The 54,272-nt window shown below is 63.3% G+C and carries 59 protein-coding genes and 2 tRNA genes (2 of these 61 running past the window's edge); 18 read left to right on the forward strand and 43 right to left on the reverse strand.

The window, feature by feature from the left end; all coding sequences use genetic code 11:
• The 16 genes from C9E81_RS17220 to C9E81_RS17295 all read right to left on the reverse strand — a co-directional run.
• Window positions 1-710: the beginning of a di-heme oxidoreductase family protein gene (locus tag C9E81_RS17220; protein ID WP_122113661.1), read on the reverse strand. It extends 850 nt beyond the left edge of the window; only the first 710 of its 1,560 coding nucleotides appear in the window; the start codon lies at window positions 708-710; its stop codon lies off the left edge, out of view.
• Window positions 694-1,950, reverse strand: coding sequence for an imelysin family protein (locus C9E81_RS17225; RefSeq protein WP_122113589.1), 1,257 nt, complete (start codon window positions 1,948-1,950; stop codon window positions 694-696). The genes C9E81_RS17220 and C9E81_RS17225 overlap by 17 nt, the downstream gene beginning before the upstream one ends.
• 115 nt (window positions 1,951-2,065) lie before the next feature.
• A complete protein-coding gene (locus C9E81_RS17230; protein ID WP_122113590.1) occupies window positions 2,066-2,800 on the reverse strand; it encodes an ABC transporter permease in 735 nt (244 codons plus the stop codon).
• A complete protein-coding gene (locus C9E81_RS17235; RefSeq protein WP_106690544.1) occupies window positions 2,797-3,732 on the reverse strand; it encodes an ABC transporter ATP-binding protein in 936 nt (311 codons plus the stop codon). The genes C9E81_RS17230 and C9E81_RS17235 overlap by 4 nt, the downstream gene beginning before the upstream one ends.
• Window positions 3,729-4,892, reverse strand: a complete 1,164-nt coding sequence (locus C9E81_RS17240; protein ID WP_122113591.1) for an ABC transporter permease — start codon at window positions 4,890-4,892, stop codon at window positions 3,729-3,731. Before C9E81_RS17240 ends, C9E81_RS17235 begins: the two co-directional genes overlap by 4 nt.
• A gap of 11 nt (window positions 4,893-4,903) precedes the next feature.
• On the reverse strand, window positions 4,904-5,815 hold the full coding sequence (gene osmF, locus C9E81_RS17245) for a glycine betaine ABC transporter substrate-binding protein OsmF (RefSeq protein WP_122113592.1): 912 nt from the start codon (window positions 5,813-5,815) through the stop codon (window positions 4,904-4,906).
• 110 nt (window positions 5,816-5,925) lie between these two features.
• The gene (locus C9E81_RS17250; protein WP_122113593.1) at window positions 5,926-6,945 is read right to left on the reverse strand and encodes a glycosyltransferase; all 1,020 of its coding nucleotides are present in this window, start codon (window positions 6,943-6,945) and stop codon (window positions 5,926-5,928) included.
• 33 nt (window positions 6,946-6,978) lie between these two features.
• Window positions 6,979-7,590: a flagellar basal body-associated FliL family protein gene (locus C9E81_RS17255; RefSeq protein ID WP_122113594.1), complete on the reverse strand. Its 612-nt coding sequence runs from the start codon at window positions 7,588-7,590 to the stop codon at window positions 6,979-6,981.
• Window positions 7,591-7,599: 9 nt separating this feature from the next.
• The gene (gene flgH / locus C9E81_RS17260) at window positions 7,600-8,325 is read right to left on the reverse strand and encodes a flagellar basal body L-ring protein FlgH (RefSeq protein WP_122113595.1); all 726 of its coding nucleotides are present in this window, start codon (window positions 8,323-8,325) and stop codon (window positions 7,600-7,602) included.
• Window positions 8,326-8,368: 43 nt separating this feature from the next.
• Window positions 8,369-8,785, reverse strand: a complete 417-nt coding sequence (gene flgA, locus C9E81_RS17265) for a flagellar basal body P-ring formation chaperone FlgA (protein ID WP_122113596.1) — start codon at window positions 8,783-8,785, stop codon at window positions 8,369-8,371.
• Window positions 8,785-9,570, reverse strand: coding sequence for a flagellar basal-body rod protein FlgG (gene flgG, locus C9E81_RS17270; protein WP_122113597.1), 786 nt, complete (start codon window positions 9,568-9,570; stop codon window positions 8,785-8,787). The genes flgA and flgG overlap by 1 nt, the downstream gene beginning before the upstream one ends.
• A gap of 11 nt (window positions 9,571-9,581) precedes the next feature.
• Window positions 9,582-10,298, reverse strand: coding sequence for a flagellar hook-basal body complex protein (locus C9E81_RS17275; RefSeq protein WP_122113598.1), 717 nt, complete (start codon window positions 10,296-10,298; stop codon window positions 9,582-9,584).
• Window positions 10,299-10,303: 5 nt separating this feature from the next.
• Window positions 10,304-10,570, reverse strand: coding sequence for a flagellar biosynthetic protein FliQ (locus tag C9E81_RS17280; RefSeq protein WP_122113599.1), 267 nt, complete (start codon window positions 10,568-10,570; stop codon window positions 10,304-10,306).
• 9 nt (window positions 10,571-10,579) lie between these two features.
• Window positions 10,580-10,870 carry a flagellar hook-basal body complex protein FliE gene (fliE, locus tag C9E81_RS17285; protein WP_122113662.1) on the reverse strand — a complete coding sequence of 97 codons (291 nt, stop codon included), beginning with the start codon at window positions 10,868-10,870 and terminating at the stop codon, window positions 10,580-10,582.
• 14 nt (window positions 10,871-10,884) lie between these two features.
• A complete protein-coding gene (gene flgC / locus C9E81_RS17290) occupies window positions 10,885-11,274 on the reverse strand; it encodes a flagellar basal body rod protein FlgC (RefSeq protein ID WP_122113600.1) in 390 nt (129 codons plus the stop codon).
• A gap of 11 nt (window positions 11,275-11,285) precedes the next feature.
• Window positions 11,286-11,675, reverse strand: coding sequence for a FlgB family protein (locus tag C9E81_RS17295; RefSeq protein ID WP_166461962.1), 390 nt, complete (start codon window positions 11,673-11,675; stop codon window positions 11,286-11,288).
• A gap of 94 nt (window positions 11,676-11,769) precedes the next feature.
• Here C9E81_RS17295 and C9E81_RS17300 point away from each other — a divergent pair, with 94 nt between their 5' ends.
• Complete coding sequence (locus C9E81_RS17300; RefSeq protein ID WP_122113602.1) at window positions 11,770-13,068, forward strand: FliI/YscN family ATPase; 1,299 nt, start codon at window positions 11,770-11,772, stop codon at window positions 13,066-13,068.
• A 24-nt stretch (window positions 13,069-13,092) separates the two neighbouring features.
• On the opposite strand, the gene C9E81_RS17305 is transcribed toward C9E81_RS17300, so the two are convergent.
• On the reverse strand, window positions 13,093-13,908 hold the full coding sequence (locus C9E81_RS17305; RefSeq protein WP_122113603.1) for an extensin-like domain-containing protein: 816 nt from the start codon (window positions 13,906-13,908) through the stop codon (window positions 13,093-13,095).
• On the reverse strand, window positions 13,905-15,383 hold the full coding sequence (locus C9E81_RS17310; protein ID WP_243698705.1) for a L,D-transpeptidase family protein: 1,479 nt from the start codon (window positions 15,381-15,383) through the stop codon (window positions 13,905-13,907). Before C9E81_RS17310 ends, C9E81_RS17305 begins: the two co-directional genes overlap by 4 nt.
• A gap of 153 nt (window positions 15,384-15,536) precedes the next feature.
• On the opposite strand from C9E81_RS17310, the gene C9E81_RS17315 reads away from it, so the two are divergent.
• Complete coding sequence (locus tag C9E81_RS17315) at window positions 15,537-16,853, forward strand: TRAP transporter large permease (protein ID WP_122113605.1); 1,317 nt, start codon at window positions 15,537-15,539, stop codon at window positions 16,851-16,853.
• 178 nt (window positions 16,854-17,031) lie between these two features.
• On the opposite strand, the gene C9E81_RS17320 is transcribed toward C9E81_RS17315, so the two are convergent.
• The 6 genes from C9E81_RS17320 to C9E81_RS17345 all read right to left on the reverse strand — a co-directional run bounded on the left by C9E81_RS17320 (window position 17,032) and on the right by C9E81_RS17345 (window position 22,760).
• Complete coding sequence (locus tag C9E81_RS17320) at window positions 17,032-17,274, reverse strand: hypothetical protein (protein WP_122113606.1); 243 nt, start codon at window positions 17,272-17,274, stop codon at window positions 17,032-17,034.
• 218 nt (window positions 17,275-17,492) lie between these two features.
• The gene (locus C9E81_RS17325) at window positions 17,493-18,230 is read right to left on the reverse strand and encodes an ABC transporter ATP-binding protein (RefSeq protein ID WP_122113607.1); all 738 of its coding nucleotides are present in this window, start codon (window positions 18,228-18,230) and stop codon (window positions 17,493-17,495) included.
• Between the two features lie 50 nt (window positions 18,231-18,280).
• Window positions 18,281-19,150 (reverse strand): ABC transporter ATP-binding protein, encoded by an 870-nt coding sequence (locus C9E81_RS17330; RefSeq protein WP_122113608.1) that lies wholly within the window; start codon window positions 19,148-19,150, stop codon window positions 18,281-18,283.
• Complete coding sequence (gene nikC, locus C9E81_RS17335) at window positions 19,147-20,073, reverse strand: nickel transporter permease (protein WP_122113609.1); 927 nt, start codon at window positions 20,071-20,073, stop codon at window positions 19,147-19,149. The genes C9E81_RS17330 and nikC overlap by 4 nt, the downstream gene beginning before the upstream one ends.
• Window positions 20,070-21,152: an ABC transporter permease gene (locus C9E81_RS17340; protein WP_122113610.1), complete on the reverse strand. Its 1,083-nt coding sequence runs from the start codon at window positions 21,150-21,152 to the stop codon at window positions 20,070-20,072. Before C9E81_RS17340 ends, nikC begins: the two co-directional genes overlap by 4 nt.
• Before the next feature lie 9 nt (window positions 21,153-21,161).
• Window positions 21,162-22,760, reverse strand: a complete 1,599-nt coding sequence (locus C9E81_RS17345) for an ABC transporter substrate-binding protein (protein WP_122113611.1) — start codon at window positions 22,758-22,760, stop codon at window positions 21,162-21,164.
• Between the two features lie 226 nt (window positions 22,761-22,986).
• Here C9E81_RS17345 and C9E81_RS17350 point away from each other — a divergent pair.
• A tRNA-Met gene (locus C9E81_RS17350) sits at window positions 22,987-23,063 on the forward strand.
• Between the two features lie 223 nt (window positions 23,064-23,286).
• Here the strand turns inward: C9E81_RS17350 and C9E81_RS17355 are convergent.
• Window positions 23,287-23,362 (reverse strand) — tRNA-Lys (locus C9E81_RS17355).
• Window positions 23,363-23,456: 94 nt separating this feature from the next.
• On the opposite strand from C9E81_RS17355, the gene dapF reads away from it, so the two are divergent.
• Genes dapF through dxs form a run of 7 tightly spaced genes read left to right on the forward strand, consistent with a single transcriptional unit; the run spans window position 23,457 to window position 30,151 of the window.
• Window positions 23,457-24,287 (forward strand): diaminopimelate epimerase, encoded by an 831-nt coding sequence (gene dapF, locus C9E81_RS17360; protein WP_122113612.1) that lies wholly within the window; start codon window positions 23,457-23,459, stop codon window positions 24,285-24,287.
• Window positions 24,284-25,537: a tRNA (N(6)-L-threonylcarbamoyladenosine(37)-C(2))-methylthiotransferase MtaB gene (gene mtaB / locus C9E81_RS17365; RefSeq protein ID WP_122113613.1), complete on the forward strand. Its 1,254-nt coding sequence runs from the start codon at window positions 24,284-24,286 to the stop codon at window positions 25,535-25,537. The genes dapF and mtaB overlap by 4 nt, the downstream gene beginning before the upstream one ends.
• 31 nt (window positions 25,538-25,568) lie before the next feature.
• A complete protein-coding gene (locus tag C9E81_RS17370; RefSeq protein WP_122113614.1) occupies window positions 25,569-26,141 on the forward strand; it encodes an FMN-binding negative transcriptional regulator in 573 nt (190 codons plus the stop codon).
• Between the two features lie 31 nt (window positions 26,142-26,172).
• Window positions 26,173-27,093 carry a histone deacetylase family protein gene (locus C9E81_RS17375; RefSeq protein WP_122113615.1) on the forward strand — a complete coding sequence of 307 codons (921 nt, stop codon included), beginning with the start codon at window positions 26,173-26,175 and terminating at the stop codon, window positions 27,091-27,093.
• Window positions 27,090-27,326, forward strand: coding sequence for an exodeoxyribonuclease VII small subunit (locus C9E81_RS17380; protein WP_122113616.1), 237 nt, complete (start codon window positions 27,090-27,092; stop codon window positions 27,324-27,326). Before C9E81_RS17375 ends, C9E81_RS17380 begins: the two co-directional genes overlap by 4 nt.
• Window positions 27,326-28,189: a polyprenyl synthetase family protein gene (locus tag C9E81_RS17385; RefSeq protein WP_122113617.1), complete on the forward strand. Its 864-nt coding sequence runs from the start codon at window positions 27,326-27,328 to the stop codon at window positions 28,187-28,189. The genes C9E81_RS17380 and C9E81_RS17385 overlap by 1 nt, the downstream gene beginning before the upstream one ends.
• A 24-nt stretch (window positions 28,190-28,213) precedes the next feature.
• Window positions 28,214-30,151, forward strand: coding sequence for a 1-deoxy-D-xylulose-5-phosphate synthase (gene dxs, locus C9E81_RS17390; protein WP_122113618.1), 1,938 nt, complete (start codon window positions 28,214-28,216; stop codon window positions 30,149-30,151).
• A gap of 164 nt (window positions 30,152-30,315) precedes the next feature.
• Here the strand turns inward: dxs and fliP are convergent, their stop codons facing one another.
• Genes fliP through C9E81_RS17405 form a run of 3 tightly spaced genes read right to left on the reverse strand, consistent with a single transcriptional unit; the run spans window position 30,316 to window position 31,833 of the window.
• Window positions 30,316-31,020, reverse strand: a complete 705-nt coding sequence (fliP, locus tag C9E81_RS17395; protein WP_243698706.1) for a flagellar type III secretion system pore protein FliP — start codon at window positions 31,018-31,020, stop codon at window positions 30,316-30,318.
• Window positions 31,017-31,274: a FliM/FliN family flagellar motor switch protein gene (locus tag C9E81_RS17400; RefSeq protein WP_122113619.1), complete on the reverse strand. Its 258-nt coding sequence runs from the start codon at window positions 31,272-31,274 to the stop codon at window positions 31,017-31,019. The genes fliP and C9E81_RS17400 overlap by 4 nt, the downstream gene beginning before the upstream one ends.
• A 4-nt stretch (window positions 31,275-31,278) precedes the next feature.
• Window positions 31,279-31,833, reverse strand: a complete 555-nt coding sequence (locus C9E81_RS17405; RefSeq protein WP_122113620.1) for a hypothetical protein — start codon at window positions 31,831-31,833, stop codon at window positions 31,279-31,281.
• Between the two features lie 88 nt (window positions 31,834-31,921).
• Here C9E81_RS17405 and C9E81_RS17410 point away from each other — a divergent pair, with 88 nt between their 5' ends.
• From C9E81_RS17410 to C9E81_RS17425, 4 genes are read left to right on the forward strand one after another with little or no spacing between them, the layout of a single operon-like run.
• On the forward strand, window positions 31,922-32,254 hold the full coding sequence (locus C9E81_RS17410) for an FHIPEP family type III secretion protein (RefSeq protein ID WP_279432724.1): 333 nt from the start codon (window positions 31,922-31,924) through the stop codon (window positions 32,252-32,254).
• A gap of 14 nt (window positions 32,255-32,268) precedes the next feature.
• Complete coding sequence (locus C9E81_RS17415) at window positions 32,269-33,009, forward strand: flagellar biosynthetic protein FliR (protein ID WP_243698707.1); 741 nt, start codon at window positions 32,269-32,271, stop codon at window positions 33,007-33,009.
• A complete protein-coding gene (gene flhB, locus C9E81_RS17420) occupies window positions 33,006-34,073 on the forward strand; it encodes a flagellar type III secretion system protein FlhB (RefSeq protein ID WP_122113623.1) in 1,068 nt (355 codons plus the stop codon). The genes C9E81_RS17415 and flhB overlap by 4 nt, the downstream gene beginning before the upstream one ends.
• Window positions 34,067-34,429: a hypothetical protein gene (locus tag C9E81_RS17425; protein ID WP_122113624.1), complete on the forward strand. Its 363-nt coding sequence runs from the start codon at window positions 34,067-34,069 to the stop codon at window positions 34,427-34,429. The genes flhB and C9E81_RS17425 overlap by 7 nt, the downstream gene beginning before the upstream one ends.
• Before the next feature lie 28 nt (window positions 34,430-34,457).
• Here the strand turns inward: C9E81_RS17425 and leuD are convergent, their stop codons facing one another.
• Window positions 34,458-35,063 (reverse strand): 3-isopropylmalate dehydratase small subunit, encoded by a 606-nt coding sequence (gene leuD / locus C9E81_RS17430; RefSeq protein WP_122113625.1) that lies wholly within the window; start codon window positions 35,061-35,063, stop codon window positions 34,458-34,460.
• Window positions 35,064-35,076: 13 nt separating this feature from the next.
• Window positions 35,077-36,507 carry a 3-isopropylmalate dehydratase large subunit gene (leuC, locus tag C9E81_RS17435; RefSeq protein ID WP_122113626.1) on the reverse strand — a complete coding sequence of 477 codons (1,431 nt, stop codon included), beginning with the start codon at window positions 36,505-36,507 and terminating at the stop codon, window positions 35,077-35,079.
• A 694-nt stretch (window positions 36,508-37,201) separates the two neighbouring features.
• Here leuC and rsfS point away from each other — a divergent pair.
• From rsfS to C9E81_RS17455, 4 genes are all read left to right on the forward strand, one after another.
• Window positions 37,202-37,597 carry a ribosome silencing factor gene (gene rsfS / locus C9E81_RS17440; RefSeq protein ID WP_122113627.1) on the forward strand — a complete coding sequence of 132 codons (396 nt, stop codon included), beginning with the start codon at window positions 37,202-37,204 and terminating at the stop codon, window positions 37,595-37,597.
• Between the two features lie 3 nt (window positions 37,598-37,600).
• Window positions 37,601-38,068, forward strand: coding sequence for a 23S rRNA (pseudouridine(1915)-N(3))-methyltransferase RlmH (gene rlmH, locus C9E81_RS17445; RefSeq protein ID WP_122113628.1), 468 nt, complete (start codon window positions 37,601-37,603; stop codon window positions 38,066-38,068).
• A gap of 599 nt (window positions 38,069-38,667) precedes the next feature.
• Window positions 38,668-41,310: an Rne/Rng family ribonuclease gene (locus C9E81_RS17450; RefSeq protein WP_122113629.1), complete on the forward strand. Its 2,643-nt coding sequence runs from the start codon at window positions 38,668-38,670 to the stop codon at window positions 41,308-41,310.
• A 118-nt stretch (window positions 41,311-41,428) separates the two neighbouring features.
• Window positions 41,429-42,172, forward strand: coding sequence for a cytochrome c biogenesis CcdA family protein (locus tag C9E81_RS17455; protein ID WP_122113630.1), 744 nt, complete (start codon window positions 41,429-41,431; stop codon window positions 42,170-42,172).
• A 137-nt stretch (window positions 42,173-42,309) separates the two neighbouring features.
• Here the strand turns inward: C9E81_RS17455 and kynA are convergent, their stop codons facing one another.
• From kynA to C9E81_RS17520, 13 genes are all read right to left on the reverse strand, one after another.
• Window positions 42,310-43,131 carry a tryptophan 2,3-dioxygenase gene (gene kynA, locus C9E81_RS17460; RefSeq protein WP_122113631.1) on the reverse strand — a complete coding sequence of 274 codons (822 nt, stop codon included), beginning with the start codon at window positions 43,129-43,131 and terminating at the stop codon, window positions 42,310-42,312.
• Window positions 43,128-44,747: an AMP-binding protein gene (locus tag C9E81_RS17465; protein ID WP_122113632.1), complete on the reverse strand. Its 1,620-nt coding sequence runs from the start codon at window positions 44,745-44,747 to the stop codon at window positions 43,128-43,130. Before C9E81_RS17465 ends, kynA begins: the two co-directional genes overlap by 4 nt.
• 28 nt (window positions 44,748-44,775) lie before the next feature.
• Window positions 44,776-45,171, reverse strand: a complete 396-nt coding sequence (locus C9E81_RS17470; RefSeq protein WP_122113633.1) for a RidA family protein — start codon at window positions 45,169-45,171, stop codon at window positions 44,776-44,778.
• Complete coding sequence (locus C9E81_RS17475; protein ID WP_122113634.1) at window positions 45,164-45,553, reverse strand: acyl-CoA thioesterase; 390 nt, start codon at window positions 45,551-45,553, stop codon at window positions 45,164-45,166. The genes C9E81_RS17470 and C9E81_RS17475 overlap by 8 nt, the downstream gene beginning before the upstream one ends.
• Window positions 45,550-46,704, reverse strand: a complete 1,155-nt coding sequence (locus C9E81_RS17480) for an acyl-CoA dehydrogenase family protein (RefSeq protein WP_122113635.1) — start codon at window positions 46,702-46,704, stop codon at window positions 45,550-45,552. Before C9E81_RS17480 ends, C9E81_RS17475 begins: the two co-directional genes overlap by 4 nt.
• A gap of 69 nt (window positions 46,705-46,773) precedes the next feature.
• On the reverse strand, window positions 46,774-47,586 hold the full coding sequence (locus C9E81_RS17485) for an enoyl-CoA hydratase family protein (protein ID WP_122113636.1): 813 nt from the start codon (window positions 47,584-47,586) through the stop codon (window positions 46,774-46,776).
• Entirely contained in the window at window positions 47,583-48,020 is a 438-nt protein-coding gene (locus C9E81_RS17490; protein WP_122113637.1) for a MarR family winged helix-turn-helix transcriptional regulator, read from the reverse strand. The genes C9E81_RS17485 and C9E81_RS17490 overlap by 4 nt, the downstream gene beginning before the upstream one ends.
• Window positions 48,017-48,745: an SDR family NAD(P)-dependent oxidoreductase gene (locus C9E81_RS17495; RefSeq protein WP_122113638.1), complete on the reverse strand. Its 729-nt coding sequence runs from the start codon at window positions 48,743-48,745 to the stop codon at window positions 48,017-48,019. The genes C9E81_RS17490 and C9E81_RS17495 overlap by 4 nt, the downstream gene beginning before the upstream one ends.
• Window positions 48,742-51,027, reverse strand: a complete 2,286-nt coding sequence (locus tag C9E81_RS17500; RefSeq protein WP_122113639.1) for a bifunctional salicylyl-CoA 5-hydroxylase/oxidoreductase — start codon at window positions 51,025-51,027, stop codon at window positions 48,742-48,744. The genes C9E81_RS17495 and C9E81_RS17500 overlap by 4 nt, the downstream gene beginning before the upstream one ends.
• A gap of 41 nt (window positions 51,028-51,068) precedes the next feature.
• A complete protein-coding gene (locus C9E81_RS17505; protein ID WP_122113640.1) occupies window positions 51,069-51,761 on the reverse strand; it encodes a cobalamin biosynthesis protein CbiX in 693 nt (230 codons plus the stop codon).
• Window positions 51,762-51,771: 10 nt separating this feature from the next.
• Window positions 51,772-52,335 (reverse strand): DUF4202 domain-containing protein, encoded by a 564-nt coding sequence (locus tag C9E81_RS17510; RefSeq protein ID WP_122113641.1) that lies wholly within the window; start codon window positions 52,333-52,335, stop codon window positions 51,772-51,774.
• A 57-nt stretch (window positions 52,336-52,392) separates the two neighbouring features.
• Window positions 52,393-53,547: a CaiB/BaiF CoA transferase family protein gene (locus tag C9E81_RS17515; RefSeq protein WP_122113642.1), complete on the reverse strand. Its 1,155-nt coding sequence runs from the start codon at window positions 53,545-53,547 to the stop codon at window positions 52,393-52,395.
• Between the two features lies 1 nt (window position 53,548).
• Window positions 53,549-54,272: the 3' portion of an acyl-CoA dehydrogenase gene (locus C9E81_RS17520; RefSeq protein ID WP_122113643.1), read on the reverse strand. The gene runs 476 nt beyond the window's last position; the window shows 724 of its 1,200 coding nt (coding positions 477-1,200); its start codon lies beyond the right edge, outside the window; it ends in the stop codon at window positions 53,549-53,551.

Genomic DNA, 54,272 nt, shown 5'->3' on the forward strand with positions numbered 1-54,272 from the left:
GGGTTGTCGATGGAGTAGCTGGGCTTGCGCAAGGATGCGGCCTCGCCGCCCGACAGGGGAATGCGGATCTCCTCATAGGTGATGCGCATCCGCCCCTCGGCGGGGATACCCTGCACCGACAGGTCCTGCAACTGCCCGCCATAAACCGGATCGGGGCGGGTCGGGGTGATGTGCTGTCCGATACTGGCAAGATAATCCTCGATTTCGCTGGCGGCGGCATCCTCGGGTGCCGGGATCGACAGACGCAGGAACATTGAGCCGCCCGGAGCACCCGTGATATCGGGCGGATGGCCGCGTCCGTCCTTGAGATGGCAGTTCTGGCAGCCACGCGAATTGTAGAGCGGCCCCAACCCATCCGAAGCCAGTGTCGAAGAGGGCGACGACACCCACAGCTTGCGGAACAGCCCGTTGCCGACCTTGAAATCCAGCTCTCCCTCGAAGGAGATATTTCCCGAGGGCAGCGAAAAGGCGTCGGCGTCGCTGCGCAGCCGCACGGTGGCGGCCCCGGCGGGATTGGCCTCGAATTTCTCGGGCGCAGTGAAACCGGTCGGCGGGGCCGTCACGGCCTTTATGCGGGCCGTTTCTTCATCCGTGCGTGCGATGGCGGAAAGATGCAGATCCCGCAAAGCCAGTTGATCGGCGGTCAGCGGCGCGGCGGAGCAAATCAGCACCGCCAGCGCCGCCAAACCGATCCTACTGAAACACGGCATCGGGGTTGTCGAGGCTGTCCGAACCTTCAAACCCGATTTCCTGCAAACCCAAAGCATTTACCGCCCGCTCGATTTCCTGCGTCTGCGCCACCAGCGCATCCACAGCGGCCATGATCAGGGTCTCGCCTTCCTTGTTGCCGCGAGCCAGCATCTGGTCATAGGACTCGCCCTGATCGACCCTGTCCCAGATCGCCTGCAGCTTGTCCACCGAATCGGCGATATCCGTGGTCACGGCCTCGGCGACCTCCGGATCCGCCTCTGCCACCAGGTCGCGCAGCGATTCCCCGGTCACCTCGGTGCCATCGGTGCGCGTGTAATGGCCCATCCAGACATTCTGGATGCTGATGCCGTCATAGAAATGGCTTTCATGCGTGTTGTCCGAAAAGCAGTCATGCTCTTCCTCGGGGTCGTTCAGCATCAGGCCCAGCTTCATCCGCTCGCCCGCCAACTCGCCATAGGAAAGGCTGCCCATCCCGGTCAGCATCGCAGAAATCGCGGCATCGGGATCGGCAGTCAGCGATGTCGCGGCCTCACCACCTTCGGCCCATTGCGCGACCATCCATTCCAGGTCGCTGACCAGCAGGTCGGTGGCGGCCTTCAGATAGGCGCCGCGCCGGTCGCAATTGCCGCCGGTGCATTCATCGCCCGAGGCGTAATCCGTCCAGGGCCGCTCTCCCGCGCCGGCATCGGTGCCGTTCAGGTCCTGCCCCCAAAGCAGAAACTCGATGGCGTGATAGCCGGTAGCGACATTGGCCTCGATCCCGTCGGCCTCCTGCAGCTTTTCGGAGAGCAGTTCCGGCGTGATCTCGGCAGCGTCCACCTCTTCGCCCGAAAGCGTGAAACTGGGCGAGGCGATCACGTTCAGGGCCGCATATTCGTTTTCATCCGTGGCGCCGCCATAGGAGGCATCGACATAATCGATCAGCCCCTCGTCCAGTGGCCAGGCATTCACCTTGCCCTCCCAGTCATCGACGATGGCATTGCCGAAACGATAGGCCTCGGTCTGCATATAGGGCACGCGCGCGGCAATCCACGCGTCGCGGGCGGCGGCAAGTGTATCCTCCGACGGCTCGGCCAGCAGCGCATCGATGGCGGTTTGCAATTCCTGCGCCTTGGTCAGGCTGTCCTCGTAGGCGGCGTGGGCGATGGCGACGTAGTTCTGCACGACCTCGGGCTTGCCGGCGAGTGCCGGCATCGCGACGGCACAGGCCAACGCGGAGATGGCGACGGTGGTTTTCATTCTGTCCTCCCGGGTTACATGGCTGCCTCTTTTCTTGTCGCAGCCGGTTACCATTTCCTGACTAAATATCTAGGAGTAGTCAATCTCGGCAGCGACTGCGGGTCAAGACAGGATATCATCCTTGTCCGATCCGTGCTGCGGCGAGTTGTTCGAGCCGCTGAAAGCCCTCATAGATCAGCACGGCGAGGATCCCCACAACCATGCCGCCCTGCAGGACGAATGCGGTGTTGGATGACAGCAGCCCCGCGATGATCAGCTCTCCCAGGGTTTTCGCCGCCACGGTCGAGCCGATCGTCGCGGTTCCAAGCGAAATCACCGCCGTCAGCCGCACGCCGGTCAGGATCACCGGCAGGGCCAGCGGCAATTCGACCTGCCACAGCCTCTGGCGCGGAGTCAGGCCCATGCCCCGCGCGGCCTCTTGCACCTGCGGGGATTGGCCGGTCAGCCCGGCCAGCGCGTTCTCGAACACCGGCAGCAGGCCATAGAGGAACAGTGCCACAAGCGTCGGCCCCGCCCCAAAGCCCATCACCGGCACGGCCAGCGCCAGCACCGCGACCGGCGGAAATGTCTGTCCGACCGAGGTCACGGTGCGCGCCAGCGGCAGGAACTCTCGCCCCGAGGGCCGGGTCACGAGGATCGCCAGCGTCACCGCGATCAGCGTCGAGGCGATGACGGCCAGCAGGACCAGCCCCAGATGCGACAGGGTCAGCGACATGAGGCCGGTCTGGGTATAGATCGCCGGAGCATTGTTGCGGGTGAATGGTTTGAAAAGCGATGCGAAACTTTCCGGGCTGGCAAGGAAGGCCAGCAGGAACAGCATCGCTGCCGCCATCAGCACCCGTCCGGTCATTCCGCCGCCCTCGCGGTCGGGGCGGCCTGCGCGCGCAAGCTGTCCAGCGTGACGATACCGCCGCCCTCGACCGGCAGCCGGTCGCGCCCGCTCCACAGGCATTCCGCCAATGCGTCGCGCAGGCTGGCCTCGCGCGGGATCTCGGCGCCCTCGGCCTGTCCCTCGGCGATGATCTCGGCCACAGGGGTCAGCGACAGCAGCCGGAAGGGCCGGTCGCCGGTGCCGATCAGATCGCTGACGAAAGAGGTTGCGGGGGTGGTGAGGATCTCGGAGGGCGGGCCGTATTGCAGCAACTCGCCCTTGTCCATCACCGCGATCCGGTCGCCCAGGGTCACGGCCTCTTCCATGTCATGGGTCACGATGATCAGCGTCGTGCCCAGTTGCCGCTGGATGTCGCGCAGATCCTGCTGCGCCTTGGCCCGGATCACCGGATCGAGCGCGCCGAAAGGCTCGTCCATCAACAGCAGGTCGGGGCGCGCGGCCAAGGCGCGGGCCACACCGACGCGCTGTTGCTGGCCGCCCGATAATTCATGCGGCATCCGGTCGCGGAAATCGGCGGGTTCCATCTGGAACAGTTCCAGCAACTCGTCCACGCGGGCGCGGTGCTGATCCTGCGTCCAGCCCAGCAGGCGTGGCACGGTCGAGATGTTCTGCGCCACGGTCCGATGCGGAAACAGTCCGTGACCCTGGATGGCATAGCCGATCTGGCGGCGCAGCAGGTGAGGTTCGATCTCGGCGGTGTCCTTGCCGTCGATCAGCACCCGCCCTGCGCTTGGCTCGACCAGCCGGTTGATCATCCGCAAGAGCGTGGTCTTGCCCGATCCCGAGGTGCCGACCAGGGCCGCGATCTGCCCGGTCTCGACCGTCAGGCTCACATCCTTGACCACGGCAGTGGTGCCATAGATGCGGGTCAGGTTCTGAATCTCGATCATGCTTGCCCTCCTTTCGGGGCTCCGCCAGTCGCCTCGACCAGCAGATCCAGCGCGATGCCGGCGACCAGAGCCAGCGCGATTGTCGGCAGCGCACCCAACAGAACCAGATCCATGGCGGTCTGGTTCAATCCCTGGAACACGAAAGTGCCGAATCCGCCGCCGCCGATCAGCCCGGCGATGACGGCAAGGCCGATATTCTGCACCAGCACGATGCGGATCGCCGCCAGCAGGACCGGCAGCGCCAGCGGGATCAGCACCTGGACCAGGATCTGCGGGCGCGTCATGCCCAGCCCCGCCGCCGCCTCCCGCGTGGCCGGGTTGACGCCGATCAGCCCGGTCAACGTGTTCGAGACCACCGGCAGCAGGGAATAGAGAAACAGCGCCACCAGCGCCGGAAACAGGCCGATCCCCGCGACCCCCGCCTGTGCCGCCCCGGGGATATTGGCGGCGATCCAGCCGAAGATCGGGATCATGATACCGAACAGCGCCAGCGAGGGGATGGTCTGCAGGATGTTCAGGATGCCCAGAACCGGGCGGCGCATCGCCGGGGATTCGTAGATCGCCACACCAAGCGGCAGCCCGATCAGCAGCGCAAGGCCAAGCGAGCCGAAGGCGAGGACCAGATGCCCCGCCGCTTCCCGCGCGAACAGGTCGCTGCGGGCCGCATATTCGCGCATGACCGATACCCCGTCCAGCACACCCGACCCAAGGATTACCGCGATCAGGACCATCGCCCCGATCAGCATCGCAAGACGGATCGGCAGCCCAAGCGTGATGCGGCTTTGCGCATCGGCGAGCATCAGGGCGAAGGCGAGCAGCAGCAGCCAGAAACCGGAGGACGGGGAAACCCGCGCCAGCGTATTGTCCGGTGGGGTCAACTGTGTTGCCGCCGCGCCCAAGGCCAGCGTCACCGCGATCACGCTCAGCAGGGCCACCGTCAAACGCAGCCTGGCGGGCCAGCGCTCAAGGCAGCCTGCGATCAGCACTGCACCGAGAACCAGCCCGATCATCCAGCCAAGGGGCAGGGACAAGGCATCGAACAGCCGCAGCCCTTCGCCCGGAACGATCCGGTTCGGCTTGAACTGCACGAAGGGCAGTGCCAGCCCGGCCAACCCGATCAGGGCGAACAGCAGCCCGGTGCGGCTGATACGGAAAGCCATCCCGGCGGCGTTCAGTCGAGGAAGCCCGCTGTGGTCAGGTAATCCTTGGCCACCGTTGCGGCAGGCTCACCGCCGATCTGGATGCGGCCGTTCAGTTCCTGCAATGTATTCAGTTCCAGCGTGGCAAAGATCGGGTTCAGCACCTCGGCGATATCTGGATGCGCCTCCAGCACCTCGGCCCGGACGATGGGGGCGGGCTGATAGACCGGCTGCACGCCCTTGTCATCCTCCATCACCACCAGCCCGGCGGGTGCGATGCCGCCATCAGTGCCATAGACCATCGCCGCGTTGACGCCCGAGGTCTGCTGCGCCGCCGCCGCGATCGTCGCTGCGGTGTCGCCGCCCGAAAGCTGCACCAGCTGATCGGATTTCATTGCGAAACCGTAGGTTTCCTGGAATGCGGGCAGGGCTGCGGCAGAGGTCACGAATTCGGTCGAGGCGGCCAGCTTCACCTCGCCGCCTCCCGCGACCCATTCGCCGAAATCCGACATGGTGGCGAGGCTGTTTTCCTCGGCCACGTCCTGTCGCAGGGCGATGGCCCAGGTGTTGTTGGCGGGGGCGGGGTCCAGCCAGATGATGTCGTTCTGCTCCTTATCGAGTTCAGCCACGCGGGCGCGGCCTTCCTCGGCATTCTTCCAGACCGGGCTGTCGGCCTCGTTGAAGAAGAAGGCGCCATTCGCGGTATATTCCGGATAGATGTCGATCTGCCCCGAGGTGATCGCATCGCGCATGATCGGCGTGCCACCCAGTTGTAGCTTGTCCTGTACGGGCAGCCCGGCATCCTGCAACGCCAGCAGGATCATGTTGCCCAGCAATCCGCCCTCGGTATCGATCTTCGAGGAAACCACGATGTCCTGTGCCGAGGCCGAACCGGCCGCCAGCCCGATGGCCGCAGCGGCAAAGAAATATGTCAGAGGTTTCATGCTGATTGCTCCTGTCGGGGATTTCGCCGGGCGTCGGTCGACGCAGGTATGTAACCGCCTTGCGGAATTCAGTGTTCACAGACTGGCGTTTCGGTTCCTGTGGACCAAGGTCAACCGGTCGCACCGCCCGTGTCAAGACCGTAAGGGGACTTGCTTAACCTTCCCGATGCGGCGGCGGCATAAAATGCAACCGTTCCCGGCCGGGTCTGGCGGTAGAGCCCCAGTTCCCACAGCCGCCTTGCCGCTATTGGTCCCGGTTCTCGCAGCGCCTCGCCGAACCGGTCGAGGATCTCGCGGTTTCCGGCGGTCAGCAATGGGCGGGCACCCTGCAAGGCGGTGTGGTTCACTGCCAGCCACATCCCGTAATCTCCCGTAAAAAGCTGGACCAGCCGGGAACCCATTGCCCGGATCGTGTCATTGCGGCCAACTTCGCTTCTGCCGTGCTGGCGGTAATGCAATACCGGGTGAGGATCGTGAAACAGGGCTCCGCCCGCACCGGCCGTAACCTGATAGGCCCACCAGTCATGCGACAGGATCCGGACTGCACGCGCGGCTGGCAGGGCGGATTTCAACAGGGCGGCAGCCGGGGCGTTAAAGACCGAGCTATTGCCCGCCATGCAGGCCTGAACCAGAGCGTTGCGAAATCCCAACGGGCGGGAAAAACGCCGCGACTCGGTCAGCAGAGCCAGATTGTCGTCACAGATCAGGGTCCTGGCGGCGTAATGTGCGGGTCCATCATGGGAGCGCAGAAACGCCACGGCACGCGCGAGTTTGTCGGACAGCCAGACATCGTCCTGGTCACAAAACCCGACCATTGCGCCGTCCGGTGCGGCATCAAGAAGATGCAGGAAATTCTGCGTGGCACCCGCGCGGGGGCCTTCGATCAGCCGAACCCGCCCTTCGGGCTGTCCGGCTGCGAACTCCATGACGATCTCCCGGGTTCCGTCGGTCGAGCCGTCATCCGAAACGATTAGCGACCATTCGGTATGGGTTTGCCGGGCAAGGCTGATCAGTTGCTGGCCCAGATACGCCGCGCCCTGATAGCTTGCCAGCAGGATCGTGACATGGTCGGAACGGTGCGAGGGCATGGCGGCGGTGTCCTGATAATGACACCCTGTCTTGCCGCGCATCCTTCCCCCTTGCAACCGGGTCCCTGTATGCGGTCAGTTGGATTGCCGGGCGATATCCTCGATCAGCACATTGGATACGAGCGGGCCAACGCTTGCCTGAACCGCCTTCAGCAAATCCTTGCGCAGTCCGCGCATACGCCCTTCGGTGGTGTAATTGCCGTCGAAACCACCCGTATTCGCCGCGATCAGCAATTGCCGCAGCAAAACATCGCGCAGCCGGTGCTCCTGCGCGGCAAGTGCTGCCATTTCGGCGCCGGTTGTTTCCAGCGACAATGTGAGGATCATCAGCCCGTCCGAGTCCCCCGCGCGGGCGAGGGGCACGAAGAACTGGCTGGGAAAGGTGAACCATGCCGGTCCGGACTTGCCACCACCCCCGTGATCCTTCCCCTCGCCACCATGACCGTCGGCCGATGCCGCATCGTGCGCCGCTTCGCCGTGTGTTTCCGCCTCGTGCTCGGCCTCGCCATGCGATGCTGTCTCGTGGGTTTCTCCGTCGGCGGATTCACCTGCCGTGGCTTCGCCATGACCGCTTTCATGCGCGGGCGTGTCCGCGTCTGGCGATCCGGGTTTCAGTATCGCGCCACCAAACGCTCCGGCAACGAAAGCGACGACAGGGATGATGAGCAGGAGGAGTTTTTTCAGCATTCGGGAGCCTCAATATGGCAACAGGATATCGGTAATCTGCTGGCCGTAGCGCGGTTGCTGGACATCCGTGATATGTCCACGCCCACCATATGAAATGCGGGCTCCGGCGATGCGGTCATAGGCGATTTCGTTATTGCGTCCGACATCGGCGGGACGCACGAATCCACTGACGGTCAGTTCTCGCAACTCGTAGTTTACCCGTACCTCCTGGGTTCCCTCGATCTGGAGCGTTCCGTTGGGCAGCGTAGAGACGACCGTGGCCGCCACGCGCAGGGTGAGCTTGTCGCGGCGCGAGATATTGCCCGCGCCCTTGTAGTTCGACGAACTATCCGCTGCGACCAACTCGTCAAAACTGGCGCCTTCGGGCAGCTTGCGGGCCAGACGCTGCGGAATGCCGCCGAGTTGCGGAATCGACACGTCCTCGGACGCGCTGCGGGAACGGCCCGAACTGTTGCTGATCTCGGCCCGGTCATCGATCTCGATAACGACGGTCAGGATATCGCCGCGCACCGAGGCCCGCCGATCATGGGTCAGCGAGGACTGGGCCCCGGCCCAAAGCGAGGCGGAGGCCTCGGGGCGGCCGGAATCGACCGGGATATCCAGCGGCGGATTGACCATCGCATCGAATTCCGCCGTTTGCCGCAGATCCGTCAATGCAGGGGGACGGCCGACATGTCCCACGCGGTTGCAGGCGCCAAGGGCCAGCATGATGCAGAGCAGGTAAGTGGGTTTCATCCGGTTATCCTTGTGGCCCGATCGACGGGATCTGTCGGGCGGGTCATCTTGCCGCATGCAGCGACCCGTCAGGGGCGATGCGGGCAGTGACGGTGTTGCGTGATGTCAGGTTCATGACTCGGATCAGGTCGCCCGCGCCGCCCTCGTCAAGGGCCCGGCCATCGGTGACGATGTGCAAGGTGCCACGCTGGAACGACATCCGCACGATCTGGTTGCGCCCGACCAGTGTTGGCCGGCGTAGCAGGCTGGTTTGAATCGGGCGGCCTTCGTGGATCGTGATACGGGTTTCCAGTCCGATCACCCGCGCCGGATCGATCACTCCTTTCGCGCCACCCTCTGCCATATCCAGATCATCCGCCGCGATCACGGTCCCGGCAGGCAGGATGCGGGCGGCGATCAGCCCTCCGGCCAGCGCGGGCAGGGGAATGCTCAGCGCGAGGATCAGCGTCAGCGCGCGCATCAGCGGACCTGCACCGTTGCGCCCAGCATCTGGTCGGCGGCGGTGATGACCTTGGCGTTCAACTCGTAGCCCCGCTGCGCCTTGATCAGTTCGGTGATCTCGCGCACCGCATCGACCGAGCTTTCCTCGAGATAGCCATGCAGTAACGTGCCCAGCCCCTCCTGCCCGGGCGTGGCGACGCGGGGCGATCCGGATGCGCCGGTTTCCAGGAACAGGTTCGAGCCGATCGCCTCCAGCCCCTTCTCGTTGACAAAACCCGCCAGCGTGAACTGGCCCAGCAACTCGGGCTCGGTCTGGTCGTCGAAGAAAGCGTAGACCTCGCCCCCGGCATTGATCGCGATCTTGTATGCATCCTCGGGAATGGTGATCTCGGGCGCGACGGGATGCCCGTTCGAGGTGACGATCAGCCCGTCGGGGGACCGTTTGAGACCGCCATCGCGGGTATAGGCGGAGAGACCCGAAGGCAGCCGGACTTCCAGATAACCGTTGCCTTCGATCGCGACATCCAGGTCGCCGTTAGTCTCGGCCATGGGGCCCTGTGCAAGGTTCACGGTGACGGCGGTGGGCCGCACGCCCAGCCCTAGTTGAACACCTGCCGGAACCAATGTTCCATCGGCGGCGGTCACGCTACCAGGGCGGACAGCCTGCTGATAATGCAGATCCGCGAATTCGGCCCGGCGGCTGTTATAGCCGGTGGTAGACATGTTGGCGAGATTGTTGGAAATGACCTCGACGCGGGTTTGCTGCGCGCTCATTCCGGTCGCGGCGATCTGAAGGGCTCTCATCGTCGGTCCTCTCAACGGGTCATTGCGGTGATCGCGCCGCGAATGCGCTGATCCTCGCGTTCAAGGAAGGATTGGCCCAACTCATAGGCGCGTTGGACCTCGATCATGCGGGTGATCTCGAACACCGGATCGACATTCGATTCCTCGAGGAAACCCTGCCTGACCTGTGGGTTCTCTATGGGCTCCGGATCGGCGTCGGTGGCAAAGCTGGTGCCGCCTTCATGGAAAATTCCAGCGGGATCGGGGGCGGCGAAAACACCGACGCGGCCAAAGGGCAGCCCGTTTGCCGAAAGCGTTCCGTCAGAGCCGATGGCAATCGCCGAGGCGCCCGTGGGGACGATGATCGGTCCTTGTCCCTCGTCCAGCAGGCGATGACCGTCGGCATTCATCAGCTCGCCCTCTGACGAAGGCATGAAGGCGCCCGCGCGGGTCAGGCGATTGCCCTCCGGTGTCTCGATCATGAAGAAGCCCTCGCCCTCGATGGCAAGGTCGAAGCGGCCATTGGTCTGGGTCAGCACGCCTTGCCGCAGATCGACCAGGCGCCCGCGGGCATGGGCCATCGACAGCGTGTCCCCATGCCGGTCCGTGGCGGCGAGATGCTCGGCAAAGATCACGCCTTCGCGGCGAAAGCCGGTCGTGTTCGCATTGGCGATATTATTGGCGACCGCCCGCATTTCCTTCATCAGGCCAGACTGGCGGGTCAGTGTGGCATAGGTCGCGTTGTCCATGTAATTCAGTGGCTTTCTACAAGGGGAATGATCTGATCGACATAAAAGTCGGTGAGAGCGGTGGTCATGAAGCTCATGGTGACCCAGAACACGGCGAGCATGAGCCCGACCTTGGGCACGAAGGTCAGCGTCATTTCCTGAACCGAGGTCAGGGCCTGGAACAGGCCGATGACGACGCCCGCGACCAGAGCCACGGCCAGCATCGGCGCCGAGATCCGCACCGCGATCAGCAATGCCTGCCGCATGATATCGAAAAGCTGCGCTTCGCTCATTCCTGGACCTCAGACAGGCATGCGCAGGATTTCCTGATAGGCTTCGACGACCTTGTTCCGGACCGCCACCACCGTTTCCATTGCAAGTTGCGCCTCCGCGATCGTCTGGACAAGCTGGTGGGTGTCGCCGGTGCCGGTCATCGCTTCGGTCGCGCTGATATCGACCTGCTGCATCTGCCGGGAAAATTCCTCGGCTGCGGAGCCGATTTTCTGAACCACCCCCGGCGCGGCGTCCCGATCGGGCGCGATGGCGGAACGGGCATTCGAATAGGCGTTGGCGGCGTTGAGTGCCGTAAACATGGAAAATCCTTTCATCAGCGCAGCAGTTCGAGCAGCGAGCTGTTCATCTGCCGGGTTTGTTCAAACATGCGAAGATTTGCCTCGTAACTGCGCCCCGCCTCGCGCGAGTCGGCGATCTCTATGACGAGGTCGACATTCGATCCGGCGTAATAGCCTTCGTCATCAGCCATCGGATGCGCGGGATCATGGATGCGCGGCAATTCCGTCTGGTCCAGCCGGGTGCGCGATGCCTCGACCTCGCCGGTCGGGCGCCCGAAGCGGACCGCTTCCTCGAAGCTGACAAGCTTGCGGCGATAGCCGGGCGTATCGGCATTGGCGATGTTTTCGGCTGTGTGGCGCAGCCTTTTGGCCTGAGCCCGCATACCCGACGCCGCGAGGCGCAATGGCGAAACCTGTTCGTTCATGTGGAATCCTGTCAGTGACGGCTGTCGATGCCGGTCCGCATCAGTTTGAGTGCCGAGCGATAGACGCCGAGCGATAATTCATGGTCCCGCTTGACCTCTGCCAGCTTGAGTAATTCCTCTTCCAGCGTGACCGAGTTGCCATTGGGTGAATTGTTGCCCCCGGTCGCGAGTTCACGCGCCTTGCCGGGAGACCAGTCAGGCATGGCAAGATGGCCCTCGCGGCTGGTCCGCAGAGCTGTGTTTTCGGTTCGGCGGTAGCTTTCCACGAAGGATTGCAGGTCGCGCGCCCCGAAACCAGGGGTATCCGCATTGGCGATATTGCGTGCCACCACGACATTGCGCCGGGCGGCATGATCGGTCATCGCGCGCGCCATTTTCATCAATTCGATACGCTCAAACATGGAGGTTCTCCTCTGTGTCGATAACCGGGTCTTAACCCGCAGAGGTTTAGAAACCGTTTCGAAGATCGGGGCGGGATTGCTGACAGGCAGGGAAATGGAAAAAATTGAATCGATCATCCGCAGGCTGAAAGAGCTGACGCCGGTGACATATCATGGCCGGGTGCGGGCGATCCGTGCCGGGGTGATCAGCGTTTCGGGCCTGAACGATCACGCATCGGTTGGTGATCGGGTGCGGCTTTTCCTGCAAACCGGCCATGTCGGTGGGGAGATCGTAGGTCTTCGGCACGCGACCGCAGAAATTCTGCCCGAAGGGGAGCCCGAGGGACTTGCGATTGGCGCGGCGGTCGAATTGCGCGGTGCTCCGGTGATTTCGCCATGCGATGGCTGGATCGGGCGAATCGTCGATCCCCTGGGACAGCCTCTGGATGGCAGACCATTGCCGCAAGGTGGGCAACCGCGCCCTTTCCGCTGCGAGGCTCCGCCCGCGATCAGGCGGAAACGCCTTGGGTCGAGGCTGCCGACCGGCCTTGCGGTTTTCGACACATTGCTGCCTCTGGTGCAGGGTCAGCGGATCGGGCTGTTCGCGGGTTCCGGCGTAGGCAAATCGGTGCTGCTGTCAAGGCTGGCCCGCGGGGTGCAGGCCGATGTCGTGGTGATCGCGATGATCGGGGAAAGGGGCCGCGAACTGCGCGAATTCGTGGAGAACACGCTTGGCCCCGGGGGCATGGAACGGGCGGTGATCGTGACGGCGACATCCGACCGCGCGCCGCTGATCCGCCGCCGTTGCGCATGGGCCGCCATGGCCGTGGCCGAGCATTTCCGCGATCAGGGCAAGCATGTCCTGCTGCTGGCCGATTCGATCACCCGCTTTGCCGAGGCGCATCGCGAGATCGCCTTCGCGGCGGGGGAGCCGCCCAGCTATCGCGGCTTTCCGCCTTCGGTGTCGAACCTGATCATGGCGCTGGCAGAAAGAGCCGGTCCCGGTGCCGGGGATGGCGATATCACCGGCATCTTCACCGTGCTGGTTGCCGGTTCGGATATGGAGGAACCCGTGGCGGATATCCTGCGCGGAACGCTTGACGGGCATGTGGTCCTTGATCGGGCCATTGCCGAGCGGGGGCGTTTTCCTGCCGTTGATGTCGTCCGCTCTGTCTCGCGCTCGCTGCCTGCGGCCGCCAGCGAACAGGAGAATGCCATGATCGCCAGGGCGCGTGCGGCGCTCGGAGTTTATGCGGAGTCGGAACTGATGATCCGTGCCGGTCTTTATGCGCCGGGCTCGGATGCCCGGCTTGACGAGGCGGTGCGGCTGTTTCCCCGCCTTGACACCTTCGTCACCAAATCCTCGGCCTCGATCCCCGACAGCTTTGCCGCTCTGGGCAAGGCGCTGCAATAGGTGCCGCCAGGGGCTGGCCCGCGACTACTGGCACAGCCGCCAGCCATCCTTGCGGGCTATCACGTCCAGATGCAGGTGGTCGTCATGCGCCGCGTTCGATCCGGGCCCCAGCACCGTAGTGAAATAAAGGCAAGCGGTCGCCCGTGCGCTGTGCTGGAATGCTTCGAAGCGGTTGCCGCTGTCCTCGCGCGGTTGCACCGGCAAAGGTTCGGCCTCATCGAACAGGAATGCGGCGATATCGATGGCGTTGCCAAGCGCATGCTCGGACAGTTTCGGCTGCTCTTTCCCGGTTCCGGCCCGGCTGCGGCAGCTATAGGTCGACCCCAAACGCAGCCCGGTCAGCCGGGGCGCACCGGGCAGGGTTGCCGCCGCAGGGCGCAGGAAGTCGCGTGCCCAGAAACCAAGCGCCCGGGCCGTGTCGCAGCGCATCTCTGCGCCGCCTTCCAGTTCCAGCCCGGGCAGGATTTCCGTCACGCGCAAGGGCTTTGCCATTCCGCAATCGGGATCGTCCGGATCAGTAACCGGTTCGATCTCTTCGTAAACCGTGCCCAGCAGCGACAGCGCCAGGCGGCAAGCGTCATATTCCTGTTTGCTTTCCCGCAGCTTTTTCCATGCCGGAGGTCCCGGTTTCCTGGTCGATTTTCGCGAATCCGAAGGTTTCGGGTTTTCACCTGCCTTGCCGGAATGCGCCGATATATCGGTGCCAGGCCGGGCAGGGGGGCGCGTATTGCCGGACATCGCCCTGTTGTTCGGCGCGGGTTCCGGGGGTGGTTCTTGCGCATGGGCCTGCGATGCCAGCCCGAACAGCAGAACCGCAAGCAGAGGCCAGCGGCGGTTCACCGTTGCTGGACCGGGGCAGGGGGAACCACGTTGGTTTCCGGAATCGCATTGGACAGCGCCTCGCTCAGCAGATCGTCGACCGGGTTCGGTTCAAGCGCAGGTGCGAACCCGTCCGCCTCTTCCTCCGTGGTGTTCTCGTAAACCGGCTGAGAGCCTCCAACCGGAGTGTTTGCCGAGCGGCCTTGCCCGACCGTCGGCAAGGGAGCCATCGGCTGTTCGGTTACGGCCGATCTACCGGTGGCCGGATCGCCCGGCAGCCCGGTCTCTCCCGTGGTCATCGGCGTGCCGACCGTGGCAGCCGGCCGGCCAAGATGCACCGGACGAGGCAATGGCGGGCGTGCCGATATGATGGCAGGGTTTGCCGTGGCGCTGGCGGTCATTATGGTGGCGCTGGCCGCTGTCGTCGCCGTGGTGATCGCCGCGGAGGGAAGCGCAGTCCCGCTAGGCGCGGAGGTTGCACCGGTGACATCGGCGATGGTAACGCCGGGCTCAAGGAATTCGACCGTGGTCTTGCCGGGAATCACCATTCCAGCCAGTTCCTGCGCATCCCAGTTGGTCAGGCGTACGCAGCCATTCGATTGGTTGCGAAACAGTTGCGACGGGGTCGGCGTGCCGTGGATGCCATAGGTCGGTTTGGTCAGGTCGATCCAGACATTGCCAACCGGTCCGTTCGGTCCCGGCGGCACGATCAGCGGCTTGTCATTGTTTCCCTGCTTGAAGTTCTTTTCGGGGTTGTAAGTATAATTGGGATTCAGCGCGACAGTGACCACCGTGTGGTTGCCGGAGGGTGAAGGTGTCACGTCCGAACCTACGGTCGCCGGATAATCGACGATCATCTCGCCATTGCTGTCATAGGCAGCCACGCGCCTGTTGGCCTTGTCGACGATGATCCTTGTCACCTTTGTCTTGATCGGTTTCGCGGGCGATATCACCTTGATCGTCGTACCGGGCTCCAACGCGATTCCGGGGTTGAGGAAGGTGATGAACTTTTCGTCCATATGGAATCGTTCGCCCAGCTTTTCCGCCACGCTGGTATAGGCCATCGCCGCCATTTGGGCCTTTTCGGCGTAATCGCTCGGAATCTCGTCGACCAGCCCCTCTGCATCCTCCTTGGTGATGGTGTAATCCATCGTCTGCGGTTGCGAGGCATAGGGCAGCAGCAACTGCCAGACCTGCGGGTCCATCCGGCCATCGATGGGCAGACCGGCGCGGCGTTCGAACGCCTTGAGAGCGCTTTCGCTCATACCGCCCCTGTAGCCGTCGATCACCCCCGGAGAGGTTCCGGAGCGGTCGAGAAGCACCTGGATCTTCGCCGTCAGGGGTGATTGCCCTGCGGGCAGGTCACCGCTCTGATAGCTTGCGGCCTCGATATCGGCGGCAGAAAAGACGGAGCTGCCGTCCTGCCCAAGCGCCGGAGCCACCGAAAACACCGCCATGACCAGTGCCATCGGAGTTCGGTAAGTTCGAAAGAGCATAAACTTCTCCATCACTATCCCATTCCGCAGTTTCCACGTTCTGGTGATCAAAAGCCAGATGGGCCGGGATTCAAATTTAGGTCAATCACGCGTTGTCGCTTCGGAGAACGGCTGCTATGCCGGACAACACTGTCAAGGAGAGGGCGATATGAAATGAGCCCGGCCATGCTTGGCCTTGTCGGAATGATCGCGCTTTTTGGGATGTTGGCGCTGAGGCTTCCCGTCGCTCTGGCGGCAGGGGCAATCGCGATTCCGGGCATTGCCTGGCTTGGAATCATGTCAGGAGAAACTCTTTCCCACAGCATCGCCGCTATTCCGGGGATGATGCAGGATTTGCTGCACCCGGACAGAATGGCGATGGTGGCGCTGTTCGTGCTGTTGGGTAACATAGCCTTTTACGCCGGGATCTCGACACGCATATATGACGCTGCACGGATCTGGCTGCTACATGTGCCGGGCGGGCTGGCGATGGCCTCGGTTCTGGGTTGCGGAGGCTTCGCGTCTATTTCCGGTTCTTCTGTTGGTTGTGCTTCTACCATGGGGCGGATCTGTGTGCCCGAAATGCTGCGGCACGGATGCGACCCCAGGTTGGCGACGTCTTCCGTCGCGGTCGGAGGCACCCTGGGGTCGTTGATCCCGCCTTCGGTCCTGTTCATCCTTTATGGCCTGCTGACCGGTGAGTCGGTCGCCAAGCTGTTCATTGCCGGGCTGTTGCCGGGGCTGTTGTCGCTGGCGGGGATGCTCGCGGTCATCCTCTGGTGGGTCCGTGAAGAGCCTGGCATTGCGCCTCGGCCCGCTCCTGCCAAGGAAAGCCGGGCAGAGGCGACGCTGGCGCTTTGGCCGCCTGCCATTTTGCTGGCGATCATCATAGGTGGGCTGTTTTCCGGCCTTTTGTCGCCCCTGACCGCCGCGGCGACCTGCGTCGGATTGGCTCTGGCGATTGGCGTGCTGTATCATCGTCTGTCGGCCGAGGTGCTGTGGATCGTTTTTCGTGACAGCGCAGTGCAAAGTGTCTTGCTGCTGCTGATCGTGGCGGCCGCGGCGCTGTTTCTGAATTTTATGGAGCAGACCGGCGTCGGGCTGGCGATTGCGGAATGGGCGCGCTTCAGTGGCCTGCCGGTGCTGACGGTCGTGGCGCTGGTCGCGGTCATCTGCCTGCTTCTGGGGATGTTTGTCGAGCCATTGGGGATCCTTGTCCTGACATTGCCGGTCATGGCTCCGATGATGCAGTCCTATGGGATGGATCCGATCTGGTTCGGCGTGATCCTGGTCAAGCTGCTTGAAATCGCCCTGATCACGCCGCCGGTCGGACTGAATGTCTTTGTGATCGGAAGCGTTACCCGGGATGTGGCGGTCGACCAGGTTTTCGCGGGGGTTGCACGCTTTCTTCTGGTCGACATGCTGGTGCTGCTGGTCCTGATCCTTTTCCCTGTCTTTTCGACGCTGCTGCCTGGTTTGATGGCACCCTGAGACTGGCTGCTGCGACTGCCGACCTGGCGAGCGGTTTGGATAAAGGCGTAAAGGTGCCATACGAAATAGGCACGCAATTCTAACCAATCGCGTGCCGATCTAGAGTTCTCCATGCCTTGGGTTCAGAAGCATGATTGATTGCGCCTATGCAATCAATATAGCGAGTGAATCTTGGGGTTTACATGCCCTTCTGTTTCAAGCCCTCATTATGGCAATAGGTATCGGCGGTTTCGACGGACATATCCTCCGGACGATCGATGGCCCGGTCCCATCTGACGATATTTTCCGAATAAAGCTGGCAAACAACCTGTCCCTGCGGCGTATCGACCGTAACCGGTTCCGTTTCCCAGTCTTTTGGGTCGATACTGCAAGCGGACAGTATTGCGACACCGAAAGTAGCGAAAGCGAGTTTTCTGATCATAATCTAACCCTCGTTAAAACTGAATAGATACCACAACAGCCGCATGCTACTGTCAAGAATTTTCCATAATATCCTATCTCAAGTTTTAGGCGAAAAATCATGAAAATCCTTCCGATCTTTTGTAAGCTTCAGGATCGGTTTGTTTCTCGATGCATTGTTCGTCACCTGGAACTGTGGATCACATCAGGTGCATCCACGAGCTTGCGCGGTTACTTGCCTCAGGCCGAAGCGGTGATCAGGTGGCGGGTATATTCCTGGGTTCCCTCGCCTTTACGCAAGGCCTCCACCGACATGATTTCGACAATCCGCCCATGCTGCATTACCGCCAGCCGGTCACAGATATGCCCGACCACGGCGAGGTCGTGGCTGACCATCACATAGGTCAATCCGTGCTCGGCCCGTAAATCCACGAGAAGGTTCAGGATCTCCGCCTGCACACTGACATCCAGCGCGCTGGTCGGTTCATCCAGCAGCAACAGCCGCGGTTCGGCAGCAAGCGCACGGGCAATGGCGACGCGCTGGCGCTGCCCACCCGAAAGCTGGTGCGGGTAGCGGAAGCGAAAGCCCTTGCCCAGCCCTACGTCCTCGAGCAGTTTCGTGATCCGCCGGTCAATATCACCCATCCCTTGCAAACCGAGCGCCTCGGATAGAACGGTATCGACGGAATGGCGCGGATGCAGGCTGGCATACGGGTCTTGAAAGACCATCTGCACGGTCTTGTAGAAAGCGCGATCCCGGCGTCGGGCATGAACCGGACGGCCATCGACATCGATCCGGCCGGACCAGCTGTCGATCAGCCCCGCAACGGCGCGCAGGATGGTCGATTTGCCCGAGCCGGATTCGCCGACAAGACCGAAACTCTCGCCCTTGGCGACTGAAAACGCCGCGTTCTTTACCGCGTCCACGCGGTCCGGCGGATCTCCGAACCAGACGTCGAGATTGTCGATGGTCAGCATGGGCAGCACCGCCGCAAAGAAGTATTCATGCGAAGAAGAGGAGGCATGGCTCAGATCTTTCCCGAAAGCTTGATCTGTAATTCTCCATCCCGCCAGCTTTCCTCGCGCTGCAGCACCGGGAGGCGCTTGACCGGCGCATCGAGGCGGGGAAGACTGCTGAGCAGGCCCTGCGTATAGGGGTGGCGGGCATTATGAAGATCACTTGCGGCCAATGTCTCGACGATGCGGCCCGCATACATGATCAGAACCCGGTCGCAGAATTTCGAGACAAGATTGAGGTCGTGGCTGATGAAGATCAAGCCCATGCCCCGATCGCGCACCAGCCCATCCATGATGCTCAGCACTTCGCCCCTTACCGATACGTCAAGGGCCGAGGTGGGCTCGTCCGCGATCAGGATCTGCGGGTCGGGGGCAAGCATCATGGCTATCATGATGCGCTGGCCCATCCCGCCCGAGACTTCGTGCGGATAGGTTTTCATGACCCGCTCGGGGTCGCGGATCTGGACCGCGTTCAGCATCTCCAGCGCCTTTTGGCGCGCGATATCCCTGCTACCGCCGGCATGAAGGCGATAGGCTTCCATGATCTGGTCGCCGACGGTCATCACCGGGTTGAGGCTGAATTTCGGATCCTGCATGACCATGCTGATCCGGCTGCCGCGCAGCTTGCGCATCCGGCGCTCGGGCAGGTTCAGGATCGACTCCCCGTCGAGTTCGAGCCGGTCGGCAGTCACTCGGCCTGGCGGGCGGACGAGGCCGAGGATCGCCCGGCCGGTCATGGACTTGCCCGAACCGGATTCGCCCACCACTCCCAGCCTTTCGCGGCCAAGATCGAAGCTGACGCCCCGGACGGCGTGGAATTCCCCCTGACGGCTCGGGAAGGTGACGCGGAGGTTTCGGACCTGCAAAAGAGACTGGGTCATTCCTTGGCTCCTTTCGGGTCCAGCACGTCGCGCAACCCGTCTCCGAGCAGGTTGAAGGCGAGGCTGACGATGAAGATCGCAAGCCCGGGCATCGCCGCCACCCACCAGTGATCGAGGATATAGACCCGCCCGTCCGAGATCATCGCTCCCCATTCCGGCATCGGCGGCTGTGCGCCAAGGCCCAGGAAGCCAAGGCCCGCCGCCGACAGGATGATCCCGGCCATGTCCAGTGCCACCCGCACGATCAGCGACGAGATGCAAAGCGGCCAGATATGCCGGATCAGCAGCCGCAGTGGTCCCGCCCCCTGCAGGCGGGCGGCGGCGATATAGTCGGCGTGGCGGATAGTCAGCGTCTCGGCCCTTGCCAGTCGTGCATAGGGAGGCCATGCGGTCAGCGCCAGTGCAAGGACGGCGTTGCCGATGCTGGGGCCGAGTGCCGCGACGAAAGCCAATGCGAGGATCAGCTTGGGGAAGGCCAGGAAGATGTCGGTGATCCGCATCAGGACCTGATCGACCCAGCCTCCGGCAAAGCCGGCGACGGTGCCGATAAACAGCCCGATGATCGGCGCGATCAGGGCCACGGTGCCGACGATGAAAAGGGTAATTCGAGAGCCGTGGATCAGTCGCGACAGAATATCGCGGCCAAGCGCGTCGGTGCCCAGCCAATGCTCCGCCGAGGGCGGTTGCAGGCGGCCCGCGAGATTCTGGGCAAAGGGGCTTTGCGGGGCGAGCCATGGCGCAAAGACCGCCATGAAGATCAGCAGGATCAGGATGATAAGCCCGAACATTGCCAGCTTGTTGGCGCGGAATGTCAGCCAGCCCTGATAGATCGCCCCCAACCGCGCCTGACGGCGGGTCTGCGGTGCGTCGGACAACAGCCATTCGCGGCGGGATTGCGGGCGTGTGATTGGCGACTCGCTCATTTCGACCTCGGATCCAGCACGCGATACAACAAGTCGCTGAGCAGGTTCAGCCCGATGAAACAGGTCCCGACGACGACCGTGCCGCCCAGAACCGCATTCATGTCCCCGGCCAGCAGCGTCTTGGTGATATATTGCCCGAGGCCCGGCCAGCTGAAAATGATCTCGGTCAGCACCGAGCCTTCGAGCAGCGAACCGAAGCTTAGGGCGATCACCGTGACCAGCGGGATCGAGATATTGCGGAAGGCATGCCGCCAGATCACGGCGCGTTCGCTCAGCCCCTTGACGCGGCCGGTGGTGATATACTCCGCCGAAAGCTGTTCGAGCATGAAGCTGCGGGTCATGCGGCTGATATAGGCAAGGCTGAAATAGCCCAGCAGGCTGGCGGGCAGGATGATATGGCTGAACGCATCCCGGAAAGCCCCCCAATCCCCCGCGATCAGCGAGTCGACAAGGATCATGCCGGTGACATGCGGCACCATGCCGTCATAGATGATGCCCTGCCGCCCCGGTCCTCCGACCCAGCCCAGGATGCCGTAGAACAGCAGCAGCCCCATCAGCCCCAGCCAGAAGATCGGCATCGAGTAGCCGACCAGCGCCACCACGCGGGCAACCTGGTCGATGATGCCGCCACGCCTTGCAGCAGCGATTACACCAAGGGGCACGCCGATGCTGACCCCGATCAGCGTGCCAAGCGTCGCGAGCTCAAGCGTGGCGGGAAAGACGCGCTTGATGTCCTCGATCACCGGCTGCCCGGTCGAGATAGAGCGTCCGAAATCGCCGGTAAGGACTTCGGTCAGATAGCGGAAGAACTGCACCACCAGCGGCTGGTCAAGGCCCATCGCCTGATAGGCCGCGTCATACTGCGCCTGCGTGGCCCGGTCCCCGACCACCTTCAGCACCGGGTCGATCGGCATGACCCGCCCAATGATGAAGGTGACCAGCAAGAGTCCCAGAAGCGTGAGCGCCAGCGACAGAACTGTACCGGCGATGCTGCGCAAACGACGCTTGCGGGCAGCCCGACGGTCCGGAGCGGAGGCGGGCGGGATCGGCCCCTGCCCGCCTGTATTCGTATCGATCATGTTCAAGGCTTACTCGCCCTTGGTGACCTGATGATACATGACCGAGGTCACCGCGCCACCGGTATTCCAGTTCTGAACATTCTCCTGTAGCCCGGTATTCGCGATCCGCTGGAACAGCGGAATGATCGGCGCCTCGGCCTGATATTGCTTTTGGATGTCCCGATACATCTGGCCGCGCTTTTCGCTGTCCTGTTCCAGCGTGGCGGCTTCGGTCGCCTCTCCCATCTCCGTGGGCACCGCATAGGCATTGCGCCATGCCAGAAGGCCGGTCGCCTTGGCCTCGTCGCTGTTATCCGGGTTATAGGCGAAAGTCGCGGCATTGGTGTTCGGATCGGAATAATCCGGCCCCCATTCACCAAGGAAGATGGGAACCTCCCTGGCGCGATAAGCGTCCAGCACCTGAGCACCGGTCATCTGCTCGATTTCCAGCGTCAGCCCCACCTCGGCCATCGCACCCTGCAAGGTCTGCGCCACGTCTATATATTCACGGAGATCGCGGATCTTGGTCGTCACCGTGCCGCCCTCGATCCCGGCATCCGCGAGGATCTGCTTGGCCTTTTCGACATCATAGGTCCACGGATTTTCCTTCAGTTCACCCAGATAGCCCTGGGGCAGGAAGGATTGGTGCGTGACGAACATACCCTTGAGGAAGCTGTTCGTGATCCCTTCGTAATCGACCAGATACTTCATCGCTTCGATCACGGCAGGATTGGACAGAAGCTCATCCTTCTGGTTGAGCCCCATATAGAGGATGCGACCGCGAGGCTCGTTCTGGATCTTGATACCCTCGGCCTCGCTCAAAGCCTCGACATCGGTCGGGGTCAGGTCGCGTGCAGCGTCGATATCGCCTTGCTCCAGCAACAACCGCTGTGCGCTCGATTCAGGAACGTTGCGCACGACGACTCGCTTCATCTCGGAAGCGCCCCGCCAGTAATCCTCGTATGCGATCAATTGCACCGCTTCGTTGGGACGCCAGGCGGCAAGCTCGAAGGCTCCCGAACCCGCCTCGTTGGTATTCAGCCATGTATTGCCGAAATCCTCGCCTTCAGCATTGGCCATGACAGTTTCCTTGTCCACGACGCTGGCAACCATCGCGGTCAGGCAGTTGAGGATGAATGACTGGGCATATGCCTTGTCGAGATTCAGGGTCAACTTGTTGCCATCGAAAGTGATCTTTTCCTCGACATTTTCCGGGGTGAAGCCGAATTGTGTCAGGATGAATGCCGGGGTCTTGTTCAGCTTGACGACACGCTGTAACGACCACGCGGCATCCTCGGCGCGGACCGGGTTACCGGAATGGAAGGTTACACCCTCCCGCATCGTGAAGGTGATGGACATGCCGTCCTCCGACATCTCCCAGCTTTCGGCGAGCGACGGCTTGAAGCCCGCTTCCATGTCCAGCGGATCGAAGTCGACCAGCCGGTCATAGGTATTGCGGTTCACGTCGTTGCCCGAGAACTCGAATGTCTGGGCCGGGTCGAGGCTGATGATATCGTCTATGGTGGCGGCGATGACCAGCGTATCGGCGGGTGTCTCGGCATAGGCAGCAGGCGCAATGGCCAATGCGGAGGCCAGCAGTATCGCACGCGGAGTCAGCAGATGTTTCATATGAGTCTCCCTGTCGGAATTCATCCCGTCAATGCGGGGTTGATACGCTGCAACGTGACGCAAGCAGGAACCATAGGCAAGCCCCGTGAGCACCGCGCCCTTCCGGGCCTTGGTCAAGGGAAAACCGGTTTTTCACGCGAGATCAGTGCCCGGGAACATCGGTAGTCGAGCTCAAAGAAAACCGCTTGACGCTCCTGCCACCACCCCTTAAATCGCTCCCACCCGTGGCGGAGTAGCTCAGTTGGTTAGAGCAGAGGAATCATAATCCTTGTGTCGGGGGTTCAAATCCCTCCTCCGCTACCAAATAACCCTCAGAAAGCATGAACAATGTATCTTGACGGGATTATTTGCCCGGCAAATTTCATGCTCGGGGTTATGTCTGGGCTACATTTCATCGTCGTAGCTGACCAGAAAGCTTCCGTGGTGAACGATGCAGGGAAAACAGCACGTAATTCCCACAATGTGGACCACATCCTTATCCTGGGAAGAACTTGTTCCCAAGGCCCGCAATTCTGTAATGATGTCTTGGTGAGCCCGACAGGATTCGAACCTGTGACCCACTGATTAAAAGTCAGTTGCTCTACCAACTGAGCTACGGGCCCAACGGGGGGCTTACTAGGTGCGCTGGCCCGGAGCGTCAAGCGGAAAAACAATCGTCACTGGCGGATTTTTTTCGGGCATCTTATATGCGGGAACATGAGTAATGGTTTTCCCACCGGCTTGCCCTTCATGAAGATGCATGGGCTCGGCAATGATTTCGTCGTGATCGACCTGCGTTCGGGCGGTGTTCCCCCGGCGGAGGGCCTCGTTGCGCGCATCGCCGACCGCAACCGGGGGATCGGTTTCGATCAGTTGGCCACGATCGAGCTGGACGACCGGGCGGATGTCAGGCTGCGGTTCTGGAACAGCGACGGCTCGCTCAGTTCGGCTTGTGGCAATGCGACGCGCTGCATTGCCCGACATATCATGGACGAGACGAGGCGCGACCGGCTCAGCCTGCGCACCGATCATGGCGTGCTGCAGGCCGAGGATGCAGGGGGTGGACTGACGCGGGTCAATATGGGGCAGCCGGTGCTGGATTGGAGGGAGATACCGCTGGCGCAGGAGGTCGATATCGATCATCTGCCAATCCCCGGCGATCCGGCGGCGACCGGAATGGGAAACCCGCATATGACATTCTTCGTCGAGGATGCCGCGGCTATCGACCTGAACGGCTTCGGCTCCGAGCATGAGTATCATCCGCTCTACCCGCAGCGCACAAATGTCGAGATCGTGCAGGTGATCTCGAACAGCGAGATCCTGCTGCGGATATGGGAGCGGGGAACCGGTCCGACGCTGGCCTCGGGCTCCTGCTCCTGCGCGGCGGCGGTGGCGGCGGCGCGGCGCGGGCTTACGGGGCGGCGGGTCAAGGTGAATGTGCCCGGAGGGGTGCTGCATATCGACTGGCGCGAGGACGGCGTCTGGATGGAGGGGCCGACGGCGTATGTCTTTTCGGGTGTGCTGACGCCGGAATGGCTGTCTGCATGAGCGCGCCGGTTTTCTCCACGCTCGGCTGCCGGCTGAACGCCTACGAGACCGAGGCGATGCGTGAGATGGCGGAAGCCGCCGGCCTGTCGGGTGCAGTGGTGGTGAATACCTGCGCGGTGACGGCCGAGGCGGTGCGCAAGGCGCGGCAGGAAATCCGACGGCTGGCACGGGAAAATCCCGGCGCCCCGGTGATCGTGACCGGATGCGCGGCGCAGACCGAGCCGGAAACCTTTGCGGCCATGTCCGAAGTGACCCGCGTCATCGGCAATCACGAAAAAATGCAGCCCGAGACATGGGTGCAGATGCGAACCCCCGACCTGATTGGCGAGACCGAGAAAATCCGCGTCGACGACATCATGTCGGTCAAGGAAACCGCGGGGCATCTGATCGACGGTTTCGGCCGCCACCGCGCTTATGTGCAGGTCCAGAATGGTTGCGATCACCGCTGCACCTTCTGCATCATCCCCTATGGTCGCGGCAATTCGCGCAGCGTCCCGGCGGGCGTGGTGGTCGAACAGATCAAGCGGCTGGTAGGGCGCGGCTTCAACGAGGTGGTGCTGACCGGCGTGGACCTGACCTCCTGGGGTGCGGATCTGCCGGGGCAGCCCCGGTTGGGCGATCTCGTGATGCGCATCCTGCGATTGGTGCCGGATTTGCCACGGTTGCGGATCAGTTCCATTGACTCGATCGAGGCGGACGAGAACCTGATGCTGGCCATCGCCTCCGAACCCCGGCTGATGCCGCATCTGCATCTGTCCCTGCAGGCGGGCGACGACATGATCCTGAAGCGGATGAAACGCCGTCATCTGCGCGACGATGCCATCCGCTTCTGTGAGGAGGCGCGCAAACTGCGCCCTGAAATCGTGTTCGGCGCCGATATAATTGCCGGTTTTCCGACCGAGACCGAGGCGATGTTCGAAAACTCCCTGCGGCTGGTCGAGGATTGCCGGCTGACCTTCCTGCATGTCTTTCCCTACTCGGCGCGCAAGGGCACTCCGGCGGCGCGGATGCCTGCCGTCAAGGGGCCGGTGATCCGCGAACGCGCCGCCCGGCTGCGCGAGGCGGGCGAGCGTGCGCTGCGCCGGCATCTGGAGGAGCAGGTGGGGCAGTTGCATCGGGTGCTGACCGAAGGCCCGCGCTTGGGCCGGACCGAGCAGTTCACCGAGGTTGCCTTTGCCGAGGATCAACCCGAAGGTGCGCTGACGGAATTGCGCATATCCGGGCAGGACGGCACGCGCCTGATGGCGTGAGTGCAGTCATTTTCCGTAAAGGAGCAACCGAATGCATCCCAACCCGGCCTTCCGGCAAACCAGCCGCGACGACAACCTGGCATTCGCCACTAGGCGCGGCTTTGGAATGCTGACCTGTCCCGGCGATCCGTGGCCGCTCGCGGCGCATATCCCCTTCGTGCCCTGCGATGGCGGCGTGGAGTTCCACCTCGTGCGCAGCAACCCGATCTGTCGGGCGGTGCCTGCGCCCGCGCTTTTGGCGGTCAGCGGTGTGGACGGCTATATCTCTCCCGACTGGTACGAAGTTCCCGATCAGGTGCCGACATGGAACTATGTCGCCGTGCATCTGCGCGGACGGATCGAGCCTGCCCCCGACCTGCGCGCCCATCTGGAGCGGCTGTCCGAAGCCTTCGAGACCCGGCTGCTGCCCAAGCCGATCTGGCGGCTGGACAAGATGGGTGATGACGCGCTGGCAAGAATGATGCGCGCGATCCTGCCGTTCCGCCTGATCGTAGAGGATGTGCAGGGCACGTGGAAATTGTCGCAGAACAAACCCGACGATGTCCGGCTGCGCGCGGCCGATCATGCCAGCCCGGAGCTTGCGGTGCTGATGCGCGGCGACTAGCGTGGGCGCAATTCAGGAGGAGACCGCCCGCATGAGCACAGCCCTGTTCACCCATCCCGCCGCCGAAGCGCACCTGATGCCGATGGGGCATCCCGAGCAGGTGGCGCGATATGCAGCCACGATATCCGCGCTGAACGGGCTTGACCTTGATCGCCGCGAGGCGCCGCTGGCCGAGGATGCAGATGTGTTGCGTTGCCATCCCGAGCGCTATCTGCAACGCCTGCGGGCGGCGCAGCCGGAACAGGGACTGCGGGGACTGGACGCCGATACGCATATCTCTCCGGGCAGTCTGGAGGCGGCGTTGCGCGCCGTGGGCGGGGCCTGCGCGGCTGTCGACGCGGTGCTGGCGGAAGAGGCCCGCAACGCCTTCATCGCCATGCGCCCGCCCGGCCATCATGCCGAACGCGAAACAGCGATGGGTTTCTGCCTGTTCGGCACCGCTGCCATTGCCGCGAAGCGGGCGCTGGACCGGCATGGGCTGGATCGCGTCGCGGTGCTGGATTTCGACGTGCATCACGGGAATGGCACGCAGGATCTGCTATGGGACGACGCGCGGGCCTTTTTTGCATCCACTCACCAGATGCCGCTCTATCCCGGCAGCGGGGCCGCGTCGGAACGCGGGGCGCATGGGCAGATCATGAATGTTCCACTGCCTCCGGGCTCGGACGGGGGGCAGGCACGGGTGGCCTGGGATGCCATCCTGAAACGTTGCCGGGAGTTTGATCCACAGCTGGTGGTAGTCTCGGCCGGGTTCGATTCGCATCGCGACGATCCGCTGGCACAGCTTCAATGGGTCGAGGCGGATTTCGCCGCCATCACCCGCTCGATCTGCGATATGGCAGCGGAGTGTGGTGCCCCGGTGGTATCCTGCCTGGAAGGTGGTTATGATCTGGCTGCTCTGGGGCGGTCGGTCCGTGCCCATGTCGAAGTGCTGATGGAGGCCGGAGAATGACCGAGATCGAAAAGCTGTCCTTCGAGGACGCGATGCGTGAACTGGAAGCCACCGTCGGCAAGCTGGAAACCGGCGAGGCGACGCTGGAGGAATCCATTGCGCTGTATGAACGCGGGGCGGCCTTGCGGCAGCATTGTGAGAAACGCTTGCGCGAGGCCGAGGAGCGGGTCGAGAAGATCACCCTGTCCGCGAATGGTCAGCCGACCGGGACGGAACCGGTCGAGGGTCAGTGATGCAGGCCAGGTTCGACGAGGTGAAGGCGCAGCTTCAGGCCGCTTTGGATGCGGCGATGGCCGATCTGCCCAAGGGCGAGCTGCGCGACGCGATGGCCTATGCCACTGTTGGCGGCAAACGTATCCGCGCATTTCTGGTGCTGGAATCGGCCCGGCTGCATGGCGTTACGGACGAAGCGGCGCTGCCCGTCGCCACGGCGGTCGAGGCGCTGCATGCCTATAGCCTCGTCCATGACGATCTGCCCGCCATGGATAACGACGATCTGCGCCGGGGCATGCCTACCTGCCATGTGCAGTGGTCCGAGGCGACGGCAATCCTGGCCGGGGACGCGCTGCAGACGCTGGCTTTCCGCCTGTTGACCGACAAGGCCATCGGTGATGCCAGTGCGCGGCTGCGCCTGATCGAGACATTCTCGGATGCCGTCGGTGCGAAGGGCATGGTCTGGGGGCAGGCCCTCGATATCGCCGCCGAATCCGCGATGGAGCCGCTGGACCTGAAGGCGGTGAAGCGCCTGCAGGGAGCCAAGACCGGCGCGCTGATCCGCTTTGCCGCGACGGCCGGACCGCTGATGACCGGAGACGATCCGCAGCCGCTCGAGGATTATGCGCGGGCCCTTGGCCTGGCCTTCCAGATAGCCGATGACATCCTCGATGTGACCGGTGACGAGGATGTGACCGGCAAGCGCGTTGGCAAGGACGCTGCCGCCGGGAAGGCGACTTTCCTGTCATTGCTGGGGCTGGAGGGGGCCAAGGCCGAGGCAAGGCGCTATGTCGGCGCGGCGGAGGCGGCGCTGGAATCCTATGGCGAGGCGGCGGAAAACTTGCGCGAACTGGCCCGCTTCGTTATCGAACGCGATACCTGAACGCCGTGCCGGAGCGCCAGCCCCATGTCTGATTTCACGACAGATCGCCCGCAGACGCCGGTCCTTGACAGGATCAGCCTGCCCTCGGACCTGAAGTCCCTGACCGACCGGGAGCTGTATCAGCTTGCCGATGAATTGCGGGCCGAGACGATCAGCGCCGTCAGCGTGACCGGCGGCCATCTGGGCGCCGGGCTGGGCGTCGTCGAACTGACCGTGGCGCTGCATGCCGTGTTCGACACGCCGCGTGACAAGATCATCTGGGATGTCGGCCATCAATGCTATCCGCACAAGATCCTGACCGGGCGGCGCGACCGCATCCGCACTCTGCGTATGGGAGGCGGGCTGGCCGGTTTCACCAAGCGTGCCGAAAGTTCCTATGATCCTTTCGGCGCCGGGCACAGTTCGACCTCGATCTCGGCGGCGCTCGGTTTCGCGGCGGCGCGCGACCTGGGCGGCGATCCGGGCGACGCGGTCGCGGTGATCGGCGACGGCGCCATGAGCGCGGGGATGGCCTATGAAGGGCTGAACAATGCAGGCCATATGGGCAAGCGGCTCTTCGTGATTCTGAACGATAACGAGATGTCGATCGCGCCGCCTGTCGGCGCGATGTCCTCCTACCTGACGCGCCTTTATACCGGTGGGCCGTTCCAGGAACTCAAGGCTGTCGCCAAGGGCGCGGTCGGCTTCCTTCCCGAACCGCTGCAGGAAGGCGCCCGCCGCGCCAAGGAGATGCTCAAGGGCATGGCCGTCGGCGGCACCTTGTTCGAGGAACTGGGCTTTTCCTATATCGGCCCGGTGGATGGTCACGACCTGGAACAATTGCTGCCGCTGCTGCGCACGGTCAAGGCGCGCGCGACCGGGCCGGTGCTGATCCATGCGGTGACGAAAAAGGGCAAGGGCTACGCGCCCGCCGAAACCGCCTCGGACAGGGGCCATGCGACGGGCAGGTTCGACCTGATGACCGGGGTTCAGGCCAAGCCTGCGCCGAATGCGCCCAGCTATACCTCGGTCTTCGCGCGCGCGCTGATCGATCAGGCCAGCCGCGACGACAGGATCGTGGGCATCACGGCGGCCATGTCCGACGGCACCGGGCTTAAGAAATTCGCCGAAAGCTTTCCGCGCCGCAGCTTTGATGTCGGCATTGCCGAGCAGCACGCCGTGACCTTCGCTGCCGGGCTGGCGGCGGGCGGGATGAAGCCGTTCTGCGCGATCTATTCGACCTTCCTGCAGCGTGGCTACGACCAGGTCGTGCATGACGTGGCGGTGCAGGGGTTGCCGGTGCGCTTCGCCATCGACCGGGCGGGGCTGGTGGGGCAGGACGGGCCGACCCATGCGGGGGCCTATGACATCGCCTACCTGTCGAACCTGCCGGGCTTCGTGGTTATGGCCGCTGCCGACGAGGCGGAACTGATGCATATGGTCGCCACCGCCGCCGCCCATGATTCCGGCCCCATCGCCTTCCGCTTCCCGCGCGGCGAGGGCACCGGTGTCGATCTGCCGGAACATGGCGAGGTGCTGGAAATCGGCAAGGGCAGGATCGTCGCCGAGGGGAAGGGCGTTGCGATCCTTTCATTCGGCACCCGCCTTTCCGAGATAACCAAGGCATGCGAGGCCCTGCACGCGAGGGGTATTGCCCCGACCATCGCCGATGCCCGTTTCGCCAAGCCCCTGGACCGTGACCTGATCTTGCGCCTCGCGGCAGAACATGATGCACTGATCACCATCGAAGAGGGGGCCGTGGGCGGTTTCGGCAGCCATGTCGCGCAGCTTCTGGCCGAAGAGGGTGTCTTCGATCACGGGCTGAGATACCGCTCGATGGTGCTGCCCGACCGCTTCGTGGACCACGACGCGCCTTATGCGATGTATGACAGTTCGGCTCTGAACGCTCCGCATATCGAGGCCAAGGTGCTCGAGGTGCTCGGTCTCGGGAACCTGCAGGGGCGCCGCGCGGAGAACGGTTAAAGCAGGGCAACGGACACTCCGGATTCGATCGGACCTCCAGTTGCGGAATGGTTTTCCCGATCCCACCGCATTCAATTTCGTGCAAATATCCCCGGGGGACCGGAGACTGTCCCGGCCATTATGGGACGCAACGGAACATGCTCCCTGAATCGGCCCAAGGCCAGCTATTGATAACTGCGCACCAGGGCCCCGGCGATCAGTGCCCAGCCATCGACCGCGACGAAGAAAGCCAGCTTGAAGGGCAGGGCGACGACCACTGGTGGCACCATCATCATGCCCATCGACATCAGCACCGCCGCCGCCACCAGGTCGATGATCAGGAAAGGCAGGGCGATCAGGAAACCGATCTCGAACGCCCGCTGCAATTCGGACAACATGAAAGAGGGGACCAGCACCGAAAGGCGATCGGGCGGACCGCCGGTGCCCGGAGCGATCTCGGCCAGCCTGTCCAGCGTGTCGGGATCGGTCCGATTGGCCATGAATTGCTGGAACGGTAGAATTCCACGCTGAAAGGCATCGGCGAGACCGATCTCGCCATCGCGCAATGGAGCGGCCGCGACCTGCCAGGCCTCGCGCAGGACGGGGTCCATGATGAACCATGTCAGGAACATCGACAGGGCGATGATCAGCATGTTGGGCGGCGATTGCTGCAATCCCAGTGACTGGCGCAGGATCGACAGCACCGTGACGATGAAGGGAAAGCAAGTCACCGTGATCAGGATGCCGGGTGCCAGCGACAGCACCGTCAGCGCCAGCATGATCAGGACAGAGTTCTGCCCCAGGCTCCCGGCCGCCTGCTGGAACGTATCCTGTGCCAGTGCCGGTGATGGCAGTATCAGCACCGGCAGCAGGAACCATGCCGGTCTCACATTTCCTCCGTCGCGCCGGTGATCCGCACGCAAAGCCGATCCTCCGGAGAGCCGTCTCCGGTCAGTTCACCGCGCGCGATAACCCTGTCACCCACGCAGATCTCGCCCCCGTCATCGATGGTCTGGTCCAGCACCAGCACATCCTCGGGTTTCAGGGCCGAAAGCTGGGCGACGGTCTGACGGGTTTGTCCCAGCCTTATGCTGACCTCCAGCTGGATATTGTCGGTGTCGATCAGGTTCTTCACTTCGTCCATGCTGTCATGTCTCCTTGATTTCATCGATCAGCTCGCGGATCTGATCTGCGAGTTTCTCTTGCGAGAACTCGATACTGCCGCCCGAAAGGGACAGAAGGACATGATCCGTGGCCGTGGTCTCGATCTCGATTTGCTTTAGTCCGCTTTTGCTGATGCAATTCTCGACCTGTCCACGAAGCGTCTCGCTGCACGAGATATGCACCCGGACCGGAGTAACCTCCCGGGCGAGCCGGCTCAGCTCTACCGTCAGGGCCTGTTCCAGCCTTTGCGAGGTGACCGAAGGGGCAAGCGCATCGACGATTCCGGATAGCAGCGGAATGAATGCGGCGACCGCTTCGGCCCTTATTTTCGCGGCCTGCTCATCGTTTTCGGACAGCGCCCCGGCAAGCTTTTCCAACCCGGCGCGCAGTTGTTCCGCCCCTTCGTTTTCGCGTTCCGTGCGACCCTCGGAAAAGCCCTCGGCACGGGCATTGTCCAATTCTTCCTGCGAAAACATCTGCACGGTTTCGCGGCGCCTGTCCGAAGTAAAGGATTCCAGCTTGATCGCAGCGCTTGCCATCAGGCTTTCTCCTTGTTTTCGATCCAGCCCGACAGGATCTTGATACTTTCGTCCTGGCGCTCGCGCATCATGCTGCGCAGCCGGTCAGATCACGCAGCAATATTCGGATGAGACGGGCCGGATGGAGGCCTTGCAGCTTCATCCCGCTTGGGAGGCCGAATTCGTCAAATCCGATGGCGAGACAGGACGCGGGGGCGGTGGCGCCATCACGCCTGCCCTGTCCGGGAAACTGACGGAGGCCGTGCGCAAGGCATTGGCAGAAAACCTGTCTTCGCGCGTCGTCATCCTTGCGCCCGATCACCGGCGACGGATGATCCGCGCGGTTCTCGCCTCGAACGGGATCGCGACGCCGGTGATCGGGCTGGAGGAGGTCGATACCTCTGCCGATCTGCATCTGGCGGGCACGGTGCAGGCGGCCTGATGTGGGATGTGGCCATGACGCAGTTTCCGGAACTGAACTGGGCGATGGTGCTTGTCTACGCGCGGGTTCAGGCCTGTATCCTGATCCTTCCCGGACTGGGTGAGCGCAATATCCCGGTGCGCGTCCGGGTTGCTGTCGCCGTGGCGATAACCCCATTGCTGACCACTCCGGTTACGGCTGTGGCCATCCCACCAGGGCCGCTGGAGATTGCGGCGCAGATTGGCTCGGAAATGGCAATCGGTTTTTCCAGCGGGGCATTGTTGCGCATTCTTGCCGGAGCCATCGATATCGCGACGACGGCGATTGCGGCCACGGCCTCGCTGTCGCAGATCGTCGGTGTTCCCAACGAGGCGGCGCCGCATCCGCTCGGCAATTTGCTGCATCTGGGCGGGGTGGCAATCCTTATGGCCATGGGGCTGCCCATCATGTTGTTGCGACTGATGGCTGACGGCCTGTCGCTCTGGCCGCCCGGTGGCTGGCCCGATGCCGCGACGCTGGTGCCCGAGGCGATCCGGATATTCGCCCACGGCTTCGCGTTCGCGCTTTTGCTCGCCTCGCCATTCACGCTTGGCGGTTTCATCTTCCAGGCGCTGTCCGGCCTGATCAACCGGGTCATGCCCGCGCTTCCGGTGGTGTTCATCGGCTCGCCCGCCTCGATCTTTCTGGCATTGGCGGGGGCGGCGTTGCTGGGGCCGGTGCTGGTGGAATTGTGGGCGAACGCGGTGCTTGACTACAGCCTGCCGGGACCAGGATGAGCGAGGAAAAAAAGGACGACAAGCCATTCGAGCCGAGCGAGCGCAAGCTGCAGAAGGCCCGGCAGGATGGCGATGTTCCCCGTTCGACCGAGGTGAACGTGCTGGCCATGTATCTGGGGGCGTGGCTGGTTTTCGCTGTCGGTGCGGGATATGCCATCACGCATTGGCTGGCAATGGCCACACGGGCGATGGGGGACGGAGGCTGGCCGTTGGAATCGGTTTTCGCCCTCGCCACCTCGCTTGCGCAATATGCGGGACTTGCTCTTTTCGCCCTGCTTGCCGTGCCGGTCATGACGATCCTGTCGGGCCTGGTCGCGCAACGCGGGCTGGTCTTTTCGGCCAAGAAGCTGGCTTTCGATTTCAAGCGCATCAATCCGGTCAAGAACGCTGCGCAGAAATTCGGCATGTCGGGGCTGATGACTTTCGGTATCTCGGTGCTCAAGGCCGTGCTGACCTGCCTGGGCGGGTGGTATCTGTTTGCCTCTTTGCTGGAGCGGCTTGCCGCTAGTCCGCTCGGTGCGGATGCGCAATGGGTCACGATGCTGGGAAATCTGTTGCTGAAGGTGCTGATGCTGGCGATTGCCACATCGGCGGTGCTGGCGGTGATCGATATTTTGTGGAAGCGGCATGAGTATCTGCACAAGCATCGCATGACCCGCAAGGAGATGGAGGACGAGCAGAAGGATTCCGAGGGCGACCCACATCTGAAGGCCGCACGCCGCCGGAAGGCCGTGGATATCGCCATGAAGCAGATGCTGGCTGATGTCGCCAAGGCCGATGTGGTGATCGTCAACCCCACGCATTACGCCGTCGCGCTGGAATGGCGGCGCGGCAGCGGGCGGGCACCGGTCTGTCTGGCCAAGGGCACGGATGACGTGGCCGCCCGGATCAGGGAAAGGGCGCGGGAACACGAGGTGCCGATCTATTCGGACCCGCCCTGCGCCCGTGCCCTGCATGGCACCGTCCAGATCGGCGAAGAGATCAGGCGCGAACATTTCGCCGCGGTCGCCATTGCCATCCGTTTTGCCGAGAGAATGCGGCAAAAGGCGCGGCAGGGATGGTGAATGACGCCGGGAAACTCGCCGCGCTGGAGCGGATTGCCCGGCTGAAAGCCGAGCGCGAGCTGCGCAAGTTCGCCGCGTTCAACCAGCATATGACTGCCGCGCGGCAGCGTGTAGAGCAGTTGCGGAACACGCTTGAACAAAGCTATCGCAGCGATTCCCCGCTCAGCTTGCCCGAAGCCAGGGTGGCGAATGCGCAGGCAGGTCGTGCGGCCCGCGAATTGCGCATGGCCGATCTGGAGCTGGCACGCATGACTCCCGGCTTCGAGCAGGCCCGGCGCGTGGCCGCCCGCGAATTCGGCCGGGCAGAGGCGCTGCGGGAACTGGCGCAGGCAAAACGGCGCGGCAGGCAGGATTGACCGGCCCCGTGCCGCGCCGGGTGCGGGATCAGACCCAGGGGCGGGCCTGTTCCATCTGGGCCTCGTAGCTGTCGATGCTTTCGGCCTTTTCCATGGTCAGCCCGATATCGTCCAGCCCGTTCAGCAGGCAATGCTTGCGGAATTGATCGATCTCGAAATGGAATTCCTGCCCGTCCGAGGTGCTGACCGTCTGGTTTTCCAGGTCGACGGTCATCCGGGCATTGGCGCCCTTGCGCGCGTCATCCATCAGCACGTCCACCGCCTCTTGCGGCAGGGTGATCGGCAGGATGCCGTTCTTGAAGCAATTGTTGAAGAAGATATCGGCGAAGCTGGTCGAGATGACGCAGCGGATGCCGAAATCCAGCAGAGCCCATGGGGCATGTTCGCGCGATGATCCGCAGCCGAAATTATCCCCGGCGACAAGGATCTGCGCGTCCCGGTAGGCGGGCTGGTTCAGCACGAAATCGGGCAGCTCGTTGCCGTCGCGATCATAGCGCATCTCGTCGAACAGGTTCACGCCCAGCCCGCTGCGCTTGATGGTTTTCAGGAACTGCTTGGGGATGATCATATCGGTGTCGATATTGACCAGCGGCATGGGCGCTGCGATCCCGGTCAGGGTGATGAATTTATCCATGATCGGGGCCTCCTCAGGCAGTTTCGGACGCGAATTCGCGGATATCGACCAGATGGCCGGCCACCCCCGCCGCCGCCGCCATGGCGGGCGACATCAGGTGAGTGCGGCCCTTGTAGCCCTGGCGCCCCTCGAAATTGCGGTTCGAAGTGGCGGCACAGCGTTCCTGCGGTGCCAATTGGTCGGGATTCATGCCCAGGCACATCGAGCACCCGGCCAGCCGCCATTCGAAGCCGGCATCCCTGAAGACCTGGTCCAGCCCTTCCTCCTCGGCCTGCGCCCGCACCAGACCCGAGCCGGGCACGACCATGCCGCGCACGCCTTGGGCCAGCTTGCGGCCCCGCAGCACATCGGCGGCGGCACGCAGATCCTCGATCCGGCCATTGGTGCAGGAGCCGATGAAGACCGCGTCGATGGCAATATCGGTCAGCTTCGTTCCGGCGGTCAGCCCCATGTAATCCAGTGCGCGCCGCGCCGCTTCCACCTTGCCACCCGAGAAATCCTCGGGGGAGGGCACATTCGCGGTGATCGGCAGCGCATCCTCGGGGCTGGTGCCCCAGGTCACGGTCGGCGCGATATCCTCGCCTCGCAGCGTCACCACCTTGTCCCAATGCGCCTCGTCATCGGAATGAAGAGTCTTCCACCAGTTCACCGCGGCTTCCCATTGCGCGCCTTTCGGAGCATGCGGGCGCCCCCTGACATATTCGAACGTGGTCTCGTCCGGCGCGATCAGCCCGGCCCGCGCGCCGCCCTCGATGGCCATGTTGCAGATCGTCATGCGGCCTTCCATCGACAGGTTGCGGATCGCCTCGCCGCAATATTCGATGACATGGCCGGTGCCGCCCGCCGTGCCGGTCTTGCCGATGATCGCCAGCACCACATCCTTGGCGGTGACACCGGGAGCGAGGCGGCCGGTGACCTCGACCTTCATGTTCTTCGATTTCGACTGGATCAGCGTTTGCGTGGCCAGCACATGCTCGACCTCGGAGGTGCCGATGCCATGGGCGAGCGCGCCGAATGCACCATGGGTGGCGGTGTGACTGTCACCGCAGACCACGGTCATGCCGGGCAGGGTCCAGCCCTGTTCGGGTCCGACGATATGCACGATGCCTTGCCGGATATCGTTGACCGGATAGTAATGCACGCCGAATTCACGGGCATTCCTGTCCAGCGCATCGACCTGGATACGGGATTCCTCGTTGTCGATGCCGTTCTGGCGGTCCAGCGTCGTTGGCACGTTGTGATCGGGCACGGCGATGGTGCGTTCGGGGGCGCGGACCTTGCGGCCGGTCATGCGCAGCCCCTCGAAGGCCTGCGGGCTGGTCACCTCGTGAACCAGGTGGCGGTCGATATAGAGCAGGCAGGTGCCGTCCTCGGAACGATCGACCACATGGGCGTCCCAGATCTTGTCATACAATGTCCGCGGGGCGGTTTCGGGATTCGTCATGGCTCTTGGCTTTCGGCTGTGATGCGAATGATATGCGGGTCGGGCAGGGACGGCGCAAGGCCGCCGGCCGTCAGCCGCGCGCCGTTATGCAGAGCGTTTCACCGTAGAACCGCGAAGGCAGTCGTGCGCGGTCATGGATATCGAAATAGATGAATCCGGACATGAGGGCGTTTTACGCTCGATTCCCGCGCGAAGCAATATCGGCGGAGGCTTGCCGGGTGGGGGCAGCAGTTTCCAATCGCTGCAAGGAGAGGAGGATAGAGTATGTGAACCGCGAACGGACCAACGCTGTGCAGGGATCGTGATCGGGATGATACTGGTTTCCTGGTCATGCTGGCGCCGAGCAGGATGTGATGGCATGGCCTTTGGCGCGCATGGTTTCGCCGCCTTTGACTGGTAGGCTGCGCAGTCACGAAAGCCGGTCGAAAATGGTGCGCATCTTTCAGGTTGCCGATCGACCGCAAACTGATGCCGCTGGCATTCGCGGCGCTTGCATGGACGGTCGTCCTTATTATGCGCGAGGTTCGGCTGCCGGACGACATGGCAACAGCCGGACGGGGAGATAGCTACGATTTTAACGGCACCGATTGAGATGGAGCGAAAAGATGTTATCTTTAGGGTACCCCTGCGCCGGGGGCGATCGGCGTGCTGACCGGAGGATACAACCCTGTCACAAGACGTCTCGCCGGCTCCCATGCCGGCTGCGACCGCCGCGGGAAGCCAGCTGAGCAGCGAACAGCTTCTGTCCCGCATCCTGTCCTCGCTTGAAGATGACAAGGCAGAGGACGTCGTTACCATCGACCTGCGCGGACGCTCGGCCATGGCGGATCACATGGTGATCGCATCGGGCCGCAGCGCGCGCCAAGTGGGTGCCATCGCCGAAAAACTGGCCGAACGCTTCAAGCAGGCGACCGGGCGCACCGCCCGGATCGAGGGCAAGGACACCGGCGATTGGGTGCTGATCGACACCGATGATGTCATCGTCCATGTCTTCCGCCCCGAGGTTCGCGACTTCTATCAGCTCGAGAAGATGTGGATGCCCGCCGACGCGCTTGGCCGCGTGCGCGAGGCCAGCACCCGCCCACAATAGGCGATGCGTATTGACATCGCCGCCGTGGGGCGGCTCCGCAAGGGCCCCGAGGCGGCGATGGTCGCCGATTACCTTGACCGTTTCGCCAAGACCGGTCGCGGGCTTGGCCTGCCCGCGATACGGGTGATCGAGGTCGAGGACAAGCGCGGCGCTGGCATGGCGGCCGAGGCCGAACTCCTGTCGCGCGCGATCCCTGCAGGCGCGGCGCTGGTGATGCTGGACGAGCGGGGCGAGCAGCCGACATCGCCGGATTTCGCGCAGCGGATCGCCACTTTCCGTGACCAGGCCCGCGATCTCTGTTTCGTGATCGGCGGGGCCGACGGCCTCGATCCGGTTTTGCGTGACCGCGCCGACTGGCAGATCAGCTTCGGCAGGATGGTCTGGCCGCATATGCTGGTGCGCGTGATGCTTGCCGAGCAATTATACCGCGCGGTGACCATTCTCGCGGGCAGTCCCTATCATCGCGAATGATGGTCTCGGCCGGCAAGGGAGTGGACGACAGCGCTGAAACCGCCTTGTCCTTGCCGGGAACCTGGCGGTCTTCCTTCTTTGCCAAGGTAATACAAGGGACTCCGGGGCCGGTCTCCGGCCATCGCGGAGCGCAAGGTTCATCCGGTTTCGAAACCAGTCCGGAACCAGCAGGATCTCTCCGCTCCGACAGCCGGATTCCTTTTCGCCATTGAACTCCCCCCACCAGCACCTCTATGTTGTGGGTTACGTGCCCAAGCCACGCATCTGCGGGTCGAGCGGCGCCAACAGTTTCGCAGCGCGGCACCTCTGTCCCGTCAATGGGCGGCATGTGCCACGCGGAAAACCCCGTCTCAGGCGCGATCAACCGCACCGGGATGACGATAAGCACTGGCCCGGACCATTACGGTCCCCCGGGTCCCACAAAGGAACAGACGCGATGACGCGCGCAACGAATGGATGGAGAGGGAGAGGGCAGGCAGATTGCCTCGCCGTCCCGATGGCCGTCGCAGTTGCCGCGCCCGCGCCCCAATCATGTCGCAGTCAATCCCGGACGGTGCCATCGGCGCCGCCCGGGAATATCCTGCGCGAAAGACATAACAATGGCAAAAAAAATGCTGATCGATGCCACCCATGCCGAGGAAACTCGGGTGGTCGTGGTCGACGGAACCAAGGTCGAAGAATTTGATTTCGAGACTGTAAACAAAAGGCAAATTTCGGGGAATATCTATCTGGCCAAGGTGACGCGGGTCGAACCCTCGTTGCAGGCGGCGTTCGTGGATTACGGCGGGAACCGTCACGGCTTCCTCGCTTTCGCCGAGATTCATCCGGATTACTACCAGATTCCCGCTGCTGACCGCGATGCCCTGATCGCCGAGGAGCAGGCCTATGCCGAGGCGCAGGAGGCCGAGGAATCCAGCCGTGGCAGCAAACGGCGCAGGTCGTCGTCCAAGGCGGCGAAGGCGCAGAGTGACGATGAGACCGTCAGTGCCGAGGCGCAGGTCGATGATGCCGGGGATGACAAATCCGCCGGGGATACCGGGGATAACCAGGCAGAGGATCACGGGGCTGAGGAAGCCGACGCTTCCGACAAGGATGACAGCATCGAGTCGGTCGCCGATGAGGACGTGACCGAAGAAATCCGCGCCACGAAGAAACCGCGCCCGCGCCGCTACAAGATCCAGGAGGTCATCAAGGTCCGCCAGATCATGCTGGTGCAGGTGGTCAAGGAAGAACGTGGCAACAAGGGTGCCGCGCTGACCACCTATCTGTCGCTGGCCGGCCGTTACTGCGTGTTGATGCCCAATACCGCCCGTGGCGGCGGGATCAGCCGCAAGATCACCAATGCCTCCGATCGCAAGAAGCTCAAGGATATCGCCGGCGAGCTTTCGGTGCCCAAGGGTGCCGGGCTGATCATCCGCACCGCAGGCAGTCAGCGCACCAAGACCGAAATCAAGCGCGATTACGAGTATCTGCTGCGATTGTGGGAACAGATCCGCGAGGTGACGTTCAAATCCGTCGCCCCCGCGCCGATCTATGAGGAAGGCGACCTGATCAAGCGCTCGATCCGAGATCTCTACAGCAAGGAGATCGACGAGGTGCTTGTCGAGGGCGAGCGCGGCTACCGCGTGGCCAAGGACTTCATGAAGATGATCATGCCGTCCCATGCCCGCAATGTGAAGCATTACGCGGATTCGATGCCGCTATATGCCCGCTACCAGGTGGAAAGCTATCTTGGCGGCATGTTCAATCCGGTCGTGCAGCTCAAATCCGGCGGCTATATCGTTATCGGCGTGACCGAGGCGCTGGTCGCCATTGACGTGAACTCGGGCCGGGCCACCAAGGAAGGCTCGATCGAGGAGACGGCGCTCAAGACCAATCTCGAGGCCGCCGACGAGGTGGCGCGGCAACTGCGCCTGCGCGACCTTGCCGGGCTGATCGTGATCGACTTCATTGACATGGACGAGCGCAAGAACAACTCGGCCGTCGAGAAGCGCCTGAAGGACAAGCTGAAATCCGACCGGGCGCGGATTCAGGTTGGCCGCATCTCGGGCTTCGGCCTGATGGAGATGAGCCGGCAGCGCCTGCGCCCCGGTATGCTGGAATCGACCACCCAGCCTTGCCCGCATTGCCATGGCACCGGGCTGATCCGTTCGGATGACAGCCTTGCGCTGACCATCCTGCGCGCCATCGAGGAAGAGGGCACGCGCAAGCGCTCGCGCGAGGTGCTGGTGAAGGCGCCGGTCTCGGTGGCGAACTTCCTGATGAATATCAAGCGCGAACATATCGCCGGGATCGAGGCGCGTTACGGGCTGTCGGTCCGGGTCGAGGCCGATCCGGCGCTTATCTCGCCCGATTACGTGATCGAGAAATTCAAGACCGCGACCCGGCTTGTTCCCGAGTTGCCTCATGCGGCCTTGTCGGTCGATGCCGAATTGATGGCCAGTATCGATGACGAGGATGATGAGGATGTCCTTGATCAGGCCGAGGAAAGCGGCAGCGAGGCCGGTGTATCAGCAGAGGACGAGACCGGAGAAGGCAGCCGTTCCCGCCGCCGCCGTCGCCGCCGTCGCCGGAAAAGTGGCGACAGTAGCGGACAGGACGCGCCAAAGGACGATGCTGCATCCGCGGATGCAGCACCGGCTGACACGGCCCCGGACGGAGATGATCAGGCTCCTGCGGAGAATCCCGCCGAGGCCGAGGTGAAAGCGGAAGAGGTGACCGCTCAGCCAGAGCCGGAGGTTGCCGAAGAAAGAACCACCCGCCGGACGAGCTCCCGCTCGCGCTCGCGTAGTCCCAAGACGAGTGATTCACCGAAAGAGCAGCAGCCGGAAACTTCATTGCCCGAGGTGGTCGATTTGCGTGACCAGCCCGAGGATCCGCGCGCCGAGGAATTCCCTGAGGCGACCGTTTCGCCCAGAAGCCGGTCACGAAAGACGGCGGAGAAACCGGCTGCGGAAACCGTTAAATCCTTGGCAGAAGCTGCGCCCGAGGCTGCTGTAACGACACCTGACGCGACGACAGTAGCTGAAGCTGCACCCGAACCTGCCGCAGTGACGGAAGACAGCCTCGAACCGGCATCCGCGACCCCCGAGGCCGAGACGCCTGTCGCCGAAGAAAAGCCCGAGGCTGATCCGGCGCAGCCGGTTGCCGACCCCGAGGCGCCGCAGGAGGCCGAGATGGCAGAGACTGCCGAGGAAGCTGCCCGGCCCAAGCGGCGCGGCTGGTGGTCGATCGGCGGCTAGGCACATGCCGGGTGCAGGAGCCTTTCTCCTGCGCCCGGCCCGATTTCATATGGCTCTGCACGAAGCTGTGACGAATTGACCGCTTTCGTCGGACACAGCATCGTTTAAGGTGCCTTTCATGTTTGGGATCGAACTTGCCACCGCCGCCTTCCTGCCCGCCGCTTTCGTGGCGCTGCTGGCGGGTATCCTGTCCTTTCTCTCGCCCTGCGTTTTGCCGATCGTGCCGCCTTACCTGGCCTATATGACCGGGGTGAATGTGAACGGGTTGAAAACGGGCGAGCGCAGCGCGGCGTTGCCGGCGATGTTTTTCGTTCTCGGTCTGTCCACGGTCTTTCTCATCATGGGTTTCGCGGCCTCGGCCTTCGGGCGGGCTTTCCTGCAATACCAGGACATGCTGGCCAAGGTTGCAGGCGTCACGGTGATCGTCATGGGCCTGCATTTCCTGCATGTCTTCCGGATCCCCATCCTCGACCACGAGGCGCGGATCGAGGCGGGCAAGCAGGGCGGTGGCGCTTTCGGGGCATATCTTTTGGGGCTTGCCTTCGCCTTTGGCTGGACGCCCTGCATCGGGCCACAACTGGGCATGATCCTGTCGCTTGCCGCCGCCGGAGGCGAGATGTCACGGGGAACCGGCCTGTTGGCGGTCTATGCGCTTGGGCTGGGCATCCCGTTCCTGCTTGCGGCGATCTTCATCAATCGGGCTATCGGCGTGATGAACCGGATCAAGCCGCATCTCAAGCTGATCGAGCGCATCATGGGCCTGCTGCTGCTGATCGTCGGAACCATGCTGCTGACTGGGGCTTTCTCGGCATTCTCCTACTGGTTGCTCGAAACCTTTCCCGGGCTTGCGCAGCTTGGTTGACACCGAACCGCTGGCACGGCTGATAAAAGGCGCCTGATTCTTCTTTGTCCGAATTCCCGCAGGTTGGTTCCAGCCATCGCGTGGGATCTGATATACCGCGCCTAACTGCATTATCCATTCTGCTATATCAATGCTCTCTATAATTCCGTCCGCAGTTCCCAAAGATCGGGAAACAGGACGACATCCAGCATCTTGCGCAGATAGTTCACGCCCGAGGTGCCGCCAGAGCCACGCTTGAAACCGATGATGCGTTCCACTGTCGTGACGTGGTTGAAACGCCAGCGGCGGAAGTAATCCTCGAAATCGACCAGCTTTTCCGCCAGTTCATACAGTTCCCACCATTGCGCCGGATCGCGATAGACGGCAGCCCAAGCGGCGCGGGCCGCCGGATCGGGACGGTGGGGCTGATCCAGCCTTTCGCGTTCGGGAACATCGAAGCCCGCCGCCCGCAGCCGCGCCAGCACCTCATCGTAAAGCGAGGGGCGCGCGATCTCGGTGCGCAGCGGTGCGACCAGTTCTTCGCGATGCTCATGCGGGCGGAGCATCGCCATGTTGCGGTTTCCGGCCACGAACTCGATCATCCGGTACTGATAGGACTGGAACCCGCTACTTTCGCCAAGGCTTTCGCGGAACTCGGTATATTCGGACGGGGTCATGGTGCGCAGCACATCCCATGCCGAGTTGAGCTGCTCCATGATCCGGGCCACCCGGGTCAGCATCTTGAAGGCGGGTTGCAGATGGCCCGCCGCGATGGCCGCACGTGCGGCGTTCATCTCGTGCAGCGCCAGTTTCATCCATAACTCGGATGTCTGGTGCTGGATGATGAACAGCATCTCGTCATGTGCCTTGGACAGCGGATGCTGCGCGGTCAGGATCCGGTCAAGCCCCAGGTAATCGCCATAGGACATCCGGCCGTCAAAGGACATGCGGGCGCCGTCGTCAGAGGGGTCATAGCTCATTGTCGCAACCTGAAGCGCTGGATCTTGCCGGTCTGTGTCTTTGGCAGCGAGGTGCAAAAGACCACGCTGCGCGGGTATTTATAGGGCGCGATCGTATCCTTGACATGCTGTTGCAGCCGCAGGACCGTCGCCTCGTCGGCGGAAACGCCCTCGGCCAGCACGACATGGGCCTGCACGATCTGGCCGCGTTCCTCGTCGGGGATACCGATGACCGCGCATTCCAGCACATCGTCATGGGCAAGAAGCGCGGCTTCGACATCAGGACCTGCGATATTGTAGCCCGAGGACAGGATGATGTCGTCCGAGCGGGCGGCGAAGTGAAAACGCCCGTCCTCGTCCTGCCAGAAGCTGTCGCCGGTCAGGTTCCATCCGTCCTTCACATATTCGGCCTGCCGCTCATCGTTGAGGTAACGGCAGCCGGTCGGGCCGATCACCGCGAGCCGCCCGGTCTCGCCCCGCTGCACCTCCTTGCCGTTCTCGTCCACGATGCGGGCACGGTAGCCGCCGACGGGGCGGCCAGTGCAGCCGGGATGGCTGTCGTCGAAGCGGTTGGTGATGAAGATATGCAGCATCTCGGTTGCGCCGATGCCGTCCAGCATCGGCTTGCCGGTCTTTTGTTGCCATTCCTCCCATATCGGTGCGGGCAGGGTCTCGCCCGCGCTGACGGCGGCGCGGAGGCTGGACAGATCGGCGCCGTCATCCATTGCCCGCAACATGACGCGATAGGCGGTGGGTGCGGTGAAGCAGATGGTGGCGCGGTGTTTCTCGATGATCTCGATCATGTTCGGAGGCGAGGCGTTCTCCAGCAGCACCGCCGAGGCGCCGAAGCGCAGCGGGAATACGGCCAACCCACCAAGGCCGAAGGTAAAGGCCAGTGGCGGCGAGCCGACGAAGACATCCTCGGGGGTGACGCCCAGCACTTCCCTGGCATAGCCGTCGGCGATGATCAGCAGGTCGCGGTGAAAATGCATCGTCGCCTTGGGCTCGCCCGTACTGCCCGAAGTGAAGCCGAGCAGTGCCACATCGTCGCGGCCGGTGCGGATGGCGTCGAAACGCACCGGCTTGGTCAATGCGGCGCGATCAAGCTCGGCATCGTGATTGGCGGTGCCGTCGAAACCGATCACGGTGTTCAGGTGTTTCGAGCCCTTGGCGGCCGAGACCAGTTCGTCCATCAGCCTCGTGTCGCAAAGTGCGTGGCTGATTTCCGCCTTGTCGATGATTTTGCTCAGTTCCCCCGCCCGCAGCATCGGCATGGAGTTGACCACCACCGCCCCGGCCTTGGTTGCGGCCAGCCAGCAGGCCACCATGGCGGGATTGTTGGCCGAACGGATCAACACGCGGTTGCCCGGCTTGACCTCGTAATCCTCGACCAGCGCATGGGCAAGGCGGTTGGTCCAGTCGGACAGTTCCTTGTAGGTCCGCGCCCGACCGTTGCCGACCAGCGCGTTGCGGTCGCCGAAGCCGCGCTCGACCATGTGATCGGTCAGTTCGGCCCCGGCATTGATCCAGTCGGGATAGTCAAAGCCCGACAGGTCGATCTGCGGCCATGCCTCGGGCTTCGGCAAATTATCGCGGGTGAAGCTGTCGATATGCCCGCTTGGTCCCAGATTTGCCATCTTCCTCTCCTGTCGGTTTTCTTCTTGTTCAGTCGGGCACGACCGCCGTCGCTTCGATTTCCACCTTAGCGCGGTCCTCGACCAGCGCGACGACCTGCACCAGCGCCATGGCCGGGAAATGCCGCCCGATCACCTCGCGATAGGCTTCGCCGATTTCGCGCAGGGCGCCCAGGTATTCCCGCTTGTCGGTCACATACCATGTCAGCCGCACCAGATGCTGGGGCCCGGCCCCGCCCTCGGCCAGCACCGCCACGATATTTTCCAGCACCTGCCGGGTCTGGGCGGCGAAATCATCGCTCTGGAACTGCTGGTCAGTGTCCCACCCGACAAGACCGCCGGTAAAGATCATCCGGCCGCGGGCCGAGATCCCGTTTGCGTAGCCGACGGCGCGTTTCCAGTTCGCGGGGTGAAGCTGTTCATGCATGATGCGCCTCCAGTGTTTGACGGATATGGTCGGGCCATGGCGAAGGGGTGAAGTCACGATCCATCCAGACCACGGTGCTGCGCGCCTCCAGCCGGTCCCCGGCATTCACCAGGAAACGGACAGAACTGCGCCCGATATGCTCGACCCGAAGCTGCCATTCCAGCCGGTCGCCAAGGCGCGAAGGCTTGCGGAAGTCGATCTCCAGCCGGACGGTCGGCATGCCCTGGCCCGCCGCCATCATCCGCGCGAACGGATATTCGACCTCATCGATGAAAAAATTTTCCACCATCGAGTTTACCATTTCGGCGTAGCGCGGATAAAAGACGATGCCTGCCGGGTCGCAATGGCAGAATTCGATGGGGATGATGCGCGAATAGCTCATGATGCCTGGTCCCGATCCGCAAGGAAATCGCCCAGGGCGGCCCGCGCGATGATCAGCTTCTGCACGTCCGAGGCGCCCTCGTAGATGCGCAGCGCCCGGATCTCGCGATAGAGGCTTTCGACCGGGGTGCCGCTGCGCACGCCATCGCCACCGAAAAGCTGCACGGCCTGATCGATCACCTGTTGCGCGGCCTCGGTCGCATGCAGCTTGGCCATCGCCGCCTCGCGGGTGATGCGCGCCGCGCCCTGATCCTTGGCCCATGCCGCACGATAGACCAGCAGCGCGCTTGCATCGACTTTCAGCGCCATGTCGGCGATATGGCCCTGGACCATCTGCAATTCCGACATCGGTGCGCCGAACAATTGCCGCTCGGTGATCCGCGCCATCGCCTCGTCCAGCGCCCGCCGGGCAAAGCCCAGTGCCGCCGCACCGACCGTGGGGCGGAAATGATCCAGAACGGTCATGGCGATGCGGAATCCCGCCCCCGCCTCGCCGATCAGCGCGTCTTCGGGCAGCCGAACCCCGTCCAGCCGCAGATGCGCCAGCGGATGCGGCGCGATCACCTCGATGCGGCTGACGACCTCCAGCCCCGGCGTGTCGGCGGGCAACAGGAAAGCCGAGAGTCCCTTGGCGCCTTCCGCCTCGCCCGTGCGAGCGAAGATCACGTAGATATCGGCGATGCCGCCATTCGAGATATAGGTCTTTTCGCCATCCAGAACCCATCCACCGCCTTCGCGCCGCGCCGCGGTCGAGGTTCGGGCCACGTCCGAACCCGATCCCGGCTCGGTCAGGGCAAAGGCGGATATAGCCTGCCCCGCCCGCGTGCGCTCCAACCATTCCCGCTGTGAAGGCGTTCCGAACAGGCTCACTGCCCCCATGCCCAGCCCCTGCATCGCAAAGGCGAAATCCGCCAGCCCGTCATGCCGCGCCAATGTCTCGCGGATCAGGCAGAGGCTGCGGATATCCAGCTTCTCGCCCCCCGAATGGCGCAACCATCCGCCATCGCCCAGGGCCGCGACCAGCCCGCGACAGGCGGCATCGACATCGCCGTGATCCACAGGCAAGGCATCCCGGGCCCATTCGTCCAGCCCCGCCGCCAACTCGCGATGACGATCCTCGAAAAACGGCCAATCCAGAAAGCTTCGATCCATCTTCTTCTTTGTCCAAATACCTCGGGGGAGTCGCGCTTTCGGCGCGACGGGGGCAGCGCCCCCGATCCCTCAGTTTCCTTCGAAAACCGGCGTCTCCTTGGCGACGAAGGCCCGATAGGCACGCTCGAAATCGCGGGTCTGCATGCAGATCGCCTGTGCCTGCGCCTCGGCCTCGATCGCCTGGTCCAGCCCCATGTTCCATTCCTGGTTCAACTGGGTCTTGGTGATGCCATGCGCCCAGACCGGCCCTGCCGCGATCTGCCGCGCCAGATCAAGCGCCGCTGCCTCGACATTTTCGTGCAGGCTGTTCCAGAAACCCCAACGCTCGCCTTCCTCGGCGCGTAGCACCCGGCCGGTGTAAAGCAGTTCTGCCGCCCGGCCCTGTCCGACGATCCGGGGCAGCATCGCGCAGGCGCCCATGTCGCAGCCCGCCAGCCCGACCCGCGTGAACAGGAAGGCCGCCTTGGCCGAAGGCGCGGCCAGCCGCAGGTCCGATGCCATGGCCATGATCGCGCCCGCGCCGACGCAGACACCCTCGACCGAGGCGATGACCGGCTTGCCGCAATGAAGCATCGCCTTGACCAGATCGCCTGTCATGCGGGTGAAGGCCAGCAGCTCCGGCATCTCCATCGCGACCAGCGGACCGATGATGTCATGCACATCCCCGCCCGAGCAGAAATTGCCGCCATTCGAGGCCAGCACGACGGCATCCACGTCATCGGCATAGATCAGAGCACGAAAGGTGTCGCGCAACTCGGCATAGCTGTCGAAGGTCAGGGGGTTCTTGCGTTCGGGGATGTTCAGCCTGATCACCGCGATGCGGTCCGTGACCTCCCACAGGAAATGTTCAGGTTTCAGCCCGGCCATCTGGGTTTTCTTCATTCGGCCCTCCTGCCTGCACGCGCCAGTATCTCGCGCATCGTATCAAGATCGGTTTCGGTCAGATCGGCGAAGATCGCATCGACCTCGGCCTCGTGGCCCACGGCCATCGCCTCGAAAGCGGCCAGCCCCTCCGGCGTCAGTCGCACGCGGACCCGGCGGCGGTCGCCATCCTCGGATTCGCGCCTGGCCAGCCCGTCCGCCTCCAGCCGATCCATCACCGCCGTGGCATTGCCGTTCGAGACCAGCAGCATCCGCGACAGTTCCGACATGGTCACGCCCTCGCGCCGCCGCCACAGGGCGGCCATCACGTCGAAACGGGGCAGGGTGGTATTATGCTCGCGCCGCAGGTAGTCACGCAAGCGGTTCTCGGCGGCGCGGGTGACGCCCAGCATCCTGATCCACAGCTTAAGACGGCGTTTCGACAACTCGCTCATGCGCTTTCCCCTCCGTCCAGCAGGATGGCCTGCCCGTTGACGCTGGCCGCGCCCGCAGAGGCCAGCCACAGCGCCGTTGCCGTCACCTCCCCCGGCGCGACCAGCCGCCCCTGCGGGTTTTTTGCCGTCAGCGAGGCCAGCGCCTCGTCCCGGCTGCGCCCGGTCTTCTCGGTAATGTTGGAGAGCGTCCGCTGCGTCATCTCGGTATCCAGGTAGCCAGGGCAGATGGCATTGACGGTGATGCCCTTGCGCGCGACTTCCAGCGCGAGCGAGCGGACCAGCCCCATCACCCCATGCTTGCTGGCCGCATAGGGCGCGGCATAGGCCGCGCCACGGATGCCTGCGATGGATGAGATGGCGATCAGCCGCCCGCCCTCGGACATCTGCGCCAGCCCATGCTGGAAGGTCAGGAAAACGCCGGTCAGGTTGGTGGCGATCATCCGGTGCCAGTGATCCGCCGTGACCTTGTGGAAGGGCGCGGCCTCGGCCACGCCCGCATTGGCGATGACGATCTGGCAGGGACCCGCGGCCTCGAAAATGGCGCGAAGCTGATCCGGTTCGGTGACGTCGCCCTGCACGGCGCGAATACCGTCCCCCGCCACCTCCTGCAGCTTGTCCATATTGCGGCCGGTTATGATGACCTCATGCCCCTGCGCGGCAAAGGCCCGGGCCATGTCCGCGCCGCTGCCGCTGCCGCCGCCGGTGATGAGGACGCGGGGACTCATGCCCGGATTTCCTCGGCTTCGCGCTCGGCCAGCCGCCGGGCCTGGTCGCGGCCCGCCAGATAGGGCAGGGGCCATTCGCTGGCGGTATCTCCCAACTTCACCGCCGCGTGCAGCGTCCAGTAGGGATCAGCCAGATGCGGGCGGGCAAGGCAGACCAGATCGGCGCGGCCCGCCATGAGGATCGAGTTCACATGGTCGGTCTCATAGATATTGCCAACGGCCATGGTCGCGATCCCGGCCTCGTTGCGGATGCGATCCGAGAACGGAGTCTGGAACATGCGGCCATAGACCGGGCGGGCCTCGGTCGTGGTCTGCCCGGCCGAGACGTCGATGATATCGGCCCCCGCCTCGCGGAACATCCGGGCGATTTCCACCGCTTCCTGCGGGGTGACGCCATCCTCGCCGACCCAGTCATTGGCCGAGATCCGGACCGACATCGGCTTGTCCTCGGGCCATGCCGCACGCATCGCCCGCAGCACCTCCAGTGGCCAGCGCATCCGGTTTTCCAGCGAGCCGCCATATTCGTCGCCGCGCTGGTTCGAGACGGGCGAGATGAAGCTGCTGACCAGGTAGCCATGCGCCGCGTGTAGTTCGACCATGTCGAAGCCCGCCCGCTCGGCCATCCTTGTAGCAGTAACGAATTGGTCCGTGACCTCGGTCATCTGCGCCCGGGTCATCTCCTGCGGCACGGCATTTTCCGGCGACCACGGGATGGGCGAGGCCGAGATCACAGGCCAGTTGCCATCCTTGAGCGGCTTGTCCATGCCCTCCCAACCGATATTCGTGCTGCCTTTGCGGCCCGAATGGCCGATCTGGCAACAGATTTTCGCGTCGGTCTCGTCATGTACGAAATCCACGATCTCGGTCCACGCTGCCTCGTGTTCGGGCGTATAGAGGCCGGGGCAGCCGGGGGTGATGCGGCCCTCGGGCGAGACGCAGGTCATCTCGGTATAGACCAACCCGGCGCCGCCCTTGGCGCGTTCTCCGTAATGCACCAGGTGCCAGTTGGTCGGCTTGCCGTCCACCGCCTTGTATTGCGCCATGGGCGAAACGACGACGCGGTTCTTCAGCGTCATTCCTCGCAGTTTGAAGGGGGCGAACATCGGCGCGCGTCCCGTTTGCCCGCCTGCCTGCTCCTGGAACCAGTCCTCGGCGCGGCGCACCCAATCGGGATCACGCAGGCGCAGGTTCTCATGGCTGATGCGCTGCGAACGGGTGAGCAGCGAATAGGTGAACTGGATCGGGTGCAGGTCGAAATAACGCTCGACATCCTCGAACCATTCCAGCGAGTTGCGGGCCGCCGATTGCAGACGCAGGACCTCCAGCCGCCGCTCTTCCTGGTAGCGTTCGAAGGCATCCTGCAATGTCGGCTCGCTATGCAGGTAATCGGCCAGCGCGATGGCGCTGTCGAATGCCAGCCGCGTGCCCGATCCGATCGAGAAATGCCCGGTCGCAGCCGCATCCCCCATCAGCACGACATTGTCGTGATACCAGCGCTCGCAGATCACCCGCGGGAAATTCATCCAGACCGCCGAGCCGCGCAAATGGGCGGCATTCGACATCAATTCGTGCCCGTCCAGATGACCCTCGAAGACCCGGCGGCAGGTTTCGACGATCTCTTCCTTGGACATGAATTCAAAGCCGAAATTGTCCCATGTCTGCTGGCTGCATTCGACGATGAAGGTCGCGGTGTCCTCATCGAACTGGTAGACATGCGCCCACATCCAGCCATGTTCGGTACGCTCGAAGATGAAGGTGAAGGCATCGTTGAATTTCTGATGCGTGCCAAGCCAGATGAATTTGCACAGCCTTGTGTCGATATCGGGTTTGAATACATCCTGATACTCGGTCCGGATCCTGCTGTTCAGCCCGTCCGAGGCAACGACCAGATCGTAATCCGCGCGATAGGAATCGGCGCTGTCGAACTCTGTCTCGAAGCGCATTTCGATGCCCAGCTCGCGGGCGCGTTCCTGCAGCAGCGTCAACATCTTCTTGCGTCCGATGCCTGCAAAGCCATGCCCGCCCGAGACGTCGCGCCGTCCGTCACGGATGACGGCGATGTCGTCCCAATAGATGAAATTGTCGCGGATCGCGCCGGTCGATTTGGGATCGTTGTTCTGCATCCGGGACAGAGCATCGTCCGACAGCACCACGCCCCAACCGAACGTGTCATTGGCGCGGTTGCGTTCGATCACCGTCACCTCATGCGCCGAATCGCGCAGCTTCATGGAAATCGCGAAGTACAAACCTGCTGGACCGCCGCCGAGGCAAAGAATCTTCATGCTGGACTACCTCCTGCGCAGAAACTGGCACAGGAGTAAAATTATTTCAAGTTTGAAATTTCTTGGCGGATGGCGGCGGCGATCAATCCGGGAACCTCGGGGGCAAGCCCGATGGGAGGCAGGCGGGGGCCGGTAAAACCAGCCTCGTCCAGCGCAGCGGGCAGATCGTCCAGCACATGCTCGGCCCTGAGCGCGAATAGCGGCAGACTGACGGCTTGCCCGAGGCCGCTTGCGGCCTTGGCGATGAAGGGTTCCTGCTCGACAAAGCCGGTGACGACGCGGGCGAAACGGGGGGCGATCAGGTCGGCCAGCGCGTGGGTGATATGAAAGCTGGCCTGCGAGCGCTGCGAGCCATGCGCGGTCAGCAGAAGCGTTGTTTCCTGTGGATGCCAGCCCATCGAGACAGCCGCCTCATGGGCCTTGGCCACGATCAGGGCGGGCAGAGCGGGATCGGTCCCGAAGGGGCGCATGACATGCGCATTCGCCGCCCCTGCGGCACTCAGCCGACGTGGGAGTTCGCTGCCGGTGAACCAGCCTTCGGCCATGAACATCGGATAGATCAGGCTGTCATCGTCGCAGGTTTCAGTCAGCGCGCCGGGCATGGCAAGCGTTGCGCCAAGAACCGGGCAGCCGGGGTCGTGATCGGCCACCCGTGCCGCCAGTTCTTCGATGGCGCGCTGTTGCGGCCCCGGGTCTCCGGGCTGTCCGTGGGAAACGATGACGGCGCGTCTCATCTTGCGCCTGTCAATCGCGGAAATATGACGCGAATGCTTCGGGAATGTCGAACTCCTTCAGCGCCTTCGCGCGGGCTTCGGCAGACATCTTGCGGGCGGTCTTCTCGATGATGCGGGGCATCTTTTCGTCCGGCTGCTCGGCGGCGAAATCGCCCAGATACCAGCGGATGAAGGTGAAGCAGATCACATCCTCCAGCGCCTGCACATCCGCGTCGCGCTTGAGCCCCTGTTTCATCAGCATCTTGCGGGTATGGCCGATATCCTCTTCATCATAGCCCGCCTCGGCCATGATCCCGGCGATCCGCTCGGCATGGCGGCGCCCCTGTTCCTGTCGCCATTGCAGATATCCCGACCGGTCCATCGGATAGTCGCTACGCGGCAAGAGCCAGCGTTCGATATGCTGGCCGCGGCAGGCGATGCGCAGCGGCTCGCTTGCCTCGGGAAAGAGCCGTTGCTGTTCGGCGGTCATCCTTTGCCCGTAAAGCAGGGCAGCAGGTTGGTCGCCTTCCAGCGTGGGATCCTTGGCATTGGCGGCGTCGATGGCGGTGAAGACGTGATCTAGCTGTGTGGTCATGGCGTGCCCCGATCTGTTGCCCCAGTGTCGCCTGACCGGACCCCATGCTGCAAGCCGTTATTCGCCCTCTCCGCTGAACGCCCAGTCTCCTTCCCCCAATGCGGGGGAGGCGCGTTCGGCCACGGTATCGCTGCGTGAAAAGCGGATCGGGCTGCGCAGGCCGGGGATGCCTTCGGGAGTGACCTGCAACCCGCGCGCCTTGATCTGCGGGTCGGCCAGAGCCTCGGCCACGTCATTCACCGGCCCGGCGGGAACACCGGCCCTTTCCAGCATCGAGATCAGTTCGGAGCGGGTGAAGCGTTCCGTGGCCTGTGCAAGCAGCGGGGTCAGGCGCGCCCGGTTGGCCACGCGGGCGGGGTTGGTCGCGTAATCGGGATCCTCGGGCAGGGACGGCAGCTCCAGCGCGCGGCACAGGGCGGCGAATTGCCGGTCGTTTCCGCAGGCGATGATCGCATGACCGTCTGATGCCGGAAACAACTGGTAAGGCACGATATTTGGATGGGCATTCCCAAGCCGATGCGGCACGGCCCCACCCAGCAGGTAATTCGTGGCCTGGTTGGCCAGCACCGCCACGCCGCAATCAAGCAGCGACAGGTCGATCTGTTGACCGCGCCCCGAGCTTTCGCGCTCGGTCAGCGTTGCCTGCACTGCAATGACACCATAGAGGCCGGTGAAGATGTCGATCCAGGCGACGCCGACCTTTTGCGGCTCTCCTCCCGGTTCGCCGGTCAGGTCCATGATGCCGCTCATGCCCTGGATCAGGAAATCATAGCCCGGCTGTGCTGCGCGCGGCCCGTCCTGTCCGAAACCGGTGATCGAGGCATAGACGAGACGCGGATTGCGCGCAGCGAGGCTGTCATAATCCAGGCCGAAACGGCGCAAGCCGCCCAGCTTGAAATTCTCGATCACCACATCGGCACTGTCGATCAACCGCTTGAGCCGTTCCAGATCGTCGGGATTCTTGAAATCGCAGGTGACCGAGCGCTTGCCGCGATTGGCGGCGTGGAAATAGGCGGCGACCCTTTCGGTGGTGCCATCGGCGCGGGGACGGTCGATGAAGGGCGGGCCCCATCGGCGGGTGTCGTCGCCCTCGGGGGCCTCGACCTTGATCACCTCGGCGCCCAGATCGGCCAATGTCTGGCCGAGCCATGGCCCGGCGAGAATCCGGGCCAGTTCGACGACCTTCAGCCCCTTCAGCGGTGCGTCGGACATTTCAACCGAATGCCTGCAGACCGGTTTGCGCACGGCCAAGGATCAGCGCATGAACGTCATGCGTGCCCTCGTAAGTGTTCACCGTTTCCAGGTTCTGGGCGTGGCGCATCACGTGATATTCGATCTGGATGCCGTTGCCGCCATGCATGTCGCGGGCCATGCGGGCGATATCCAGCGCCTTGCCGCAATTGTTGCGCTTGACGATCGAGATCATCTCGGGCGCGAACTTGCCTTCGTCGAACAGCCGGCCCACGCGCAGGCTGGCTTGCAGGCCAAGGGCGATCTCGGTCTGCATGTCGGCCAGCTTCTTCTGCCAAAGCTGAGTAGCAGCCAGCGGGCGGTTGAACTGGTGCCGGTCCAGCCCGTATTGGCGGGCGCGGAACCAGCAATCCTCGGCTGCGCCCATCGCGCCCCAACTGATGCCGTAGCGGGCCCGGTTGAGACAGCCGAAGGGACCGCCCATGCCCTCGATATTGGGCAGGAGAGCGTCCTCGCCGACCTCGACATTATCCATGACGATCTCGCCGGTGATCGAGGCGCGCAGGGACAGCTTGCCCTCGATCTTGGGCGCGGAGAGGCCCTTCATACCCTTTTCCAGCACGAAGCCACGGACCTTGCCGCCATGCGCTTCGGATTTTGCCCAGACAACGAAGACATCCGCGATCGGCGCGTTCGAAATCCACATCTTGGAGCCGGTCAGCCGGTAGCCGCCATCGGTCTTGACC

The organism is Paracoccus alkanivorans (genome assembly GCF_003697785.1).
Taxonomy (GTDB): domain Bacteria; phylum Pseudomonadota; class Alphaproteobacteria; order Rhodobacterales; family Rhodobacteraceae; genus Paracoccus; species Paracoccus alkanivorans.

What these genes read in the sequence shown, in the direction of transcription:
- C9E81_RS17480 (WP_122113635.1), bottom strand. Translation starts at nt 46,704, where the DNA reads ATGGATCGAAGCTTTCTGGATTGGCCGTTTTTCGAGGATCGTCATCGC.
- C9E81_RS17385 (WP_122113617.1), top strand. Translation starts at nt 27,326, where the DNA reads ATGCAGGCCAGGTTCGACGAGGTGAAGGCGCAGCTTCAGGCCGCTTTG.
- C9E81_RS17405 (WP_122113620.1), bottom strand. Translation starts at nt 31,833, where the DNA reads ATGGCAAGCGCTGCGATCAAGCTGGAATCCTTTACTTCGGACAGGCGC.
- C9E81_RS17330 (WP_122113608.1), bottom strand. Translation starts at nt 19,150, where the DNA reads ATGACCCAGTCTCTTTTGCAGGTCCGAAACCTCCGCGTCACCTTCCCG.
- leuD (WP_122113625.1), bottom strand. Translation starts at nt 35,063, where the DNA reads ATGGATAAATTCATCACCCTGACCGGGATCGCAGCGCCCATGCCGCTG.
- C9E81_RS17485 (WP_122113636.1), bottom strand. Translation starts at nt 47,586, where the DNA reads ATGAAGAAAACCCAGATGGCCGGGCTGAAACCTGAACATTTCCTGTGG.
- C9E81_RS17415 (WP_243698707.1), top strand. Translation starts at nt 32,269, where the DNA reads ATGACGCAGTTTCCGGAACTGAACTGGGCGATGGTGCTTGTCTACGCG.
- C9E81_RS17320 (WP_122113606.1), bottom strand. Translation starts at nt 17,274, where the DNA reads ATGATCAGAAAACTCGCTTTCGCTACTTTCGGTGTCGCAATACTGTCC.
- C9E81_RS17345 (WP_122113611.1), bottom strand. Translation starts at nt 22,760, where the DNA reads ATGAAACATCTGCTGACTCCGCGTGCGATACTGCTGGCCTCCGCATTG.
- C9E81_RS17300 (WP_122113602.1), top strand. Translation starts at nt 11,770, where the DNA reads ATGGAAAAAATTGAATCGATCATCCGCAGGCTGAAAGAGCTGACGCCG.
- C9E81_RS17470 (WP_122113633.1), bottom strand. Translation starts at nt 45,171, where the DNA reads ATGCATGAACAGCTTCACCCCGCGAACTGGAAACGCGCCGTCGGCTAC.
- C9E81_RS17475 (WP_122113634.1), bottom strand. Translation starts at nt 45,553, where the DNA reads ATGAGCTATTCGCGCATCATCCCCATCGAATTCTGCCATTGCGACCCG.
- dxs (WP_122113618.1), top strand. Translation starts at nt 28,214, where the DNA reads ATGTCTGATTTCACGACAGATCGCCCGCAGACGCCGGTCCTTGACAGG.
- dapF (WP_122113612.1), top strand. Translation starts at nt 23,457, where the DNA reads ATGAGTAATGGTTTTCCCACCGGCTTGCCCTTCATGAAGATGCATGGG.
- C9E81_RS17400 (WP_122113619.1), bottom strand. Translation starts at nt 31,274, where the DNA reads ATGGACGAAGTGAAGAACCTGATCGACACCGACAATATCCAGCTGGAG.
- kynA (WP_122113631.1), bottom strand. Translation starts at nt 43,131, where the DNA reads ATGAGCTATGACCCCTCTGACGACGGCGCCCGCATGTCCTTTGACGGC.
- C9E81_RS17500 (WP_122113639.1), bottom strand. Translation starts at nt 51,027, where the DNA reads ATGAAGATTCTTTGCCTCGGCGGCGGTCCAGCAGGTTTGTACTTCGCG.
- fliE (WP_122113662.1), bottom strand. Translation starts at nt 10,870, where the DNA reads ATGTTTACGGCACTCAACGCCGCCAACGCCTATTCGAATGCCCGTTCC.
- C9E81_RS17295 (WP_166461962.1), bottom strand. Translation starts at nt 11,675, where the DNA reads ATGTTTGAGCGTATCGAATTGATGAAAATGGCGCGCGCGATGACCGAT.
- C9E81_RS17450 (WP_122113629.1), top strand. Translation starts at nt 38,668, where the DNA reads ATGGCAAAAAAAATGCTGATCGATGCCACCCATGCCGAGGAAACTCGG.
- C9E81_RS17465 (WP_122113632.1), bottom strand. Translation starts at nt 44,747, where the DNA reads ATGGCAAATCTGGGACCAAGCGGGCATATCGACAGCTTCACCCGCGAT.
- C9E81_RS17230 (WP_122113590.1), bottom strand. Translation starts at nt 2,800, where the DNA reads ATGACCGGACGGGTGCTGATGGCGGCAGCGATGCTGTTCCTGCTGGCC.
- C9E81_RS17280 (WP_122113599.1), bottom strand. Translation starts at nt 10,570, where the DNA reads ATGAGCGAAGCGCAGCTTTTCGATATCATGCGGCAGGCATTGCTGATC.
- rsfS (WP_122113627.1), top strand. Translation starts at nt 37,202, where the DNA reads ATGCCGGCTGCGACCGCCGCGGGAAGCCAGCTGAGCAGCGAACAGCTT.
- C9E81_RS17255 (WP_122113594.1), bottom strand. Translation starts at nt 7,590, where the DNA reads ATGCTGAAAAAACTCCTCCTGCTCATCATCCCTGTCGTCGCTTTCGTT.
- rlmH (WP_122113628.1), top strand. Translation starts at nt 37,601, where the DNA reads ATGCGTATTGACATCGCCGCCGTGGGGCGGCTCCGCAAGGGCCCCGAG.
- C9E81_RS17495 (WP_122113638.1), bottom strand. Translation starts at nt 48,745, where the DNA reads ATGAGTCCCCGCGTCCTCATCACCGGCGGCGGCAGCGGCAGCGGCGCG.
- flgH (WP_122113595.1), bottom strand. Translation starts at nt 8,325, where the DNA reads ATGAAACCCACTTACCTGCTCTGCATCATGCTGGCCCTTGGCGCCTGC.
- C9E81_RS17455 (WP_122113630.1), top strand. Translation starts at nt 41,429, where the DNA reads ATGTTTGGGATCGAACTTGCCACCGCCGCCTTCCTGCCCGCCGCTTTC.
- C9E81_RS17225 (WP_122113589.1), bottom strand. Translation starts at nt 1,950, where the DNA reads ATGAAAACCACCGTCGCCATCTCCGCGTTGGCCTGTGCCGTCGCGATG.
- C9E81_RS17325 (WP_122113607.1), bottom strand. Translation starts at nt 18,230, where the DNA reads ATGCTGACCATCGACAATCTCGACGTCTGGTTCGGAGATCCGCCGGAC.
- leuC (WP_122113626.1), bottom strand. Translation starts at nt 36,507, where the DNA reads ATGACGAATCCCGAAACCGCCCCGCGGACATTGTATGACAAGATCTGG.
- flgA (WP_122113596.1), bottom strand. Translation starts at nt 8,785, where the DNA reads ATGCGCGCGCTGACGCTGATCCTCGCGCTGAGCATTCCCCTGCCCGCG.
- C9E81_RS17340 (WP_122113610.1), bottom strand. Translation starts at nt 21,152, where the DNA reads ATGATCGATACGAATACAGGCGGGCAGGGGCCGATCCCGCCCGCCTCC.
- C9E81_RS17505 (WP_122113640.1), bottom strand. Translation starts at nt 51,761, where the DNA reads ATGAGACGCGCCGTCATCGTTTCCCACGGACAGCCCGGAGACCCGGGG.
- flhB (WP_122113623.1), top strand. Translation starts at nt 33,006, where the DNA reads ATGAGCGAGGAAAAAAAGGACGACAAGCCATTCGAGCCGAGCGAGCGC.
- C9E81_RS17375 (WP_122113615.1), top strand. Translation starts at nt 26,173, where the DNA reads ATGAGCACAGCCCTGTTCACCCATCCCGCCGCCGAAGCGCACCTGATG.
- flgC (WP_122113600.1), bottom strand. Translation starts at nt 11,274, where the DNA reads ATGAACGAACAGGTTTCGCCATTGCGCCTCGCGGCGTCGGGTATGCGG.
- C9E81_RS17275 (WP_122113598.1), bottom strand. Translation starts at nt 10,298, where the DNA reads ATGGACAACGCGACCTATGCCACACTGACCCGCCAGTCTGGCCTGATG.
- C9E81_RS17380 (WP_122113616.1), top strand. Translation starts at nt 27,090, where the DNA reads ATGACCGAGATCGAAAAGCTGTCCTTCGAGGACGCGATGCGTGAACTG.
- C9E81_RS17490 (WP_122113637.1), bottom strand. Translation starts at nt 48,020, where the DNA reads ATGAGCGAGTTGTCGAAACGCCGTCTTAAGCTGTGGATCAGGATGCTG.
- C9E81_RS17310 (WP_243698705.1), bottom strand. Translation starts at nt 15,383, where the DNA reads ATGCTCTTTCGAACTTACCGAACTCCGATGGCACTGGTCATGGCGGTG.
- osmF (WP_122113592.1), bottom strand. Translation starts at nt 5,815, where the DNA reads ATGAAACCTCTGACATATTTCTTTGCCGCTGCGGCCATCGGGCTGGCG.
- nikC (WP_122113609.1), bottom strand. Translation starts at nt 20,073, where the DNA reads ATGAGCGAGTCGCCAATCACACGCCCGCAATCCCGCCGCGAATGGCTG.
- C9E81_RS17315 (WP_122113605.1), top strand. Translation starts at nt 15,537, where the DNA reads ATGAGCCCGGCCATGCTTGGCCTTGTCGGAATGATCGCGCTTTTTGGG.
- flgG (WP_122113597.1), bottom strand. Translation starts at nt 9,570, where the DNA reads ATGAGAGCCCTTCAGATCGCCGCGACCGGAATGAGCGCGCAGCAAACC.
- C9E81_RS17425 (WP_122113624.1), top strand. Translation starts at nt 34,067, where the DNA reads ATGGTGAATGACGCCGGGAAACTCGCCGCGCTGGAGCGGATTGCCCGG.
- C9E81_RS17240 (WP_122113591.1), bottom strand. Translation starts at nt 4,892, where the DNA reads ATGGCTTTCCGTATCAGCCGCACCGGGCTGCTGTTCGCCCTGATCGGG.
- C9E81_RS17250 (WP_122113593.1), bottom strand. Translation starts at nt 6,945, where the DNA reads ATGCGCGGCAAGACAGGGTGTCATTATCAGGACACCGCCGCCATGCCC.
- C9E81_RS17235 (WP_106690544.1), bottom strand. Translation starts at nt 3,732, where the DNA reads ATGATCGAGATTCAGAACCTGACCCGCATCTATGGCACCACTGCCGTG.
- mtaB (WP_122113613.1), top strand. Translation starts at nt 24,284, where the DNA reads ATGAGCGCGCCGGTTTTCTCCACGCTCGGCTGCCGGCTGAACGCCTAC.
- C9E81_RS17515 (WP_122113642.1), bottom strand. Translation starts at nt 53,547, where the DNA reads ATGTCCGACGCACCGCTGAAGGGGCTGAAGGTCGTCGAACTGGCCCGG.
- C9E81_RS17370 (WP_122113614.1), top strand. Translation starts at nt 25,569, where the DNA reads ATGCATCCCAACCCGGCCTTCCGGCAAACCAGCCGCGACGACAACCTG.
- C9E81_RS17510 (WP_122113641.1), bottom strand. Translation starts at nt 52,335, where the DNA reads ATGACCACACAGCTAGATCACGTCTTCACCGCCATCGACGCCGCCAAT.